The organism is Mycobacterium kyogaense (genome assembly GCF_036946525.1).
Classification (GTDB): Bacteria; Actinomycetota; Actinomycetes; order Mycobacteriales; family Mycobacteriaceae; genus Mycobacterium; species Mycobacterium kyogaense_A.
In genome coordinates, this window is sequence record NZ_JAQIIY010000004.1 from 115,344 (window position 1) to 160,746 (window position 45,403).

Below are 45,403 nucleotides of genomic sequence, written 5' to 3' on the forward strand. Positions count from 1 at the left end.
GCGCGGGCGATCGCCTCGGCCGTCTCCAACCGTTCGTCGTCGATGTCGTGCAACATCACTCGCACGGAACCGAGTTCGGGGAACGACAGGATGTCGCCGAGCAGCTCACGCGTGAACTCGACGCTGCCAGCGCCGATGATCGCGATCGTCGGTTTCACGGACGGGTGCCTTTCGTGGTGGGTTCCAGCACGGCCGCGGTCGGCTCCTCACCGCGCTTCTCGTCGGCGTAGACCATCAACGTCGATCCGACCAGCGCCAGCACGATGCCGATGGCGCCGTACGGGCTGGGCAGCGTCTGGTAGGCGATCAGCGACACCACGATGGTCAGCGCGGGCGCCAGGGCGTTGGTGGTGGGTGCGACGATCGAGGCCTTGCCGCGAGCCAGTGCCATCACCAGGAACAGCGCGCCGACGGCGTTGAGCAACTGCGTGCCGGCCGTCAACAACGGGGCTTTCCAACCGAAGTCGAGCGGCAGGCCACCCATCGAGAAGATCGCGACCGGGATCAGCGCGAGTCCGCTGATCGCCATCCAGCCGAACGTGGTGGCCTCGTTGACGCCGAGCGTCGCGGTCTTGCGCATGAAGTAGGCCTGCACGCCCCACGCCACGCAGATCACGACGGCCAGCAGCAGCCATGGTCCCGTCGACGCGTCGGAATCGCTACTGGTGATGCTGAACAGCACGATCGCCGCGAGGGCGCAGATCAACCCGACGATCGCCAGGCCGCGAATACGTTCCCGCAGCAACACCATTGCCATCAGCACGGTGATCGCCGGGGAGATCGACACGATCGGGAAGATCAGGTAGGCCGGGCCGATCGTCAACGCCTGGAACAGCAGCAGTTGGCCGCCGGCGCCGGCGAGACCGATCAGCAGTCCGTAGATCGTGGCTTCCTTGCGGGTGTCGAACCGCTGACCCTTGAGCGCGAACGCGGCGGGGATGATCATGGTCAGCGCCCAGATGCAGTAGATCATCTCGTCCGGGTAGCCGTACCAGTTCGCGGGCAACGCGGAGAACGCGCCCCATACCCCCCAGAACAGGATCAGCAGGGTGGCGTAGAAGATCCAGCTCCGGGCCGGCTTGGCGGTAGTGTCGGTCATGTTGTCACCCTCTCGGATGTGGTTGCCGTCATCGACAATTCGGCGATCGCTGCAGTGCTCAACGAGTGGCCGCTGTGTTTGGCCGCGTACAGCGCCGCACCGACCGCAGGGTCGAGCAGCGGCTGCCGCAGGTCGTAGTGCGCGGGCAGCGCGCTCAGCGCTGAGGTGAAGCCCGCAAGGAGCAGGGGGTCGGAGAACATGCCGCCGGAGTACGACACCGGGACCGTCTCGTCGTCGGTGAAACCGACCAGCGTGCGGGTGGTTTCGATCAGTGCGACGAGTTCGGCGACGGCGTCGTCGAGGATCTGCCTGGCGGCGGTGTCGCCGTCGCGCGCGGCCTGGCAGACCGTGGTCGCCAGCGCAGCGATCTGGCTACGGCTGCCCTTCCAGGTGTCGATGACCAGGCTAACGACGTCGAGGTCGCCGCCGATCTCCAAGCGCGCCGTGAGCAGATCGTAGAGCGGGCCTCGGGGCATGCGACCGTCGCTCATCCGGCTGAACGCGTTGAGGCCGCGAGTGGCCACCCAGTAAGCCGAGCCCTCGTCGCCGAAGAGCTCACCCCAGCCGCCGACGCGGTGCCCGACGCCCCGGCGCTCGCCGTAGGTCATCGATCCCGTGCCGCTGATCACGTTGATGCCGTCCTCGCCGCCGAGCGATCCGGCCCAGCCGCACACCATGTCGTTGTCGCAGCTGTAGCGGTCGTGGCCCAGGACCCCGGCGGGTACGGCGTCCAACGCCGCGATGTCGCCGCTGGCCTCGCCGTAGCCGGGCAGGCCGAAGAACGCGGCGTCGATCCCGGCGGGGTCGATGCCGGCCTGAGCACAGATGTCGGTGATGCCCTGGGAGAGAACGCGTTCGACGACGTCGAAGCCGTCGTTGAAATAGTAGGAGGTGGGTGCGGTGGCGCGGGCCAGCACGTGGCCGGCGTCGTCGATCAACGCGAACGCGGTCTTCGACCCGCCACCGTCGACTCCGAGATAGCGCGCCATCACCGGGCTCCGGCCATCGGGTAGATGGTGACACCGCGGACGACCCGGCTCACTTCCCCGGACGGGAACGGATTGTCCGGCGTCTTGCCGTAGTCCAGCGACGTGAACAGCGCGAGATACTGGCCGAACACCAGATACGGCAGCGCAACCAGCGCGTCGGGCAGCTCGTCGAGGCCGGGCAGCACCAGCGCGTCGCCGTACTCCTCGGCGATCGGGACGGCGCTGATCACGCGGACCGCATCGGCGCCGAGCTGGCCGCGTAACTCGGCGATGATGTCGAGGTCGTAGCGGCGCGTGTAGGGGTCGGTGGACACGTAGACCACGGCGAGGGTGTCCTGGTCGAGCACCGACTTCGGGCCGTGACGGAAGCCCAGGGGTGAGTCGAAGTACGTGACCACCTCACCGGCGGTCAATTCCAGGAGTTTGAGGGCTGATTCGCGTGCCAACCCCTCCAGCGGCCCGCTGCCCAGATAGACGAAGCGCTGCTTCTTGGCCCGCGCCAGCGCGCGGATGTCGTCCTGCAGGCCCGCCACGTGTTCGGCGGCACGCGACAGCGCCTCGACCTGGTTCGGCTGAGCCGGACCGAGCATCAGCAGGCAGGTGAGCAGCATCGAGGTCAGGCTCGAGGTCATCGCGAAACCGGAGTCATTGGTGCGGTCGGGCATGTAGACCACCAGCGAGTCCGGCCGGTCGGCGTGCGCGCGGCCCAGCTTGCCCTCGCGATCGCAGGTGAGCACCAGGTGCCACACCTGGTCGACCAGTTGATCGGCGAGCGCGGTGGTCGCCAGGCTCTCCGGGCTGTTGCCGCTACGGGCGAACGACACCAGCAGCGTGGGGGTTTCGGGCTCGAGGTGATCGAGCGGGCTGGCGACGATGCTGGTGGTGGCGATCGGCTCGACCCGGTGATGCAGATGGCGGCGCAGCAGCGGCGCGGCGATGTCCCCGGCGAACGCCGAACTGCCTGCGCCGGTGAGGATGATCCGCAGATCGGGGCGGGCCAGCAGGTTCCGCACGAAGGCCTCGGCGTGCTCGTCGGATCTGCCTGCCACCTCCCGCCACGCGTCGGGTTGCTGGCCGATCTCGAGAATGGTTGCGCCGCCGTCTTTCTGATCGGGCACAGACGTCTGGGTCATCGTGGGCTACCTCCGGGGTTGTCGGCGCGGCACGCGGCGGCGTAGGGCCGCAACGCGTCGCGGACGCGGTCGACCACCAGGGCCTTCGCGTCGTGGTCGAGCAGGCCGGCGCGGATGCGCTCGTATTGCAGGGGCAGGAACTGGCTGATCAGTGGGAGCGGGATACCGACGCGGTCGAGGTTGGCCAGCAGCATCCGCCGCGCGGCGTCGACCTCCTCGTCGGCCCAGTAGTAGCGCAGCCGGTCGCTGTAGCTGTAGCGCCGGGCAGTGCGCTGCGCAACGGGATCGCCCTCGTAGTAGTCCTGCCAGTACCCCGGCTCGGCGAGCATGCGCCGCTCGATCACCTCGATCAGGTTCGAACGCGACGGTCGCGGCAGCAGTTCGGTCTCGATCATCGCCAGCGCGAACAACGCCTCGCGCATCGCGAATGTCAGGCCCGGACCGACTTTCAGCACAGCCCAATGGTCTTCGACGAGTTCACGCAGCTGCGCCGGACGCTGGAAGTCGGTCGAGTGCGCTTCGAAGACGAGATGCCCCTCGTCGTCGAGCACCTTGCGGAGATCCGCGGTGGCGGCGTGCTCGTAGTCGATGACCTGGAGGTGGTCGAACTCGACGCCGGGCTGCACCACCAGCGCCATCACCCGCGGCCACACGTCGTCGTGGCCCACGGCGGCGAATGCGCGGCGATGCGCGGCCAGCGTGGCTCGCGCTGCGTCCGCGGGTGTCGGGGTGAGCCGGTCGAGCGTCTCGTGTGCACCACCCGGGACGGGCACCTCGGTACCGATCACGTACACCGGCGCGTCGAGGCCGGCGCGCCGCGCGGTGTCCTCGGCGATGGCCAGCAGCCGTGCACTGCGCTCTGCGACGATCTCGTCGGACAGCACGTCTGGGTCGTCGGCGCAGCGCATGCTGCAGTCGAGGTGAATCTTGCGGTAGCCCGCCGCAACGTACGCGGCGATCAGCGTCTCCGCGTTCTCCATCGCGACCGAGGCGTTCTCCCGCTGCCACCTGTTCGGACCGAGATGATCACCGCCGAGCACCACGCGATCGCGCGCGAATCCCTGCGCGTCGGCGATCCCGAACACCAGATCGCGAAAGTCATTGGGCCGCATGCCCGTGTATCCGCCGAATTGGTCGACCTGATTCGACGTCGCCTCGATGAGCACGAACCCGCCGTCAGCGGCGGCCTGAACGATCGCCGCCTCCAGCACGGTGGGGTGCGCCGAGCACACCGAGTACACCCCGACCGGCTCGCCGCCCTTGTGCCGCTCGACCGTGTCGGCCAGCCAATCGACCTTCAGCATCTGCGCGCCCATCAGGCCTGCACCCCCGCGACCACACGGCACAGATGCGCCACGGTCTCGGCCACGGCCTCGCGGGCCGGGACCAGATATTTGCGCGGATCCGTCAGTGCGGCATCGTCTTCCAGGACCGCACGAACCGCGCCGGTATAGGCGATGTTGAGAGCCGTGCCCACGTTGACCTTCCGGATACCGGCGGCCACCGCACCACCGAGGTTCTCGTCCGACACGCCTGACGATCCATGCAGCACAAGGGGAATCGACACCGCAGCGGCGATGTCGCGGATCAGCGCCATGTCGAGCTCGGCATCGCGCGTCGTCATCGCATGCGAGCTGCCCACCGCCACCGCCAAGGCGTCCACACCCGTCTTCGCCGCGAACTCTGCCGCCTCGCCGGGATCGGTGCGCGCGCCGGGCTCGTGGGCGCCCAGCACGCGGCCGTCCTTACCGCCCACCTGACCGAGCTCGGCCTCGACGTACAACCCCGCGTCGTGGGCGCGCTGAACGAAAGCGGCTGTCTGATCCACGTTCTCGTCGGCACCGAGATGTGCCGCATCGATCATCACCGAGGTGACACCGAGTGCGGGGCGCGGTGGCGACGGCCTCGTCGAGCAGAGCCGAATCCTGGATGTGGTCGAGATGGAGGGCCAGGGGCGCCGCCGACGCGGAGGCAATCTGCGCGCATGCCGCGGTGATCGGTGCGAGCGCCCCGCCGTGGAATCGCACGGTGTTCTCGCTGATCTGGATCAGCGCGGCGGCACCCGCCCGCTCGACGCCCAGGGCGATCCCTTCCGCATGCTCGAGGGTGATGACGTTGAAAGCCAGCACCGCGCAGCGGTTTTGGACGGCCGCGGCGACGAGATCGGAGGTGGACGCCAAACTCACGCGGTGTCCTCGTTCACCAGATGTGTGCGGTGCATCACTTGACTATGAGAAGCTCGCTCAGAACGCGCAATACCAATCGGTCAAACGATCAGGAAAACTGATCGCTCGCCCGTCGGACGCCCAGGAGTGCCGAATGTCGATCAAGCGCACCGACCGGATGCGTGAGGTGCTGTCGGTTCTGCGGGACCGCGGCGAGGTCGCGTCGACGGTGCTGTGTGCCGATCTGCGCGTCTCCCCCGCCACGCTGCGCCGTGACCTGGCCGAGCTCGAGGAGCAGGGCCTGCTGGTGCGCACGCACGGCGGCGCCCGAGCACTCGACCCCAGCGGCAGCGAGATCCCGGTTCGCCTGCGCGACCATCGCATGGTCGCGATCAAGCGCCGCATCGCCCAGCACGCCGCCGCCCTCGTCCCGCCCGGCCCGCAGGCCGTCGCCCTCACCGGCGGCGTCACCTGCGGCGAGGTGGCCCGCGCGCTGAAGGGCCGGCCGCACATCACCGTCGTCACCAACTCGCTCACCATCGCGGCCGACTGCGCCGTCGACGCACACATGAAGGTGATCGCGACCGGTGGCCTCGTGCGGGCCAACTCGCTGGAGGCGGTCGGCCCGATGTCCGAGCACGCGTTCCAGGTGATCACCGTCGGAACGGCGGTGCTGGGCGCCGACGGGATGTCCGCGGAGATCGGCGCCACCACCTACGACGAAGCCGAGGCCCGCACGGCGATCGCGATGGCGTCGAACGCCCAGCGCGTCGTCGTCGCCGTGGACGGATCGAAGATCGGCAACGTGACGCTGGCCAGGATGGTCGCGCCGGCGCAGATCCACCACCTTGTCACCGACGCCACCGCCGACCGCGAGCAACTCGACCGCATCGCCGCCGCCGGGGTGCAGGTGCACGTCGTCGACGCAGAGTGACGGCGGCGGGTTCTCGTGAACGCAGTCAAGAGCTGGTGGGCACTACCCGATCAGTACGACTGGTTGTCGGGCTATCTGCACGCTCGCCGTTTCGCCCGTCCCGTCCGCATCGGGATGGCGATGATCTCCGCCGCGGCCGTCCTGTTTCCCCTTAATGCCCTCTACGACCCGGGCCAGGTGCACGGCCGCATCTTCCTCGCCGTCAGCCTCGTCGTTGCGGCCCTGCATCTCGGCTGGCTGGTGCTGTGGCTGACGCGCTGGCCCACCCGCAACCAGTCGGTCGCCTACGGCCTGTGCTTCTCGGCCAGCGTCGCCGCGTCCACCTGGATCGCCGGCGTCCCCAGCATTGGCCTCGTCGGATGCACCGCGCTGGCACTGCCGGGCATCTACTTCGCGTTCTTCCATTCCAGCCGGCTGGTCGCCGTCAACCTGGTCATCGCGCTGGTCGTCGCGGGCATCCACTCCGCCGAATTGATCCGCGATGGGCAGGCGATCCTGGCCGCGTCGATGATCGTTCTCGTTCTGCAACTGAACGCCGTTGTTCCGCTGGTCTTCCAGATCGCCGTCCACGCACTCGGAATCGACCTCATCCAAACCGACCGCGACCCACTGACCGGCCTGTTCAACCGCCGCTCGTTCGAACGCGAAGTCGTCAGAGCCGTCCTCGACGATCCGCGCAGCGGCACCCACCTCGTCCTGGTGATGATCGACCTCGATCGCTTCAAAGCGCTCAACGACGCGAAGGGTCACAGCGCCGGTGATGACGCGCTCGTCTCGATCGGCCACGCGCTCACCGCCGAGATGCCCGTGTCGTCGGCCATCGGCCGGGTCGGTGGTGAAGAGTTCCTCGTCGCCGACATCGTCACCGCCACGCAGATCCCCGCCCTCGCCGAGCAGGCCCGCCATGCCGTCACCATGGGCAAGCACTCGCTGACGGCCAGCGTCGGTACGGCCAGCACAGACATCGCCGGCATCGACAGCACCAACATCGCCGACACCCTGCAACGGCTCACAGCGCAGGCCGACGTCGCGATGTACCAGGCAAAGCGTGCCGGCGGTAACCGCGTGCACCACCACCGCACCGACGGCCAACACGGGCGCTGAAGCACCTACTACTCGGAGGGGATCAGTAATGGCGAGCGGCAGACGCCGATGACCGCGGAGGGCCACACTGGTGAAATGTCGAGCTACGAGCCGGCACGGGGTCTCCGTCATCGCAAGAAGATCGCCACCCAGAGGGCCATCCGTCGGGCGGCGATCCACCTGTTCGAACAACGCGGCTTCGCCGACACCACCGTCGAGCAGATCGCTGCGGCGGCCGTCGTCTCCCCCCGCACTTTCTATCGCTACTTCCCCACAAAGGAAGCGGTGCTGATCTGCGACCAGGCCGAACCGGTGATCGCAATGTTCGAGCAGGCGCCCGCCGAGCTCTCCCCGGTCGCTGCGTATCGGTATGCCGCGACCGCGTACTTCGACAGCCTGAGCGACGACGAACGTCACGACACCATCGTGGCCCAGCACATGCTGTACTCCCTGCCGGAAGCGCGCGGAGTGCTCTATGCGGAGTACACGCAGCTGATCGACCTGATGACCCGCGCCCTTCGGACACGCCTGGGAGCATCCACAGACGAGGCCCACCGTCGCGTGATCGCAGGAGCGATCGTCGGGGTGTTGATGGCGGTCTCCCACGACGATCCGCTTCCAGAAGAGGCACTCGTCAAGGCGCTGGACATCCTCGAGTCCACGCTCGCCCCCTGAATTCGCTGCTGGTTACTGGCGGGTAAGGGACCGGCTCGCCGAGACTCAGATTGCGCCGCCTAAACTCCCCCGAGATACATTCTTTAAGACGCTCTTAGAAATGACATGCCATCAGGAGGCGCAGTGGCCACTCACGCCAGCTCAAAGATCTCCAAGGTGCTCGTCGCCAACCGCGGAGAGATCGCCGTCCGGGTGATCCGAGCATGCAAGGACGCCGGACTCGAGAGCGTGGCGGTGTACGCCGAGCCCGACGCCGACGCCCCGCACGTGCGGCTGGCTGACGAAGCATTCGCCCTCGGCGGGCAAACCTCCGCGGAGTCCTACCTGGTGTTCGAGAAGCTGCTCGACGCCGCCGCCAAGTCCGGCGCCAACGCCGTGCACCCCGGCTACGGCTTCCTCTCCGAGAACGCCGACTTCGCCCAGGCCGTCCTCGACGCCGGGCTGATCTGGATCGGGCCCAGCCCGCAGTCGATCCGCGACCTCGGTGACAAGGTCACCGCCCGCCACATCGCCGCCCGCGCCGACGCGCCGCTGGTGCCCGGCACCCCGGACCCGGTCAAGGACGCCGACGAGATCCTGGCCTTCGCCAACGAGCACGGCCTGCCGATCGCCATCAAGGCGGCCTTCGGTGGCGGCGGCCGCGGCATGAAGGTGGCGCGCACCCTCGAAGAGATCCCCGAGCTGTTCGACTCGGCCACCCGTGAAGCCGTCGCCGCGTTCGGTCGCGGCGAGTGCTTCGTCGAGCGCTACCTCGACAAGCCGCGCCACGTCGAGGCCCAGGTCATCGCCGACCAGCACGGCAACGTCGTCGTCGCAGGCACCCGCGACTGCTCGCTGCAGCGCCGCTTCCAGAAGCTCGTCGAGGAGGCCCCCGCGCCGTTCCTGACCGACGCGCAGCGCAAGGAGATCCACGAGTCGGCCAAGCGCATCTGCAAGGAAGCCGGCTACTACGGCGCCGGCACGGTCGAGTACCTCGTCGGCCAGGACGGCCTGATCTCCTTCCTCGAGGTCAACACCCGTCTGCAGGTGGAACACCCCGTCACCGAGGAGACCTCCGGCCTGGACCTGGTGCGTCAGCAGTTCAAGATCGCCAACGGCGAAGCTCTCGACATCACCGAGGACCCGACGCCGCGCGGCCACTCCTTCGAGTTCCGCATCAACGGCGAGGACGCCGGCCGCGGCTTCCTGCCCGCCCCCGGCCCCGTCACCCGCTACGACATCCCGACCGGACCCGGTGTGCGCCTGGATTCGGGCGTCGAGGCGGGCTCGGTCATCGGCGGCCAGTTCGACTCGATGCTGTCCAAGCTGATCGTCACCGGCGCCACCCGCGAGGAAGCGCTCGAGCGCTCCCGCCGCGCCCTGGCCGAATTCCATGTCGAAGGCCTCGCGACCGTCATCCCGTTCCACCGCGCCGTGGTCTCCGATCCGGCGTTCATCGGTGACAGCTCCAAGTTCGACGTGCACACCCGGTGGATCGAGACCGAGTGGAACAACACCGTCGAGCCCTTCACCGGTGGCGACCCGATCTCCGAAGAGGACACACTGCCCCGCCAGACCGTCGTCGTCGAGGTCGGCGGCCGTCGCCTCGAGGTGTCGCTGCCCGGCGATCTGGCGCTCGGCAACGGCGGCGGATCGCCGTCGGGTGCCATCCGCAAGAAGCCGAAGCCGCGCAAGCGTGGCGGTGGCGGCGGAGCGGCCGCGTCGGGCGACTCGGTGACCGCGCCGATGCAGGGCACCGTGGTCAAGGTCGCGGTCGAGGAAGGCCAGAGCGTGGCTGCCGGCGAGCTGATCGTCGTGCTGGAGGCCATGAAGATGGAGAACCCCGTGACCGCCCACAAGGACGGCGTGGTGACCGGCCTGTCCGTCGAGGCGGGCGCCGCCATCACCCAGGGCACCGTCCTCTGCGAGCTCAAGGGCGAGTGACGTCCCTCGGCGAGCGCGCGTGTCTGCACGCCCTCACGCGGCGCGTCGCGTGCGTGAGCGCGCGCTCGTCGCTCAGTCACTGAGCGCATGGAGCCCGTCGAGATCAACGCCGGCGCGTGGTACTTACGCGCGCTGCGAGCCGACGACCGCGTCGACGACCGGCCCGCGCTCGCCGACCTCGGTGAGCACCGGGCCGACTACGTCGAGCACGCCCTGGCCCATTGGGAGTCAGAGACGCTGTTCACCTGGGCCGTCTGCGAGCCCACGACGGGCGAGCTGCTCGCCGAAGTGACCCTCGACCCCGCTAGTCACGCCGTCGCGACCCGCGCCCGCCCCGGCCACGAGCAGGCAGCTCAGACCGGGGCTGACGCGGTGGCGCGGTTCGCCGACGCGATGCTCTAGCTGATCGGCGCAGGCCGCAGCGTGAAGCCGATGTCCTGCAGAATGCCGTACTCGATCGGGCTGATGTACCGCACATCGTGCCACCCCGGCCCGGGACTCTTGTCGTTCATCAGCTTGAAGTCGTCACCGGAGAACACGAACCGGTCCAGGTGAGACGGTGATCCCGACTTCGAGAGCGGGATCGGCTTGCCGCCGTAGGCGGCGATAGCATGCGCACCGCCGAAGTAGGCGCCGCCGTTGAGTCCGTCGAGGTAGTCCTGCGCGTCGGGTCGGAGCTTGCCGTCCGCGCCGAACAGGGAAGTCCCGTCCGCGGTGGTCAGGAAGCTGTCGTAGACGGACCAGTAGCTCAGGTCCGAACTGGCCAGCGAGTACATGCCGAACGAGTGGAGGAGCTCGTGGCGCGCGGTGTTCTGGAAGTCGTACTCGTCGTCGGCGACGACATCACCGGTCGCCCATTTCCAAGCGAAGTTCCAGTTCATGAACGCCTGGATGGCGCCGTCCTCCACGTCGACGCCGGTGAGAACCTCGTGCTGGATGGAGGTCTGCAGGAGACCGGGAGGTTCGGTGAAGGCCGCCAGAGTATCGGCGTTCACGAGGTAGTCGGGATCGTTGATGGCGGTGAGCTCGTAGGAGAGGACGATCGGCGTTCTCACGACCAAGAACCCGGCGATGTAGTCGGCTGACCGCTGGAAGGCCGCCTTGCGGTCGGGTGTCCATTCGTCACCGACCCAGGTGAAGTCATACGTGATGGCCCGGTGGTTGATCACCGATTCGGCGCGGGTGGCGCCCGGGCGGAACCAGTTGAGCAGGTTGACGTGCAGCCCGAGATCTCTGGCGGCGACGACGAAGGTGTCCACGCCGGTGAAGCCCTCGCCCGGCGTGTAGGTGTAGGAGCCGTCTTTGTCGACCGTCACCGAGCCCGTCGACGGCCCCTTGACCAGCCGGTACCGCAAGCGGTCGCCATCAGGATCCTCGGCGCCGATCGTGCCGCTGATCGGCCCGTCCATGACGCCGGTGACCTGGACAGGGTTGACGGTGGGTGCCTGGTTGAAGAACGTGCGACGGGTGGTGGCGAGCCTCTTTTCCAGCTGCTCCTTGCGCTCATCGCTGATCGGCCTGTCGTCGATGCGTTCGAGTGCTGCGGCGGTCATCTGGTTGATCGCCGCCGCGGCCCGCTCCTGCCGAGCCTTCCTGGGACTCTCGGCAGGCTCATCCGACGCGACCTCGGCATCGGTGTCGGCATCGGTGTCGGCGCGACGCTTGTCGGCGACCCGCTGCTTCCGCGCCTCGGCCTTCTCGGTTCTCTCCGCCCTCGCGGCCCGTCTCGCTTCGCGCGGCGACGACGGGCCCGCTTTCTCACCCGCCGACGCCGACACCGATGTCTCGCCGGAGTCCGCCGCTGCCGATCCGATTTCGGGGCCGAGCAACGCGAAACCCAAGAGCCCCGCACCCACCCCCGCTGACGCCAAACCCAGCCGAACACTGGCACTGACAGCACTCACCGACAAATCCCCCCTCATCCCGATGTAGGAGGAACTGTACAGCTAACTGTTAGCTCGTATACAGATTTGAAGTGAATTCGGAAGTTGTTAGCAGTCAGCACTATTGCCGGAGCATGTGTCGATCACACCTGGCATACAGCAAATAACATCAGGCAACCCGGCGATCAGCGACTGACTTGCCCGTCAATACTTACCGGAAGCGTACAGCAAATCCGTTTACCATCGACCCTTCCCCGCGAGCAGGGACGTCAGTGGCTCTGCTGGATCGACCAGCTGGGCGCGGAGTAGCTCTGCTGCGGCCAGTAGTAGTAGCCATAGCCGACTCGCGGCCAACCGACCCACGGCTGCGCGACCGTGTCCGGTGTCGCGACCATGCTGCCGTCGTCGTTGACGGTCATCGCAGCGCTGGCCGTGCCGGCCAGGCCGAGTGCGGCGGAGCCGATGATGCCGGCCGACAGCAGAGGCAGGGCGAGGGTGCGGGTGAAGCGGTTCATGGCGAGCTCCTTCATTGAGTGATGACTCAACTCTCGCCCGCCGCGAGCCCGGAGTCTGTCCGGTGATCAGGCCTTATGCCGGAGGATCGTCATGTCCCCCGATCGGTGGACATCACCGCGTGTCGACGTCGGCACCCGAACACAGATCGGCACAGTCGACCGCGACAACGTCGTCGCGGGTGCGCAGAAACGGTCCCGCGCCATCGTCTCCGGCCAGCATCTCGAGCAGCGTCGCCCAATGCCTGCGAGCGATCACCACCGGGTGCCCCGGCCTGCTCGCATAAGTAGCGCGCGCCAGCCCGGTGCCGGCTGCGGCGTCGAGCACCCGCCTGACCGCGGCGGCATTCACCTCGGGGGTGTCGACCGGCAAGAAGACCGCGCGGTCAGCCTCACCGCCCACCGCGAGCACACCCGCGCGCACCGATGCACTGAGTCCGTCGGCCCAGTTTTCTGCGACGACGGCACGCGCTGGATGAGGGATCGTCACACCGTCGACAGCGGCGCCGAGAACGACGACCACGTCATCACAACCGCCGTCGTGCAGGGCCGCTACCGCTGAAACCAACCACTGGCCGGTGTCAGCAAGCACCTTGGGCATGCCGTATCGGGTGCCGGCGCCCGCAGCCAGGACAACTCCCGTGTTCGAATACCGTTGAGCAGCAGTCACTTTCGCCGAGAACCTTCATTAGTATGGCAATTTTGACATCTACGCGGTCGGCAATTGTGACCAACAGCTGAAAGTCATTGTCCAAGATCGCCGGGTGCGCGTATGGTCTGGTCAACGGGTTGATGAACCAGCCCTATTTGAGGAAACGTCATCGTCACGCGGGTCTGCAATGCCCGCGCAGGTTTTTAGTCCAGCCCCCTTGGCGCGACCACAGAGCGAAAATCCTTTCGACTGATGGAGCCGACAGTGGCTGATTCGCCTGTCAAACCCCCGGACAGCACCGAGGACACGCACACGTGTCACTCCGCGCATTTCCAGACTCGCCGGCCGCAACCGGCCACCGCAGTCGTCTCCGCCCACGGCGAACTCGACGCGGCGAACGGCAACGCCTTCGTCAACTACGCCCTGCGGGACGCGAAGCAGACCCAATGGCTGGTGATCGACCTCAGCGGACTGAGTTTCTTCGCCACGGCCGGCTTCTCTGCGCTGCACACGCTCAACGTGCAATGCGCCGGCCAGAACATCCGATGGGCACTGATCCCAAGCCTCGCCGTCGATCGGCTGCTCAGGCTGTGCGACCCGGACTCGACGCTGCCGATCTCCGTCGACATTGCCAATGCACTGACCACAGTGCACAGCGATCCCCCGCGGTTACTGAAGCTGATCTCGCAGCCGCGTTAGCGACTTCGCCAGCAGCCGGGACACGTGCATCTGCGAGATTCCCACGCGCTCGGCGATCTGCGTCTGGGTCATCGACTCGAAAAACCGCAGCACCAGCACAGTGCGTTCCCGCTCCGGCAGGGCCTCGAGCAGCGGACGCAGTGCCTCGCGGTTCTCGATCTGGTCGAGAGTCATGTCGAAGTCACCGAGGGTGTCGGCGATCGCCGGGGCATCCTCGTTGCTGCCGCTGCCGCCACTGTCGATGGACAGTGTGTTGTACGAGCTGCCCGCGACCAGGCCCTCGATGACCTCGTCGCGATCCATCTCGAGTTCGGCGGCCAGCTCGGTCGCCGTCGGCGCGCGGCCCAGCCGCTGCGACAGATCAGCGGTGGCGGCGCCGAGGCGCAGATGCAGTTCTTTGAGCCGGCGGGGCACCTTGACCGACCAGCTGTTGTCCCGGAAATGCCGGCGAACCTCACCCATGATGGTGGGCACCGCGAAGGACACGAAGTCAGACCCGGCGTTGACGTCGAAGCGGATCACCGCGTTGACGAGACCGACCCGCGCGACCTGCACCAGATCGTCGCGGGGCTCCCCACGGCCGTCGAACCGGCGGGCGATGTGGTCGGCCAGCGGCAGGCAGCGTTCGACGATGGCGTCGCGCTGACGCTGAAACGGCGCCGAGCCCTCCTCGAGCCCTTCCAACTTCCGGAACATGGCGACCACGTCCGCATATTCAGAGCTCGATCGTGACGACGAACCCTGGGAGGACGACCGGGTCACTGCAACGAACTCGCTCGCCTTGTCGTCATCGAGATACCGAATACCTGGCCCTCCGGCGACTGACCGTCGGAGAACGTGGTCACCTCGTCGGTCAGGGAGCTCAGAACGTGCCAACTGAAACTGCCGGGAGCAAGAATGTCAGGGCTGTCGCAGGTGGTCGACGCGTGGACGACCAGCGCCTCAGGCTGCGGATCCACGATCAACAGCAGCGTGGAATCGGGCACGGCGGACCTGATCAGCCGTGTGCAGGCCTCATCGACGGCCAGCCGCAGATCGGCGACGGCGTCAAAATCGAGGTCCTCGAACGTACCGATTGCTGCGACCAGGGTGCGGAGCACGGCCAGGTTCTCCAGCGTCGCTGCGACACGCAGCTCCACGGACTGAGCGCTCTGCCGCTTCCCATTGACGTGGCTCGCGCCCTGCGCCATCTGACCTCCCGAAAACTTCCCCGAGAGACTACCCCAGGGCGCGTCGCCGCTACCCACAGGTGCTCCGGCCTGTCGCGGCGAGCGCCGAATCTGTGTCCGCGCGCCGCCGGTTGACTGTTGCTGACATGGTGCGCAACCCATACCCCAGCCCCCAAATCTGCAAACTCGAGGCCGAAAAGCCTTGCGTCAGCAGGCAATTCTGCGTAACCGCGGTGAGACCTGCGTCACCCGTTTAGCCCACGGGTCGCGGGGAAGCCCAGGCCGACCGACCACGGGTCGGAGCCGAGGTCGACAACCCAAGCCGAAAGGTGATCATGACTGACAAGAACAGCGGTCCCGCAGAGGGCATCAAAGGCGTCGTCGAGGACGTGAAGGGCAAGGCGAAGGAGACCGTCGGCACCGTCGCCGGACGTGACGACATGGTTGAAGAAGGCAAAGCGCAGCAGGACAAGGCCGAAGCGCAGCGTGAGGTCGCGGAAAAGGAAGCCGAGGCCGAGTCGGCTCGTGCCGGCGCCAAGGCCGCCGAAAAGCGCCAGGAAGCCAACCAGTAAGCAGACTCTCGACGGGCCCGACCGGTATGACCGGTCGGGCCCGTTGTCTGTTGTGTCAACGTCTGTTGCGTCAACGTCTGTTGCGTCGACGTCGATAGCCTTGCTGCTCGAGGGCAAGGCCTACACGGCCCAGAACCTCACCGAATGTGCTCTGGCGATGAAAGACCACGAAGTTCCATGTGAATTCCTTCATGTAGCGAATCTTGTGCTCGATCTCGGGGCAATAACCGGTGCCGTACGGCCACTTGGTGAAGAGGTCGTCGCCATCCATGTCGAGGACGTCGATACCGATCTTGAGATCGTCGTAGGCGAGATCGACGCCACCCCAGGCCGCCGATCCGACACGCACACCCGTTCGGGGCACCATGGGCCAGCGCTTGCGCAGAATGAGCCGCACCCGGGTCGCGTTGCGCGTCTGCGCACCGCCGTCCATCAGATCGACAGTGCCCCGCGCGAACTCCAACCGGCGCGCCCGCGGATAGCGATCTGCCAGCGCCTGCACCTCACCGATCCCGATACCCGTGGCTCGAGCCAGATCATCCAGGCATTTCACCGCCTCGACGCGCGGGTTATGGCGTGCAAGGTCGAAGGCGGTGCGTTGCGGCGTGGTGACCGGTATTCCGTCGACCGAGCAGATCTCGTCGGGTTCGATGCTCTCGTTGCGAACGATGATCCCGCGCGGCGGCCGAGGGAAGCGGCGGATCATCTCGATCGGCACGTCGTCGTCGATCCACCGGGCCCCGTGCAGCGCGGCGGCTGCGCGGCCGGCGATCACCCCCTGACCGCGAGACCAGATCGAGGCCGCGTGGATCCGGTCCAACAGCGTGGGCGCGGCATTGGCTGTCATGTAGACATCGGGAAAAAGCCTGCGGTATCGGCTCCGAAGAACACCGCGAGTCAGCACACCGGCGGAAAGTGCCTCGCTGCCGCGAAGGATGTCTGTCACGAGAGGATCGTGGCCCTGAGCACCGACACAGTCGCCCATGAGACGCAGGTCGGGAAGCACCTCTGCCCGGTGCTGTGGACGAGATTGCGTTGAGGGTCGCGCGGACGACCCTGACGGCAATCTCGGCTACAGCATCCGGCAGCGGGTCATGTCAGCGCGTCGATCAGCTCGCCGACGGTGTGCGCGGACTCCACCGGATGTCGCATCCGCCCGTCGCGGTTGACCGTGTAGCTGTTGCGGCGGCCGACCTTGGCCTTGTCGACGTATCCGTCGGCGATGAGGTCGGCCAGGATTGTCTGGACGGATCGTTCGGTGATCCCGATCAGCACGCTCAACTCGCGCGCTGTCAACGATCTCCCATGCGCGAGGCAGAGCAGCACGTGTCCGTGATTGGTCAGGAATGTCCACGTTCGCGACGTGGACGAGACTTCGGCTACCGGAGGGGCTGCCGCCGCGCGCGGTGCCACCTTGCCAGGGCTTTTGCGTGAGGCGGACATCGGCAAGAGCTTAAGTGATCCGCACAGTCCGTTTCGGCATTTATGACACGGCGAATTTTGCGAAGTGCAAAACGTGAGATCCAATACGGATGCACTCGACGCTCCTCGCCGAGGATACGAATAGCGTTCTGGTCGAGATGGTTTGACAGAGAACGTCAATCAGGGCAGGGCCGGCAGGGCGGTGATCACCGTCAGAGCGATCAGAAGCCACCCGGCGCTCTGCCACGCCCACCAGGCCGGTGTCTCGCGCTGCATCTTCGCGCCGCGCAGTAGCGACACGGCGCCGCCGACCAGCAGGATCAGCGGCGCACCGACGGCTGCTCCCGCGCGCTGAGGAACACCGCACGCCAGCCCGTCGATCGTGGACCCGGTGCAGGTGCCCATCCACAGCGACGACGTCACGAGGAACAGCAGCCCCACAGCGGCAAACCCGAGTGCCGTGCGCACGGCATCACGCACGCTGCGGTCTTCTGCCCGGTCGCCATAACCGATGCCCGACCGGCGTTCGTGGCCCGACAGGTCCGTCATGCAACCGTGACTTCCCCGTGATCTGCGCTGGTAAACGTCGGTGGCCCGCCTTGTCACCGCCCCCGCTTACGATCCGGTGGTGACGCGGACTCGGTGGCGCTTGGCGGGTGCGCTCGGCATCGCCGCCGGGGTGGGCGCGGCGCTCTGCGGTGTGGCGCCGTGGTGGTGTGTGGCAATCGCGGTGGCCACGCCGCTCGTGCCACGGTTCCTCACAGCCATCGTCGTGGGCGCCGCCACGCCAGGAGCCCGCGAGACCGATGCCCGAGACGAGATGTCAGGCACCGAGTTCGAGGACTACGTGGCTCGTATCGCGCGCTCGGCCGGTGTGCCGGTGATCATGACGCCGCTGTCGGGCGACTGGGGCGTCGACCTGATCCTCGGGCACCGGCCCGACCGGTTGGCAGTGCAGTGCAAACGGCAGTCACGCCCGGTCGGTACCAGCGCCGTGCAAGAGGTCGTGGCCGGCGCACCCATGCAGGACTGCACCCGCACCATGGTCGTCACCAACCACCAGTTCACGCCTGCGGCACGCACACTCGCCGAACGTCACGGCTGCGAGCTGGTCGGCCGCGACGAGTTGCCGCGGCTGCGCTCGACGATCCGCCGGCTCACCCGGCCGATCGAACCGACATCGACCTGAGCACCGCGCGCACCGCATCGACCGCGGCGTCGATCTCCTCGCGCGACACCGTCAGCGCGGGCCGGAACCGGACGCTGTCGGGACCGCAACCGAGCATGATCACCCCGGCGTCCCAGAGCCGTGCCACCAGCGTGTCGCGCTGCTCGGCACTCGGCAGACTGAACGCGCACATCAGACCGCGGCCGCGAACGTCGCGAACCATCGCGGGGAAAGCGGCGGCCACCTCGTCGAGGCGATCGAGCAGATAGCGGCCGTTGTCCGCGGCGCAGTCGAAGAGCCCGTCGGCCTCGATGACCTCCAGGACGCGGCGTGACCGCACCATGTCCACGAGATTGCCGCCCCAGGTCGAGTTGATCCGCGAGCTCACGGCGAACACGTTGTCGGCGACCTCGTCGACGCGGCCGCCGGCCATCACTCCGCACACCTGCGTCTTCTTGCCGAACGCCACGACATCGGGCCGCACGCCCAATTGCTGGTAAGCCCAAGCTGTTCCGGTGATCCCGCAGCCGGTCTGCACCTCGTCGAAGATCAGCAGCGCGTCGAACTCGTCGCACAGCGCACGCATCGCGGCGAAGAACTGCGGCCGGATGTGACGGTCTCCACCCTCACCCTGGATGGGCTCGGCGATGAAGCAGGCGATGTCATGCGGCGCCGCCTCGAACGCGGCACGCGCCTGCCGCAGCGACTCTGCCTCCAGTGCCTCGATGTTCGCGCCCGAACGCAGATAGGGCGCATCGAGGCGCGGCCAGTCGAACTTCGGGAAACGCGCGACCTTGTTGGGATCGGTGTTCGTCAGCGACATCGTGTAGCCGCTGCGGCCGTGGAAGGCGCCACGCAGATGCAGGACCTTGGTGCCCAACTCGGGGTCGCGACCGTGCGCCTCGTTGTGCCGACTCTTCCAGTCGAAGGCCACCTTGAGCGCGTTCTCGACGGCCAGCGCCCCACCGTCGACGAAGAACAGGTGCGGCAGCGCCGGATCGCCGAGGACACGGGCGAACGTCTCCACGAAACGTGCCATCGGCACGCTGTACACATCGGAATTGCTGGGCTTGTTCAGCGCGGCCGCGGTCAGTTCCGCGCGGAACTGCTCGTCGTCGGCCAGCGCCGGATGGTTCATGCCCAGCGCCGACGATGCGAAGAACGTGAACATGTCGAGATAGCCGCGGCCCGAGCGCGCGTCGATCAGATAGGACCCGTGCGAACGCTCGACGTCGAGCACGAGGTCCAGCCCGTCGGCGAGGATGCTGCGGGCCAACACCGGGCGCACGTCCTCGGGGGTGATGTCGGAGGTGATCCGGGATGCGACAGCAGGCGGCGCCAGAACATCGGTCATTAGGCGACTATAACGCAAAAATTCCGTTAAGAACGGTCTGAAGATATAAAGTTTCCCGTCAAGGGTATTTACACACGACTCTTTTCCGGGTCCAGCGCCTCTTCGGCGGCTCGCCGGCGTAGATCGATCGTCCCGCCGAGCTGGCGAGCCAACGCCGGATGCTGCTGCACCACGGGCGCGATGACGTGGCGGGGAATCGAGAGCACGGTCGTGTCGGCCACCGCGACCGCGCCGGTCAGGACGCGCTGACGGGTCAGCGCTGTGGCCCCGACGAAGTCGCCCGATTGCACCTGCCCGATCGGCACGCGCCCGCCGTCTCGCGCGGTCGCCGTCAGCTGCAGCTCACCGTCGAGCACGAACGCGATGGCGTCGGGAATCGACCCCGCGGCCTGCACGACCTCACCCTCGGCGTACGAGAGAAGCCGGCCCGCCTCGACGAGTGAGGCCGTGGTCTCGTCGTCCAGGCCCAGCCTCGACCCGATCCGCATCGCCTGCGCGCTCAGGTCGGGAGCCACGTCGTCCTGCGGCTCCACGCCGTCGAGGCGCACCCCGGCTCGCCGAGCTGCGTACCAAACTCGATGCAGCAGAACGTTTCTGGTCGGCGACTCATCAGCGGGGCCGATGACCGGGACGGACACCCGGTACTCCCCCGCACCGAGTGAACTCACCCGGGACGGCAGGTCCGCGATCTTCGACGGCAGCGCGTCGGCGACGGCGCGCAGCATCTCCACGACGGTGGCAGGGCGGTCGCCCGGACTGAAGGTCAGGGTCGCCGTTGCCTGGAAGGCGGCGCCGGTCACACGACTGAGGTTGGTGAAGGACCCGGTGGCCAGCGACGCGTTCGGCACGATCGTGATGCCGTTGCCGGTGTCGATGTGTACCGAACGCCAGTTCACCTCGAGGACACGGCCGCGGGCCGCCGAGGTGTCGAGCCAGTCACCGATGCGGAAAGGCTGTTCGAACAGCAGGAACAACCCGGCGATCACGGGACCCACAGCCGACTGCACGGCCAAGCCGATGACGATCGAGGTGACACCGACCGCGGCGAACAGGCCCCCGACGTCGGTGCCCCAGACCCAGGAGAACAGCAGCCCCAGACCGATCACGATCACCACGAGCCGGCCGAGGTCGATGAAGATCGTCGGCAACCGCTCACGCCAACTGCCCGGCCGCGCTTCCCCGAACAGCGCCGCGTTGGCGCCGGAGAGCGCGAACAAGATGAGGAGGAAGCCGAAGACGGTCGCGGCGATGCGCGGCCAGGTGGCCTCGACGTCGGAGTCGTTGAGCTGGTCGATGAGGACGTACAGCGCCAGCGCAGGCAAGACCGCGTTGCGGAGCAGCAGCACCGGCCGGGCGTAGCTGCTGCTGCGCCGCGACAGCCACTGGTACAGCTCGGTGAGGACCAGCAGCGCGACGGGCAGTGCCACGACGACCGACACGGTCGGCCAGAACCACGGCTGCGCGGTCACCACGTTCACGACGACCTCGCCGGGATGCGCAGCGACCAGACCGGTTCGTCCCCGTCAGGCCCGGCCACCGAGCCTTCTTCGGTGAAGGTGTACAGCGCAGTCAGATTTGCGTGCACGCGATCGCTGACGAAGATGCCCGGTCGATCGGTCGCCGCGTGTACGCGGTGCGCCAGATCGACTGCCTCGCCCCACAGGTCGTAGATCCTGGTGCGCTGCCCGATCAGACCGCTCGACACCTGCCCGCTGTCGATGCCGATGCGCAGGGCGAGCTCCGCGTCGTGCTGGTCGTTGAACACATTGACCACCTCGACGAGGTCGACGGCGAAAGCCGCTGTCCGGCTGGCGTGGTCGACGCGCGGGACGACCAGCCCGCAGGTGGCCAGGAATCCGTTGTGCAGGTTGCGCACCCGTTCGATGCCGTGACGCTCGGCCGCGGCGTCGAACGACTCGATGAGGTCGTTGAGGGTGCGGACCGAATCCTCGGCCGACAGGGCACGGGCGTAATCCTGGAAGTGCAGCAGCTCGGCGTAGACCACCGAGACGTCGCGATGGTCGCCGCCGATGGTCTGCTCACCCTGTCGAACCCGCTGGGCGACCGTTTCGGGCATCAGAGTGGCCAGCAGATCGTCGATTTCGCGCCGCTGGGCGTCGATGAGTTCCTGCTTGGTGCGCAGACTCTCCGACATGTCGTTGAATTCGGCTGCCAAATCGCCGAATTCGTCCTTGGTGGTGACCGGGACACTGACACCGACCTCGCCGCCGCGGACCCTGCGCACCGCGTCGGCGATGCGCGCGACGGGACGGGTCAGCATCCGGCTCAGCAGCAGGGCGAGAATGCAGACGACGAGGACGATCGTCGCCGTCGACAGGGCGATGTTGCGGGCGAATTTGTTGACCGGGGCCAGCGCCTCGCTCTCGTCGATCTTGGCGACCAGTACCCAGTCCAGCCCCGGGATGTCCAGCGGCATGTAGGACACCAGGGAGGGCGGACCGATGTAGTCGTTGTCGGTCACCGTGCCCGATTCGCCCTCGAGCGCCCGGTTGACCGCGACGGTGTTGACGGGCTGCAGCAGCGTGCTGCCCTGGACAGCGACCTCACGTTCGGCCACATCGGTGGGCGTGCCGTGGTCGACGACCTCGCCGACGAAGGCCTGCGGATCGGTGAGCAGGCGCCGCGACACCGACCGCATCAACCGGTCGGGCCCGGCGAGGTAGGTCTCGCCGGTGGCGCCCAGGCCGTCGGCCTCCCATTCGCGGTTGCCGGTCATCACGTTGTTGATGCCGTCGATCGACATCTGCAGCGCGAGCACGCCCTGGATGGCGCCGCCGTCGCCGATCGGAGACAGCACCCACATCGTGGGCTTGTCGTAGGCGGGCGGGTAGCGCTCGAAATCGGTGATGAACGTCTGGTCCACCGAGGTCGCCTGAAGCGCCTTGCGGTAGTTGTCGGCGAGCAGGGACGCCTTGTACGGCCCGGTGATCAGGTTCGTGCCGAGGTCGGCGCCCTTGTAGGCAGTGAAGACGACGTTGCCCGACGTGTCGATCAGCAACGAATCCTCGAACGCGAACCGTGTGGTGAGGTCGGCGAAGAAGCTCTGATAGCGATCGTTGGTCGCCGACCAGGCGGTCGGCGGACCCGCGGGCCGGATGGTCAGCGCCTTGTCGAAGTCGCCTCCGGCCGGGACGGTGTACGCGTTCTGCAGGGCCACGGCGGCGTTGCCGGTGGGTACGAACAGCGTGGGATCCGTCGGTTGTCCGGACTGTTTGGTCAGTTCCGGCGCGAACACGGTGTCGTAGTAACGACGCACGGCGTCGCGCTGCTCGGGTGGCGGAGGCGTCGCGTCGAGCTCGCGGTAGGCGGCGGCGAAATCGCGGGTGGCGTTGACCGTGGTGGCCCCGTGCGTGACGATCGACGCAGCGTCGCTGACGGTGCGGAAGTACTGAGTGATCTCGCGCGCCCGCGACTCCCGCAGCTGCGTCATGTTCGTGAACTCGGCGTTGCGCAGGGAGTCGGTGCCGGAGACGTAGCCGATGGATCCGGTGACCAACACCGACAGCACGCTGACGAGCAACAGCGCGATCAACACTTTGGATTGAACGCCGAGCGCCACTCGTCCGGTACGCCTTCTGAGCAGGCTCATCCGGTCGCCCCTCCCTCCGTCAGGTGGCTACTGTGGCACGAGGCAAACACTGCCGACCGGATCGTTACCGAACCGAGCTGGACCGGGAGGTGGCCGCGCCCGGCGACAATTCCGTCGAACTCGGTCTGCCGATCTTGAAATTTTCGTCAGATCAGATCAGAAACAGGAACTACTCCGGTACGGAGCGCCTGTCGCTGTAGAATTTATGTAGGATGATCGTGCTGCGGGTCTTGACGTCGGCCGCGGTGCGGATGCGCTGTAGCAAGCTCTCCAGCGCCCGAGCCGACTTCACGTGAACCAGCAGCACGTAGTTGTCGTCACCGGCCACCGAATAGCACGCTTCGATCTCGGAGATGTGTTCCAGTCGGGCGGGGGCGTCATCGGGTTGCGACGGGTCGAGAGGTGTGATGGCGACGAACGCCGACAACATGTTGCCGACTGCCTCGGGATTGATCCGGGCGGTGTATCCGGTGACCACACCACGTGATTCGAGCCGACGCACCCGCGACTGCACTGCCGACACCGACAGGCCCGCGGTCGCCGCCAGATGGGCCAGGGTGGCGCGGCCGTCGGCGACGAGTTCGCGGACCAGCACACGGTCGATCTCGTCGAGCGGCTGGCATTCGTCGGGCCCGGTCATGGCCGCACTGTATCGGAGGACCCGTGCCTGACGTCGAAACCTGGCAATTGCGGGCGCAATTCGCCGCAGGGCTCTCCGCCATGTACGGCGCCGAGGTGCCCGCGTATCACACCCTGGTGGAGGTCAGTTCCGAGGTGAACCGGAGCGTCGTCGCCGCCGACGACGACGCCGTGCGGCTGGGCTCCCTCGACCGCGTGACCGCCGAACGCCACGGCGCCATTCGCGTGGGCAACGCGGCCGAACTGGCACAGGTCGCCGACCTCTTCGCCGCCTTCGGCATGTTCGGAGTCGGCTACTACGACCTGCGCGAGGCCGCCTCCCCCGTGCCCGTGGTGTCGACAGCGTTTCGCCCGATCGAGCCGGATGAGCTGGACCGCAACCCTTTTCGGGTGTTCACCTCGATGCTCGCGGTCGCAGACCGGCGGTTCTTCTCCGACGACCTGGCGCACCGGGTGACCCGCTTTCTTGATACTCGGCAGCTCTTCGACCCGGCCCTGATCGCGACCGCCCGCCGCATTGCCGCGCACGGCGCATGCCCGTCCGCCGACGCACAGGACTTCGTCGCCGCGGCCGTCTCGGCCTTCGCTCTGTCGCGCGACCCGATCGACCGGGGCTGGTACGACGAACTGTCGACGGTCTCCGCGGTGGCTGCCGACATCGCCGGTGTGCGGTCCACGCACATCAACCACCTGACGCCCCGGGTGCTCGACATCGACGCGCTGCAGCAGCAGATGACCGCCCGCGGCATCACGATGATCGACCACATCCAGGGCCCGCCCCGCACCGACGGCCCGCGGGTGCTGCTGCGGCAGACGTCGTTCCGGGCTCTGGCCGAGCCGCGCCGGTTCCGTGAGCCGGACGGCACCGTCGTCGACGGCACCCTGCGGGTGCGCTTCGGCGAGGTCGAACAGCGCGGCGTGGCGCTCACCCCGCTGGGCCGCGAGCGCTACGACGCGGCCATGGCCTCCCCGGATCCCGCCGCGGAGTGGGACCAGCACTTCCCCGTCACCGACACCGACCTCGCGGCGTCCGGGCTGGCGTACTACCACGGGGGCGATCCGACCCGTCCCGTCGTCTACGAGGACTTCCTGCCCGCCTCGGCGGCCGGCATCTTCCGCTCCAACCTCGACGGCGATTCGACCGCCGCCGAGGGCGCGGACCACACCGACTACAGCCGCGACTGGATGGCCGCCACGATCGGCCATCACATCCACGACCCCTACCACCTCTACGAGAAAGTCGCCTCCTCATGACCTCCACCGTGACGTCCACGCCCCTGCCGACCTCTGATGACCTGCGTGCCCAGGTACAGGAGGCGCTAGCCGCAGTGGGCGCCCGGGTGTCCCTTGGCGCGCCGAACGCCGGCGGCATCACCGCCAGCTCTCCGGTCAACGGGGACGTGCTGTTCACCGTTGCCGAGTCGTCGGCGACCGAGGTCGACGCGGCGATCGCCGCGGCGGCCGATGCGTTCCGTACCTGGCGCACCACGCCGGCCCCGGTGCGCGGCGCGCTCGTGGCCCGGCTCGGCCAACTCCTGGTCGAGCACAAGGACGCGCTGGCCACGCTGGTGACGATCGAGGCCGGCAAGATCACCTCCGAGGCGCTGGGCGAGGTGCAGGAGATGATCGACATCTGCGAGTTCGCCGTCGGCCTCTCCCGCCAGCTCTACGGCAAGACCATCGCGTCCGAGCGGCCCGGTCACCGGCTGATGGAGACCTGGCACCCCCTCGGCGTCGTCGGCGTCATCACGGCGTTCAACTTTCCCGTCGCGGTGTGGGCATGGAATACCGCGGTGGCGCTCGTCTGCGGTGACACCGTCGTGTGGAAGCCGTCCGAGCTGACCCCGCTGACCGCGATCGCCTGCCATGCGCTGCTGGACCGCGCGTGCAGCGACGTCGGCGCGCCCGCCGGTGTCTCCCAGCTGGTGCAGGGCAGCCGCGAGGTCGGCGAGCAGCTGGTCGACGATTCGCGCGTCGCGCTGCTGTCTGCGACCGGCTCGGTGCGCATGGGCCGGGAGATCGGGCCGCGGGTGGCGCAGCGCTTCGGCAAGGTCCTGCTCGAACTGGGCGGCAACAACGCCGCCGTCGTGACCCCGTCGGCCGATCTCGACCTGGCGGTGCGCGGCATCGTGTTCTCGGCGGCCGGGACGGCGGGTCAGCGCTGCACGACGCTGCGTCGGCTGATCGTGCACTCGTCGATCGCCGACGAATTGGTGGCCCGGATCGTGGCGGCCTACGAGCAACTGCCGGTGGGCGACCCCGCCGCCGAGGGCACGCTGGTGGGCCCGCTCATCCACGAGCGGTCCTACCGCGACATGGTCGGCGCGCTGCAGCAGGCCGCCGCCGAGGGTGGCGACGTGATCGGCGGCGATCGGGTGGACGTCGGGGACGAGGGCGCGTTCTACGTGCGGCCCGCTGTGGTCCGGATGCCCGGCCAAAGCGAGGTCGTGCACCACGAGACCTTCGCGCCGATCCTGTATGTGCTGACCTACGAAACGCTCGACGAGGCTGTCGCGCTCAACAATGCTGTCCCCCAGGGTCTTTCGTCGGCAATCTTCACTCTCGACGTGCGCGAGGCGGAGCGGTTCCTGGCCGCCGACGGATCGGACTGCGGCATCGCCAACGTCAACATCGGCACCTCGGGCGCGGAGATCGGTGGCGCATTCGGCGGCGAGAAGGAGACCGGCGGCGGCCGCGAGTCCGGGTCCGATGCGTGGAAGGCGTACATGCGCCGGGCCACCAACACGGTGAACTACTCCTCAGAGCTCCCGCTCGCCCAGGGCGTCCACTTCGGCTGACCTTTCCTTTTCCCGCGAGCGTGCGGGTCTGCAGCCGACACGCCGCACCAGACCGGGAGTTCACGCACGCTCGCAGTCGAGAATCGGGGGCATGGAACTTGACGGCAAGGTCGCGATCGTCACCGGCGCGGCGTCGGGCATCGGCGCGGCGCTCGCGACCGGACTCGCCGCACGCGGCGTGCGGGTGGTCATCGGCGACCTCGACGAGGCCGGTGCGCACGCATGCGCCGAGGCGATCCGGTCGCACGGCGGGCAGGCGATCGGACTGAGAGCCGATGCCGCAGACGTGGTCGACATCGAAGGCATGATCACGCTCGCGAGCCGCGAATTCGACCCCGTCGACATCTACGTCGCGAACGCCGGCATCATCGGCAGGCCGGGTCTCGGCACTGAGGGCGACTGGGACACGATCCTCGACGTCAACCTGCGCGCCCACATCCGCGCCGCGAGACTGCTTGTGCCGCACTGGCAGTCGAGAGGCTCGGGTTATTTCGTATCGGTGGCCTCGGCGGCCGGGCTATTGACCCAACTCGGGGCGGCCGGGTACGCGGTGAGCAAGCATGCCGTCGTCGGGTTCGCCGAGTGGCTCGCGATCAGCTACGGCGACGACGGTGTCGGAGTCAGTTGCGTGTGCCCACTCGGGGTGGAAACGCCTCTGCTACAGGCAGTTCGGAGTACCGCTGATCCCGACGCGCGACTCGGCGCATCGTCGATCGAACAGTCCGCAGCGGTGCTCAGCGCCGACGACGTGGCCGAGGCGACCATCGAAGCCGTTCTCGCCGATCGCTTCCTGGTGCTCCCGCATGCCGAACTGCTGGAGATGTACCGGCACAAGGGCGGTGACTACGACCGATGGATCTCGGGCATGCGGCGCTACCAGCGCGCACTGCGCGCACAGAGCCAGACGTAAGAATCCCGTCATCACCGACCGGTACTGCCGGTAGCGCCCGCCGCTTCGATCCCGGTCACCTGCTCGGATGTCCACCCGCGAGCCGCCCACAGCAAATCCCCGGACAGCTGTCAGTGGAGCTAGAGCCCCCCGCTTTCCGTATCCGCTAACCGGTCGCCGGGGCGTGCTTTCCGGCAGGTGATGGTCGGTCATTCCGCGCTCGATACAGCGGCGGCACTGCCCGCACCGCAGCCTCCCGACGCCGCTCCCCTGGGTCGTTTCATCGCCCCCGATGGCGCCTCCGCCGCGTGTAATCTCCGAACTCTGGACACCCGTTTGGGCTCCGCGAGGAAAGGACGAGTGTGGACGTTCGAGCGCAATTGTCACAACTCGACGACACAGCGCGAGACGCCCTCGCGCGTCGCATCAAGACCCGACTCGCGGCCCGCGACGAGGACACCAGCGACCATCACGTCGCGATCGTCGGCGGAGGTGTCGCAGCCCTCACCCTCGCTCTCGAACTGCGGTCCGCGCGCCCCGGGACCCGTATCCTCGTCGTCGAACCCATCCCGCATCCCGTCGCCGAAATCACCCACACCGTGGGCGAGTCGACCGTCGAGATCTCCGCGCACTACCTACGCGACCGGCTCGGCCTGGCCGACCATCTGCAGAACCACCAGATCCGCAAGATGGGTCTGCGGATGTTCTTCACCCAGGACGGCAACACCGACATCAGCCGCCGCGTCGAGGTCGGCAGCAGCGCGTTCGTCCCGCAGACCACCTACCAGATCGACCGCGGCAGGTTGGAGAACGAACTGCACCGGCGGTGCGTCGCCGCGGGCATCGAATTCGCCACCGGGCGGGTGCGTGCAGTGGCACTCGGGAGCGGGACGGCAGCGCACCGAGTCACCATCCAGCACGACGACGACGTCACCGAGACGACGGCCCGGTGGGTCGTCGACGCGTCAGGACGCAACCGACTGCTACCGCGCGAACTGGACCTCAAACGCGCCAACGGCCACCACTGCAACGCCGCCTGGCTGCGGATCGCCACCGAGATCGACGTCGGACAGTGGAGCGACGACCCCACCTGGCACGCCCGCCTGTCCGAAGGGCGGCGCGAGTACTCGACGAATCATCTGATGGGCGAAGGTTATTGGGTGTGGCTGATCCGGCTGGCCTCAGGCGCGACCAGCGTCGGCATCGTGGCCGACCCAGCCTTCCACCCGTTCGACGGGTTCAACACCCTCGACAAAGCCCTGGCGTGGCTGCGTGAGCACGAACCGCAGTGCGCCGCAGTTCTCGACGAAAACGCCGGACTGATCAAGGACTTCCGGGTGATGAAGCAGTACAGCCACACCGTCGAGCGGGTCTACGACGGGCAGTCGCGCTGGTGCCTCACCGGTGACGCCGGCGTCTTCCTCGACCCGCTCTACTCCTCCGGGCTGGACCTCGTCGCCATCGGCAACGGCCTGGTCACCGACATGATCACCCGGGAACTCGACGGATCCGACGTCGTCGCCCGCGCCGCGATCGGCGACTCGATGTTCCGGTCCCTCACCGACATGTGGTGCAACATCTACCGCGATCAGTACATCCTGATGGGATCGCCGACGGTGATGTCGGTGAAGGTCATCTGGGACATCGCGTTCTACTGGGGCTTCATCGGATTCCTCTACAGCAACGACCGTTTCACCCAGGTCGCCGACGACCCCGAACTCGTGCCCTATCTGCAGGGTCTCATCGACCTGAGCAACCGGATGCAACTGTTCTTCCGCGAATGGGCCGCCGTCGAACACGATCCCTCCCCCGCCCGCTTCGTCGACCTGTACGTGCCGCTGAACTTCATGGCCACACTGCACCATTCGATGATGGGAACATCGGACGCGGTCCGCGAACAGTTCGACGCCAACGCGCTGCTGCTCCGTCAGATCGCGGGCCAGGTGATCGACACCGTCATGACCGACAAGGCATCTCGGTTCTCCGATGACGATGTCATGTCCCAGGCCCAGGCGTGGCAGCGCGACGGGTTGCTGCGTGAACTGCGCACCGTCTTCCGCGAGCAGCAGGAGATCGATCCCATCTCCACGGGTTGGGTGCTGTGCACCGCGGCAGCTCGATGACCCCAGCCGCCCACGACGACCGCGAAGCACTGGCGATCGTCGGCATCGGCTGCCGACTGCCCGGCGGCGTCGACTCCCCCGACGACTTCTGGCGACTGCTGCTCGACGAGACCGACGCCACTCGCGAGGTGCCCGAATCTCGATGGCATGCACCGCGATTCCATGATTCTGCACCGGGCAAGGCCGGCAAGATGGTGACCCGCCGCGGTGGTTATCTCGACGAGATCGACCAGTTCGACGCGGCGTTCTTCGGCATCTCCCCCCGCGAGGCCAATCTGCTCGATCCCCAGCAACGACTGCTGCTGCACGCCACGTGGGAAGCGTTGGAGGACGGCGGCATTCCCGCCGACGCATTGGCCGGCACCGACGTCGGGGTGTTCATCGGCGGCTTCACACTGGACTACCAGCTGCTGCAGAACCAGGGCCGCACCAGCCGATTCCGATTCAAGCCGCATTCGGCGACCGGGATGATGATGACGATGCTCGCCAATCGCATCTCCTACGCGTTCGACTTCCGCGGCCCGAGCATGGCCGTCGACACCGCGTGCTCGAGCTCACTGGTCGCGGTTCACCTTGCAGCCCAGAGCATCTGGAATGGTGACTGCCAGCTGGCACTCGCCGGCGGGGTGAACATCATCGTGGGTCCCAACACCGCGATCGCCGAATCCAAGAGCGGCTTCCTCTCAGGCGACGGCCGCTGCAAGGCATTCGACGCATCGGCCGACGGGTACGCCCGCGGCGAAGGCGGCGCCGTCGTCGTCCTCAAACCGCTGCAGCAGGCGGTGCGCGACGGCGACCGGGTCTACGCGCAGATTCTCGGCACCGCCGTCACCCAGGACGGTCACACCGACGGCATCACGGTTCCCAGCGAAGACGCCCAACGTGCCGCGATCACCACGGCACTCGAGCGCGCCGGCGTCGCACCCACCGACATCGGCTACGTGGAAGCCCACGGCACCGGAACCCCGGTCGGCGATCCGGTCGAAACCCGGGCTCTGGCAGGCGCGCTCGCCGCCGACCGGACACCCGAGAATCCGCTGCTCATCGGATCGGTCAAGACGAACATCGGCCACCTCGAAGCCGGCGCCGGCGTCGCGGGACTGATCAAGGCCGCGATGACCGTGCAGCACGGGAGGATTCCCGCCAGCCTGCACCTGCGCACCCCGAGCAGCCCGCTCGCGGACCTGAACCTCGACATCCCTCGCACCGCCACGGACTTCCCTGCCGGGCAGCGGCGCATCGCCGGTGTCAACTCGTTCGGATTCGGCGGCACCAACGCCCACGTCGTCATCGCCGAACCCCCCGCCCCCACAGCGCAGTCCGACACATCTGCGGCGGACACGCAGCTCACGCTGCTCCCGCTGTCGGCGCGCTCCCCGGAAGCGCTCGCCGCGGCCGCCTGCCAGCTGGCCGACCATCTGCGGGATCATCCCGAGATCAGCCTGCCCGACCTCGGCTACACCCTGAGTCGACGCCGCAGCCATCTCAGCCATCGCCGCGCGTTGACCGTCGCCGACACCATCGAAGCTCGCGCGCAGCTGCTCGAACTCGCTGACACCGCAGGCGAATCGATGCTCGGCCGCACCGGCGCCGAGGCGCCACGGCTGGCCTTCGTCTGCACCGGGATGGGCCCACAGTGGTGGAAGATGTGCCGCGGCCTGCTTGACACCCATCCGGTGTTCGCCGCCAGCATCGAGCGCACCGATCGCGAACTCGCCCGCTACACCGACTGGTCACTCCTCGAGGAATTGCGCCGCGACGAGGCCGAGTCACGGATGGGCGACACCGAGGTCGCGCAGCCGGCCAACTTCGCCGTCCAGATCGCCCTGGCCGAGCAGCTCGCCCACTACGGCGTCGTGCCCGATGCGGTGATCGGACACAGTGCCGGCGAAGTGGCGGCGCATCACCTCGCCGGCCTGCTCACCTTCGAACAGGCCGTCCGGGTGATCCATCACCGCAGCCGCCTTCAGCAGCGCACCACCGGCATGGGACGCATGCTCGCGGTGGGCCTGAGCGCCGACACGCTCATGACGACGCTCGATGCCGATGCGGCAGCCGAATTCGGTCGCCGGGTGTCGATCGCCGCGATCAACAGCCCGTTCGCCGTGACCATTGCCGGCGACGAGGACGTGCTCGCCGACATCGTGCGCCAACTCGACGAGGCGGAGGTCTTCAACCGCTACCTCGCCGTCAAGGTTCCGTACCACACGCACTACATGGATCTCGTGCGCGACGACATGTTCACCGCGTTCGAGGGATTGTCGTCGGCGCCGGGCCGCATCCCGCTGTACTCGACCGTCACCGGTGAACGGCTGACCGAGTACGCGGCGGGTGCCGCCTACTGGTGGCAGAACACCCGCGCGACTGTGCTTTTCGAAGCCGCTGCCCGGCGGATGCTCGACGACGGATACACCCACTTCGTCGAACTCGGGCCGCATCCCGTGCTGGCGTCGTCGATCCTCGAGATCGCCGGATCGCAGAGCGTCGCGGTGGTCGCGACCCAGCGCCGCGGCGAGGACGACGCTCGCACGCTGTTGGGCGGTGTGGCGGCGCTGTACAGCCACGGTCACGACATCGACTGGCAGGCATTCCATCCCGGCGGCCGCCTGGTGGGCCTGCCGACCTACCCGTGGCAGTCCAAGCGGTTCTGGCACGAAACGCAGGAGGCAGCCGAAGACCTGCACTACACCCCGGTACACCCCCTGCTCGGTCAACCGGTGACCGGCGCACACCCCACGTGGGAGGTCGAGCTCAGCGTCGTCTCGCTGCCGTTCCTGGCCGACCATCAGGTCCAGGGTGCCGCCGTGGTGCCTGGCGCCGTCTACCTCGAGATGGCACTGGCAGCAGCCACCGAGACCTACGGGACTGCCTGCAGCGTCGACGATCTGGTGCTGCACCGCGCGCTTCTGCTCGACGACAGCTGCGACCCGCTGGTACGCACCACGTTGAACGAGGAGAACGGCAAGATCGAGTTCACCGCGTTCACCGGGATCGGGGACGGCGACTTCGGCTGGATCGTCACGGCGACCGCCGAACTGAACACCCTTCCCCCCGTCCCCGCCCATGACCACGGAGCCGAAGACCTCTCCGTCGCAGCACTCGATTCCGACGAGTTCTACGCCCGCACCACCGCACTCGGCTTCGCCTACGGCGACGCATTCCGCCCGGTACGCGACGTCACCGGCGGTGACGGCTGGGCGCGGGTGCGGTTGCGCATCCCCGCCGCCGTCGCCGACGACATCGACGCGTTCTCGTTCCACCCTGCACTGCTCGACGGTGCGCTGCAGAGCCTGTTCGGTACCTCGACGGTCGCCGACAACGCCACGCAGGCAACATATCTGCCCACACGCATCCGACATTGCGCCGTCTACGGGCGTCCGGAACCCGATATGACGGTGCACGTGCGGGTGGTCGCCGCCACACGCGAGGAGATCGAGAGCGACCTCACAGTCGTCGATCGCCTCGGGCAGATCTTGGCGGTTCTGCAGGGATTCACGGTGCAGTCGTTGAGCGCGTCATCGGCGATGTCGACCGAACGGATCGACCGGGGCCTCTACAGCGTCCAGTGGGCTGACCACGAACCGGCGCGCGAGACCGTCGTCGCGCATTCCGGAACATGGGTGATCCTCTGCGACACCGTCGGGTTCGGATCCGCACTGGCCCGCCAGCTGTCCGAACACGGACACCGTGTCGTCGAAGTGGCCCACCAGTCGGTCGCCGCGATCACCGAGACAGGTACCGGGTACGCCGTCGATCCGCAACGCGGAGAACAGCTTCGGGAGCTGATCGGACGGATTCACCAGACCGAGGGCGGGGTGGGCGCGCTCGTCGATTTCTGGCCGATCGACATCTACAGCGGATCAGATCACCGACTCGGTGTGCACGCGCTCCTGCATGCGATCAACGCTCTCGCCGGATGCGACGGCGAAGCACCCCGGGTGCACATCGTCACCGCGAATGCGCAGCCGGCGTTGGGTATCGAAGACCTGGCCGTCGACCAGGCGACCGTGTGGGGGCTGGGCCGGGTGGTCGGGCACCAGGAATTCCCCGAGATGTGGGGCGGCCTCGTCGACATCGACGACGCCGACGATCCCGACCTGGTCGGCGCCCGCCTCTACGCACATCTGCTCGACGCGGACGCCGAGGACCAGATCGCGCTGCGTGGTGAGCGCACTCTCGCACCGCGCCTGCTTCCGTGCCGGGAGCTGACCAGACCCTTCCCCACGAAGCTCAATCGCGCCGCGACCTATGTGGTCACCGGCGGCACCGGCGCACTCGGTCGCAGCGTCGCTCTCTACCTCGCCGAGCGGGGGGCGCGACACATCACGTTGATCAGCCGCCGCGAACTCCCGCCGCGCGCCACCTGGCCCCATCTCGACCCGCAGGACGCACAGCACGCGACCGTGGAGGCGATCCGGCGGATCGAACGGCTCGGCGCGCAGGTGCGCTCCGTCGCCGTCGACATCACCGACGCCGAGAGCGTGGAACGGTGGCGCGACGAGCACGAGGATTCCGGCGGCCCACCGATCCGCGGCATCGTGCACGCCGCCGGATCGGTCGACGACCGCCTCCTGGTCAGCATGACCGAGGAGGACTTCGCCACCGTCATGGCACCCAAGGTCGTCGGAACCCGGTTGCTGCACAACGCCTTCGAGAAGGAGAACCTCGACTTCTTCGTGATGTTCGGCTCGGCAGGCTCGGTGATCGCCTCCCCTGGGCAGGCGAACTACGCGGCCGCGAACGCCTTCCTGGACGCCTTCGCCCACTATCGACGGGCCCGGGGATTGCCCGCCCTGACCATCGGCTGGGGGCCGTGGTCGGTTGGGATGGTCGAGGAGCTCAAGCTCGAGAAGATCTACGCCAACAGGGGTATCGAGCTGATCACCCCGCGCGCGGGAGTTCGGATCCTCGACCGGCTCGTGTCACAGAAGGTGTCCCACGTCGTCGCGATCACCGCAGACTGGAACCGCGCCCGCCAGGGATTCGGCGCCCACCTGCCCGCCATCTACCGTGACCTGGAGTCCGGTCTCGAAGGCCCCGGCGACGCGGGGGCGGCGTCGCTGATCGACACGCTCTCCGCACTGCCCGACGCCGACCGGCTTCCCGTCGTCACCGAGCACGTGCGCAGCATCGTCGCCGCGGTGTTCGACTGCGCGGCAGACGATGTCGAGGCCGACGCCATGCTCGACGATCTGGGACTGGACTCGATGATGGCGATGGAGTTCCGGGTGCGCATCAACACGATGTTCTCGATCGACCTGCCGGTCCTGGAGATCCTGCGTGGAGTATCGGTGAACTCGCTCGCCGCGCGAATCCTCGCCGAACTCCGTCAGATCCATGCCGACAGCGTCGATGCCAGCGTCGAGGCCGAACCGGCCGCCGACGATCTCGACCACCTCATCGCCACCCTGTCCGACGACGAGCTTCGCGCACTGCTGGCCGACCTCCACGACGGCGTCGAGGGAAGTGCGGACACGCAATGACCGCAGCGGAAGTCGCGCCGGCCGTGCACATCCGAGGACTGCGAAAGTCCTACGGTCGATTGCAGGCCGTCCTCGACCTCGACCTCGACGTCGCCTACGGCGAGGTGGTTGCGATTCTCGGACCCAACGGTGCGGGCAAGTCGACGACCATCGAGATCCTCGAAGGCCACCGCCGACGGGACGCCGGCGAGGTTCGGGTACTGGGCGAGGACCCCGGGACCGCCGATCGGGACTGGCGCTCGCGCATCGGCATCGTTCTGCAGGACGCCAGCGACTTCGGGACCCTGACCGTAGCGGAAACCCTGCGGATGTTCGGGCAGTGTTACGGCAGTGCCCGCTCCCCCGGGGACGTGCTGGAGCTGGTCGGCCTGTCCGGTAAGCAGGACGCGCGCGTGCGGACACTGTCGGGCGGTCAGCGGCGCCGGCTCGACGTGGCGCTCGGCATCATCGCGAGCCCGGAGTTGCTGTTCATGGACGAACCGACCACCGGCTTCGACCCGGAGGCGCGACGTCAGTTCTGGGATCTGATCAGACTTCTCGCCGCCGACGGCACCACGATCGTGCTCACCACGCACTACCTCGAGGAGGCCGCCGCGCTCGCCGACCGGGTAGCCGTCATCGCCGCCGGACGCCTGGTGGCGGTCGACACCCCACATCGGCTGACCGCCGCGGCGCATGCGACGGCGACGGTGCGGTGGATCGACCGCGGTGAGGAACGCATCGTGCGCACCGACCGGCCCACCGAATTCATCCGGCAGCAGGCCGCCGCCGGCGGCGAACTCACCGCGCTGACCGTCACGCGGCCCGGCCTGGAAGACGCCTACCTGCAGCTGATCGAGTCGACGTGATGACGGCATCGTCGCAGTCCTCGAGAGCACGGCACAGCTCGCGGTCCACCGCCGCACTGCCCTCGCCGCTGCGCATCGGGCTCTCTCGAGTGATCCCGGAATTGAAGATGTTCTATCGGCGCCCCGAACAGCTGGTGCTGACCTTCTCGATGCCCGCGATCATCTGTCTGCTGCTCGGCTCGATCTTCTCCGGAAATGTCGTGGGTACCGGCACATCGACGAGCGCCGTGATCGCCGCCAGCATGCTGGCCTACGGGATCCTGTCCACCTCGTTCATCAACCTCGGCATCAGCGTGGCCGCCGACCGGGAAACCGGGGCGCTGCGCCGCCTGCGCGGCACCCCGGCGACCGCGACGTCCTACTTCGTCGGCAAGATCGCGCTCGTCGCGATCGCCAGCATCGCCGAGGCCGTCCTCCTGCTGATGGTCGGGCTGTTCGCGTTCGGGTTGCGTCTGCCCTCGGGGATCGGCGAATGGTTCACTCTCGCTTGGGTGTTCGCGCTGGGGATCACCAGCTGCTCGCTGCTGGGCATCCTGATCAGCAATCTCGCCAACAATGCCGTCTCCGCTGCTGTGCTGACCAACGGCCCCGCCGTGAGTCTGCAATTCATCTCGGGCACCTACGTGCCAGTGATGGTGCTGCCCGTGTGGATGCTCACGATCGGCTCACTGTTCCCGGTCAAATGGATGGCGCAAGGTTTCCGCTCTGTGCTGCTGCCACCCGAGATGGAGGCATTCGAACCGGCCGGCAGTTGGGAGCACGAGCGCATCTTCTTGGTGCTGGCGGCGTGGTCCGTCATCGGACTCCTAGCCTGCCTCAAGGTGTTCCGCTGGACGGAGAAGCGCTGACATGCCGCCGCTGCTGACCATCACCTATCAGTTCTTCCTGCAGATCGTGGTGATCCTGGCGACCTACCGGCTGCTGTGGCCGCTGTTCCGCCGCCTGGGCCAGGTGCAAGTGGTCGCGATCATGGTCGCCGGGTTCGTGCTCGGCCCGTCGGTCCTGGGTGCCATCTGGCCGCAGGCCCAGCACTGGCTGTTCCCGACCAAACTGACCATCGGAACCGAAACCATCACGCACCCCAACCTGATCGCCATCTACGTCGTCGGCCAGCTCGGCCTCGTGCTGTACATGTTCCTGGTCGGGTCGTCGTTCAACCTCGGCATCCTCGGCACCCACAGCCGGCAGGCGGGAGCCACGTCGGCTGCGGGTATCGGTGTCCCCCTTGTCCTCGGCGGCCTCGTCGGGTGGTGGATGGTCGATTCCGGCGGCTACTTCACCGACAAGGTCGAACACTGGCAGGGCGGGCTGTTCGTCGCCGCGGCGGTGGCCATCACCGCGTTCCCGATGCTGGCGTGGATCGTCTACGACTCCGGGCTGCTCAACACCCGGCTGGGCACCATGTCGCTGTCCTGCGCCGCGGTCGACGACGCCTGCTCGTGGGTGCTGCTGGCGACAGTGGTGGCTACCGCGAAAGGCAGCGTGCTCGGTGCTGTCATCGCGGTAGGCGGCGGTCTGTTCTACCTGCTGTTCATGATCTACCTCGGGCGACCACTGCTGGCGCGCCTCGAGACGTGGACGCCCCGCCGCGATTCCGAGCGCACCGGCGGCCTGCCGATCGCGAAGCTCTCCATCGTTCTGCTGGTCCTGCTGACGGCCAGCTGGTTCACCGATCTGGTCGGAATCTATTCGGTGTTCGGTGCTTTCGTCGCCGGGCTGATGATGCCCCGCGGTGAACTGCTCGACACGATCCGGGAGCGCTTCGAACCGCTCACCGCCTACCTGCTGCTGCCCGCGTTCTTCATCTACTCGGGTCTGAACACCCAGCTGAGTCTCATCCTGGACGGCTCCACGCTGCTGATGGCAGGCGTCGTGCTGGTCGTCTCGTTCGCGGCGAAGTTCGGCGCCATCGGGTTGGCCGCGCGCTGGCAGGGCATGAGCTGGTACGAGGCCGGCTCGATGGGGGCACTGGCCAATGCCCGCGGACTGATGGAGCTCATCCTGCTCAACATCGGCTTGGAAGCCGGGCTCATCTCGAACAAGCTCTACACGATCCTGGCCGTGATGACGATCATCACGACGTTCGTCGCGACGCCCCTGCAACGGCTGTTCGCGCGGCGACTGGAACGCACCGGGGCCAGGTTCGGCCCCAGCGGAGTGCAACCTCTCGACGAGGTGTCACGGGCCTGAACGGCTCTCAGCCGCAGCGATTTCGGAAGTCGACGGCAGGTTGCCGGATCCCCTGCAGTTCTGCCTGCACCTGTGGATTGGCCGCTGCGTAATCGGCCAGTGCCCCCTGCCGCTGCTCCTTGGGTACGTCCTTGAGCGAGGTGAAGAAGTCGTTGACCTGAGGGTGGGTGAACAGATAGGCCGACGTCGCGGCGGTGACACCCGACATGATGCCTGCGAGATCGGCTGCGGTGCAATTGGGTTGCGCTTGCACCGGCGTTGCCGAGCACACCAGAGCGGCGCCGGCACCGAGCGCCCCCGCGAACATCCGCCGCGCGATGCTGAGTGAATTGGCCACTGTCTTCTCCTCCATTACTCGGGTTCCGTCATCGTCGTCCGCCGCGCCCACCGCCAGGCCGCCCGCCGCCGCCTCCCGGGCGATTTCCCGGCCGTCCCGGAGCTCCGATGCCGACACCGTGGTCCCAGTCCATGTTGATGTCCCACGTGACACCGTCGTTGCAGTACCAGTCGTAGTCGCAGGGATACGGGACGTAGGGACCTCCGCCCGTTCCGGGGCCGGCACCGTTGTCAGCGCCACGAACATCGCCCTGCGAACAGATGGTGGTTCCGCCGGAACTGACACAATCAGCCGCTGCGTGCGGTGCCGCTTCCATCAGTGCGATGACGAAAACGCCTGCGGCGAACGCACCTGCTGACCGCTTCACCGTCGGCCACCGCCACCGCCACCGCCACCGGGCCTGTTCCCCGGCGTGCCCGGCCGGCCGCGATCGGGACGTGGCAGATCGTTGTCGGGCCTGGGCGGCGGCGGTACGGAAACGTCCAGGCCGAGATCCCACTCGGACCCGTCATAGCAATACCAGTCGAGCTCGCAGGGATACGGCACCACAGGACCGGTCTTACCGTCGCCGTTCTGATCGCAGACGGTTATTCCACTGCTCTTCACACACCCGGCGGCAGCCACCGGCGAGGCGACCATCGGGATCGTTGCCAACGCGGTTGTCCAGATAGCTGACATGGCAATCACTTTGACGATTCTCATCGCTGCCCTACTTTCTCGGCGAGCGCATGGCCACGTGCGACAACGTAATGGTGCTATCACGTTAGGAGCGACCGTCACGCCGGAGCATCCCCCACAATGGGTGAAATCGACGGATGTGTCCTCATCCTGCTCAGCTCATACTCCGATCGGAGCTACGCTGCGAATCGCCCGAGGTCAGCGTCCACCGGCAACCCTTGCGCCGGAACGGCGTTGACCCCGGGCCTTCATGCCCCGAGTCCCCCAGGAGGGCCGCTCATGAGTTCCGGTGACGAGGTCTGGCTGCAGCCGGCGGCCATCGCGATTCCACCGGAGGGTTACTTCGAGTTGCAGCGGGGGCGTTACGGCCCCACCTACCCCCGGACACCGGCATGTTATGGATTCTCGATCATCGCGAAGGTCAAGGAGGGCCGGGAGGAGGTGGTGCGCGCCTACGGCAAGCAGATCGAAGAAGCGGTCAAGGACAGTCCGGACGTGCTGGCTCCATTGAAGCTGCACTACCTTCGGTGGGTCCTGTTCGACGTCGGCTCCGGGTTGCATTTCCAGTACCAGGGCATCTTCGACACCGACTTCGACAAGTACACCGAAGACGCCGTCCGATTGTTCAGCGAAACGGGCATCACCACTGTATTCACCAATCTCGAAGGCTTCCCCGAGGATTGGAAGACCAACCCACAGGCGTTCATCGAGTTCGTGCGCGCCCACCAATGCCCCAGCTTCCTCGAATACGGCGAGTACCCCTACGCGACCGCCGACGAGATCAAGAAGGCGCTGCGCCTCAAGGCGGCATTCTCCGACATGCTCGATCAGATGCAGTGACACTCGAACTCGAAGACATCCAGCACATCCTGTTGACTCGCACGCCCGCGATGACAGGGCGATACGAGTTCCTGACGTTCGACACCGCCCACGGCGGCCGGACCTGGGTCGCGGAGATGGCGCAGCGTACACAGTCTGCAGCCGAGGTCACCGAGACGATGGACCGCTCCCGCCGCTGGATCACGCTGGCGTTCACCTGGAACGGGTTGCGCGCATTGGGTGTTCCGCCAGAGGCATTGGGAACCTTCCCCGACGAATTCCGGGAAGGAATGGCTGCCCGGGCCGACATCCTCGGCGACACGGGCGCGAACGCTCCCGAGCACTGGATCGGCGGGTTGGCCGGTGAGGACCTGCACGCGATCGCGATCCTGTTCGCCCGCGACGACGACGAGCACAGACGCTGCGTCGGTGAGCACGACGCGTTCCTCGCACGATGCCCCGGAGTCCGAAGCCTGTCCCATCTCGACCTCAACGCGCACCCTCCCTTCAACTACGCACACGATCATTTCGGTTTCCGCGACCGGCTTTCGCAACCCGCCATCAAAGGGTCCGGTGAACAACCCACACCTGGGTCGGGAGCCGCACTCCAAGCCGGCGAGTTCATCCTGGGTTATCCGGACGAGCACGGCCCGGCAGTGAACCTGCCGGCACCGGAGATCCTCTCGCGTAACGGCAGTTTCATGGCCTACCGCCGACTTCAGGAGCACGTCGGGGCGTTTCGCGCTTTTCTCGCCGGCAAAACCGCCACACCTGACGAGCAAGAGCTGTTGGCGGCGAAACTGATGGGCCGCTGGCGCAGTGGTGCGCCGCTGGTCCTCGCGCCGACCGCCGATGATCCCGAGCTGGGAGCCGACCCGATGCGCAACAACGATTTCACCTACGGGGACATGGACCCGTTCGGGTACGCATGCCCGTTGGGTTCGCACGCGCGACGTCTCAATCCGCGCGACACAGCGCCGAACATGAACCGCAGGAGAATGATTCGTCGCGGAGCTACCTACGGTCCGGCGCTGCCCGACGGCGCCCCGGAGGACGGCGCGGACCGCGGAATCGCCGCCTTCATCATCTGCGCCAGCCTTGTCCGGCAGTTCGAGTTCGCCCAGAACGTATGGATCAACGACAAGACGTTCCACGAGCTCGGCAACGAACACGACCCGATCTGCGGCAGCCAAGACGGGACGCTCGACTTCACCGTGCCGAAACGCCCGATCCGGACTGTGCACAGAGGACTACCGGCCTTCACGACCCTGCGCGGCGGCGCGTACTTCTTCCTGCCCGGGTTGGGCGCCCTGAACTACCTCGCCGGCCTCGACAGGGTCGCATAGATCATGACCGTACGACCCGCGCGCACCTACAATCAGACCCACATGCGCAGAGCGCACGACGGTCGTCGGCGCGTCAGCATCTACTGGACGTGGAGTTATCCCTGGGAAGCTCAGCGTGATCCGGCGGCGATGTCGAACCGCTTCTCGACCATGACCGAGGTCCGCAACGTCGTCTACCCCGCCTACGAGACCCCGGAGTTCGAGTCAGCGAACTTCCTCCAGGGCATCGCGGGCACACTGGAGCTCTTCCACCGCTCGACACTGTCCTTCCAAGATCTCGCCGCAGAGATCACCGGGCACCCGGTGGCGGTGTACCAGCGCGTCGACCAGGCGGGGTACGCGCAGCCGATCGACGAACGCATCCTCGCCGATGCCGACACGCTGATGGTCTTCGGTCTCGACCATCTGACCTCGGGGCTCGAGGCCGCCGACGCCGAGGTGCAATGCCTTCAGACGTGGCTGCGCCGCGAAGGGACCTGCCTGCTGCTCGCACCCCACCACGACGTCGGGTTCACCGACGACCTGACCCAGCGCCAGATGGAGTTCGAGCACCACGGTGACCGGCTCGTCCCGCGGCAGCAGCGATTCAGTCACTACACGCGATCGTTGATGCGGGCACTCGACGTGCCGGTGCACAACACCTGGGGATTACGGCCCGCGGTCATCGACGGAACGTCAGATATCGCCCCGTTGACCACATTTCGCGATCTGGATGAACGCGGTCTTCTGAACGGGGTGCCGACGCTGAGTTTTCACCAACATCTGCCGCATTACGCGCTGACCGCACCTGAGAGCCCAGCCATACGGGTGCTCGCTCGCCAACGTGTCGATCCCCACCGACCGCACCCGTTCACCGCGGCAGGCAACACCGAGTTCAACTGCGCCCTGTGGATGCCGCCGGCGAGGGGGCGTGCGGGCGACATCGTGTTGATCGACTCCACACACTTCACGACCCTCTTCGGTGGTACCGAGAGTTTGCGCGCGCTGTGGCGGAACCTGGTGACGATGTCATGAAGGACGCCACGCAGAACGGCTCCGACCCGATGGCGACCGTGCACCGCTACATCGACGCAGTTAACCGCGCCGATCCTGCGGGCATGACAGCGGAGTGCACCGAGACGATGCAGATCCTCGACGGCATGGCCCCCCACGTCTGGCAGGGCACCGGGGCCAGCGAAAGCTGGTGGTGCGCTGTGCTGCACGAGGCCGAGCATCTCGGCACGGGCAGCTACGTGATCACGTTGGGCGAGCCGCGTCACGTCGACGTCAATGGACTCGACGCCTATGTGGTGGCTCCGGCCACGATGGCGTTCATTCACGGGGGCCGGCGGCACGTTCAGGAAGGAGCGACGTTCGTCACCGCACTGCATGCCCTCGACGGCGTCTGGCGCATGACGGCGTGGAGCTGGGCCAAAGGCGGCTAATCGGCAAGCAGACCAAGGCTTCTGGCGGTGTCGACCGCTTCGCCGCGGGATGACACACCCAGTTTGCGGTAGATGGACGTCGCTTGCGACTTGGCCGTCTCCCGCCCTATCACCAGCACGTCCGCGATCTGTTGCAGCGTGAGATGGGTGGACAGGTGGGGCAACAGCCGCAGTTCTGCGGCGGTCAGCGGACGATGCCCACCAGCCGCCATCGCACGCACCCTCGCGATCCTCTGCAGAAGTGCCGTGGCTTCGGGTTCATGGTGTGCAGCGTGGTCGGCAGCGCTCAAGTGTCTGCTGAGCATGGTCGGGTCCTGCAGTACCGCCGCCGTCCATGCGAGCAGCCCGTGGCCGAGCAGGGCTGTGCGGGCTGCCAGTCCGCCGAGACGGTCGAGCAGCTTCTCGGTCAGCGCCACCGCGATCCGTGCCGCCGCCTCGTTCCCGACACGCGCCGACATCACCGCACTGGTGGCATAGACGACCACCATCGGCACCACGTCGCAGAGGTCGTACTTGTCGGCCAGCATCCGCGCGGCTTCGCTGCGTTCGATGGCGGTGTCGTCGTCGCCCTCGGCCAGATGCAGCAGCGCCAGGTGGGCCAGCGCAGCGGCCTGGAAGCCAGGCAGACTCTCCGACGCGGGCAGGGCCGCCTCCAGGAGAAACCGGGCGTGCGTCGCGTTCCCGAGCATGGCTTCGGCCGCCCCCATCATGATCGTCGCCGCGCCCCACCACGGGTTCGACAGCTGATCACCCGCCCGGCGCACCACCTCGGCATGCCGAATCACGTCGCGGACGCCACCGGCGCCGACCATCGAGCCGACAAGCGCCACAGCGACTTTCACCGATGGGGTGCCGTCCGACAGCGGCATACCCCGATCCGCCGCCTGTGCGCGATACAGAGACCGCTGGATCAGAGGCGCGTCCGCAGTGGTCACCCCCAGCCACGCCTGCGCCAGGGCCGCGTCGGGAAATTCGGTGAACGCGGCGTCGTCCAGCAGGGTCAGCCGACGGGCGAGGACGCCGGCCCGTCCGTCGAAACCCAGTCGGACGGCTTCGCAACCCACCAATGCTGCTGCCCGCGATCGGTTCTCGGCGATGAGCGCGTGCAGCAGCGCACCGTCGATGTCACCGTCATGCGCCAGCAGGTCGGAGGCCCGGTTGGCCAGTGCGCGCAGGCGACGCGGGTTCTGCGATCGGAGGCGGTCACGAAGAACGTCGGCGAACAACCGGTGATAGCGATACCACGTCCGTCGGTGGTCGAGGGGAATCAGGAATCCGTTGGCCAGCGTGGTCAATTCGTCGAGCAGGAGGGCGGAATCGGCCCGCTCGAGAACGTCGTCGAGCTGGGCAGCGCTGAAGCGGTCCAACACCGACGATTCCACGACGAAGGTCTGCAGTGCCGAGTCGAGACGATCGAGTACCTCCTCGACCAGGTACTGACCGACAGGGCCCGACCTGTCGGCGATCGAGTCCATCGAGGCACCGTCTCGAAAAGCCATGCTGGTCAGCACTATTCCCGCCGGCCAGCCCTCGCAGAGGCGCGTGATACTGCTACTCGTCGCGTCATGGCGCACCCCGCTGACCGACTCGATCACCGTCGCCGCTTCCTGGTCGGACATCCGCAAGGTACCTACGTCGAGCTCCACCAGGTCGCCGCTGAGACGCCTGCGCGCCAGCTCGAGCGGCACGGGGCGGCGAGACGCGGCGACGACCACGGTCGAGGGAGGGGCCGCATCGACGAGCACGCGCAGCACCGTCGCAGCTTCAGCGTCGCCGAGATGATGCGCGTCGTCGAGCACGACGACGAGCGGGCCCGCGTCTTCCAACGCTGCGACGAGAGCGGGTAACAGCTGCGCGAGAGATTCGCGGCCCGGCCCACGCAGATAGTCGAGCACCGCGTCCCGGAGCGGCGAGACCGCGGCGACCGCGGTTGCGATGTGCAGCAGCAGGTGAGCCGGATCGGTGTCGAGGTGGTCGAGCCGAACCCAGGCGAACGGCCGCGGATCGGCCTCGTCCCACAGCACCACAGCTGTCGTCTTGCCGTAACCGGCCGGAGCCGTCAGGGTCACCACACCGGATGCGCCGGTGAGTGCCCTCAGGACGGCGGCGCGAGGCACCGCGGTCGCGGCGATCCGCGGCCGGCCGATCGTGGCCACCGGCACAAAAGCCCGCCAGGCCCCTGCACCCACCCCCGCATCGTAAGCTTCCCACCTGCGCCGATGGGCGTTTTTGGCGTCAATCTCCGGAGGTTGTCGGTGGTCATTGGCACCATGGACTCATGCCGGCTATCCGCGATCCGCTCGCGCGCTTCAGCGCGCTGACACGCGAGTGGTTCGCCGGCACCTTCGTCGAACCCACACCGGCGCAGGCGCAGGCCTGGAACGCGATCGCCGACGGGGACAACACCCTGGTCATCGCCCCGACGGGTTCCGGTAAGACGCTGGCGGCGTTCCTGTGGGCCATCGACGGTCTGGCCCGGTCACCGGCGAGTGAGCCCACCACCCGGGTGCTGTACGTATCGCCGCTGAAAGCGCTGGCCGTCGACGTCGAGCGCAACCTGCGCACCCCACTGACAGGGATCTCGCGGATCGCCGAGCGTGGCGGTCAGCAGCCGCCGAAGATCAGTGTCGGGGTCCGCTCCGGTGACACCACACCGGCGAAGCGTCGCGAGCTCATCACCAAGCCGCCCGACATCCTGATCACCACGCCGGAGTCCCTGTTCCTGATGCTGACCTCCGCGGCGCGGGAGACGCTCGCCGGGGTGCAGACGGTGATCGTCGACGAGGT

The 45,403-nt window shown here is 67.4% G+C and carries 44 protein-coding genes (1 of these 44 running past the window's edge); 21 read left to right on the forward strand and 23 right to left on the reverse strand.

Features of this window, described 5'->3' with window-relative positions; genetic code table 11:
• The 7 genes in view from PGN37_RS01800 to PGN37_RS01830 are tightly spaced (each overlapping or abutting the next) and all read right to left on the reverse strand, a layout consistent with a single transcriptional unit that may run on beyond the window.
• Positions 1 to 158, reverse strand: the beginning of a protein-coding gene (locus PGN37_RS01800) for an alpha-glucosidase/alpha-galactosidase (protein ID WP_335329305.1). 1,147 nt of this gene lie to the left of the window's left edge; only the first 158 of its 1,305 coding nucleotides appear in the window; it begins with the start codon at positions 156 to 158; its stop codon lies off the left edge, out of view.
• Positions 155 to 1,099, reverse strand: coding sequence for a DMT family transporter (locus PGN37_RS01805; RefSeq protein WP_335329306.1), 945 nt, complete (start codon positions 1,097 to 1,099; stop codon positions 155 to 157). The genes PGN37_RS01800 and PGN37_RS01805 overlap by 4 nt, the downstream gene beginning before the upstream one ends.
• Positions 1,096 to 2,088 (reverse strand): N-acetylglucosamine kinase, encoded by a 993-nt coding sequence (locus PGN37_RS01810; protein ID WP_335329307.1) that lies wholly within the window; start codon positions 2,086 to 2,088, stop codon positions 1,096 to 1,098. The genes PGN37_RS01805 and PGN37_RS01810 overlap by 4 nt, the downstream gene beginning before the upstream one ends.
• Positions 2,088 to 3,221 (reverse strand): SIS domain-containing protein, encoded by a 1,134-nt coding sequence (locus tag PGN37_RS01815; protein ID WP_335329308.1) that lies wholly within the window; start codon positions 3,219 to 3,221, stop codon positions 2,088 to 2,090. The genes PGN37_RS01810 and PGN37_RS01815 overlap by 1 nt, the downstream gene beginning before the upstream one ends.
• Positions 3,218 to 4,537 carry a D-tagatose-bisphosphate aldolase, class II, non-catalytic subunit gene (locus PGN37_RS01820; protein ID WP_335329309.1) on the reverse strand — a complete coding sequence of 440 codons (1,320 nt, stop codon included), beginning with the start codon at positions 4,535 to 4,537 and terminating at the stop codon, positions 3,218 to 3,220. The genes PGN37_RS01815 and PGN37_RS01820 overlap by 4 nt, the downstream gene beginning before the upstream one ends.
• Positions 4,537 to 5,085, reverse strand: coding sequence for a class II fructose-bisphosphate aldolase (locus tag PGN37_RS01825; protein WP_335329310.1), 549 nt, complete (start codon positions 5,083 to 5,085; stop codon positions 4,537 to 4,539). The genes PGN37_RS01820 and PGN37_RS01825 overlap by 1 nt, the downstream gene beginning before the upstream one ends.
• Positions 4,967 to 5,407, reverse strand: coding sequence for a class II fructose-bisphosphate aldolase (locus PGN37_RS01830; protein WP_335329311.1), 441 nt, complete (start codon positions 5,405 to 5,407; stop codon positions 4,967 to 4,969). The genes PGN37_RS01825 and PGN37_RS01830 overlap by 119 nt, the downstream gene beginning before the upstream one ends.
• 133 nt (positions 5,408 to 5,540) lie before the next feature.
• On the opposite strand from PGN37_RS01830, the gene PGN37_RS01835 reads away from it, so the two are divergent.
• The 5 genes from PGN37_RS01835 (at position 5,541) to PGN37_RS01855 (ending at position 10,403) form a co-directional block, all read left to right on the forward strand.
• On the forward strand, positions 5,541 to 6,320 hold the full coding sequence (locus PGN37_RS01835; RefSeq protein WP_335329312.1) for a DeoR/GlpR family DNA-binding transcription regulator: 780 nt from the start codon (positions 5,541 to 5,543) through the stop codon (positions 6,318 to 6,320).
• Between the two features lie 15 nt (positions 6,321 to 6,335).
• Positions 6,336 to 7,424, forward strand: coding sequence for a GGDEF domain-containing protein (locus PGN37_RS01840; protein ID WP_335329313.1), 1,089 nt, complete (start codon positions 6,336 to 6,338; stop codon positions 7,422 to 7,424).
• A gap of 75 nt (positions 7,425 to 7,499) precedes the next feature.
• Positions 7,500 to 8,078 (forward strand): TetR/AcrR family transcriptional regulator, encoded by a 579-nt coding sequence (locus tag PGN37_RS01845; RefSeq protein WP_335329314.1) that lies wholly within the window; start codon positions 7,500 to 7,502, stop codon positions 8,076 to 8,078.
• 123 nt (positions 8,079 to 8,201) lie between these two features.
• On the forward strand, positions 8,202 to 10,001 hold the full coding sequence (locus tag PGN37_RS01850; RefSeq protein WP_335329315.1) for an acetyl/propionyl/methylcrotonyl-CoA carboxylase subunit alpha: 1,800 nt from the start codon (positions 8,202 to 8,204) through the stop codon (positions 9,999 to 10,001).
• An 87-nt stretch (positions 10,002 to 10,088) separates the two neighbouring features.
• The gene (locus PGN37_RS01855) at positions 10,089 to 10,403 is read left to right on the forward strand and encodes a hypothetical protein (protein ID WP_335329316.1); all 315 of its coding nucleotides are present in this window, start codon (positions 10,089 to 10,091) and stop codon (positions 10,401 to 10,403) included.
• On the opposite strand, the gene PGN37_RS01860 is transcribed toward PGN37_RS01855, so the two are convergent.
• The 3 genes from PGN37_RS01860 to PGN37_RS01870 all read right to left on the reverse strand — a co-directional run bounded on the left by PGN37_RS01860 (position 10,400) and on the right by PGN37_RS01870 (position 13,066).
• Positions 10,400 to 11,905 carry an Ig-like domain-containing protein gene (locus PGN37_RS01860; protein WP_335329317.1) on the reverse strand — a complete coding sequence of 502 codons (1,506 nt, stop codon included), beginning with the start codon at positions 11,903 to 11,905 and terminating at the stop codon, positions 10,400 to 10,402. The genes PGN37_RS01855 and PGN37_RS01860 overlap by 4 nt on opposite strands.
• A 248-nt stretch (positions 11,906 to 12,153) precedes the next feature.
• The gene (locus PGN37_RS01865; RefSeq protein WP_335329318.1) at positions 12,154 to 12,399 is read right to left on the reverse strand and encodes a hypothetical protein; all 246 of its coding nucleotides are present in this window, start codon (positions 12,397 to 12,399) and stop codon (positions 12,154 to 12,156) included.
• Between the two features lie 112 nt (positions 12,400 to 12,511).
• Positions 12,512 to 13,066, reverse strand: a complete 555-nt coding sequence (locus tag PGN37_RS01870) for a nucleotidyltransferase family protein (RefSeq protein WP_335329319.1) — start codon at positions 13,064 to 13,066, stop codon at positions 12,512 to 12,514.
• 246 nt (positions 13,067 to 13,312) lie between these two features.
• Here PGN37_RS01870 and PGN37_RS01875 point away from each other — a divergent pair, with 246 nt between their 5' ends.
• Positions 13,313 to 13,747, forward strand: a complete 435-nt coding sequence (locus PGN37_RS01875) for an STAS domain-containing protein (RefSeq protein WP_335329320.1) — start codon at positions 13,313 to 13,315, stop codon at positions 13,745 to 13,747.
• Here the strand turns inward: PGN37_RS01875 and PGN37_RS01880 are convergent.
• Complete coding sequence (locus tag PGN37_RS01880; protein WP_442932818.1) at positions 13,718 to 14,443, reverse strand: RNA polymerase sigma factor SigF; 726 nt, start codon at positions 14,441 to 14,443, stop codon at positions 13,718 to 13,720. The two genes, PGN37_RS01875 and PGN37_RS01880, sit on opposite strands and share 30 nt — an antisense overlap.
• Positions 14,444 to 14,505: 62 nt before the next feature.
• On the reverse strand, positions 14,506 to 14,937 hold the full coding sequence (locus PGN37_RS01885; protein WP_335329322.1) for an ATP-binding protein: 432 nt from the start codon (positions 14,935 to 14,937) through the stop codon (positions 14,506 to 14,508).
• A 314-nt stretch (positions 14,938 to 15,251) separates the two neighbouring features.
• Between PGN37_RS01885 and mbp1 the strand changes: the two genes are divergently transcribed.
• Positions 15,252 to 15,488 carry a microaggregate-binding protein 1 gene (gene mbp1, locus PGN37_RS01890; protein WP_335329323.1) on the forward strand — a complete coding sequence of 79 codons (237 nt, stop codon included), beginning with the start codon at positions 15,252 to 15,254 and terminating at the stop codon, positions 15,486 to 15,488.
• A gap of 70 nt (positions 15,489 to 15,558) precedes the next feature.
• Here mbp1 and PGN37_RS01895 read toward each other — a convergent pair whose 3' ends face one another.
• The 3 genes from PGN37_RS01895 to PGN37_RS01905 all read right to left on the reverse strand — a co-directional run bounded on the left by PGN37_RS01895 (position 15,559) and on the right by PGN37_RS01905 (position 17,459).
• Positions 15,559 to 16,434 (reverse strand): hypothetical protein, encoded by an 876-nt coding sequence (locus PGN37_RS01895; protein ID WP_335329324.1) that lies wholly within the window; start codon positions 16,432 to 16,434, stop codon positions 15,559 to 15,561.
• Between the two features lie 146 nt (positions 16,435 to 16,580).
• Positions 16,581 to 16,931 carry a helix-turn-helix transcriptional regulator gene (locus tag PGN37_RS01900; protein WP_335329325.1) on the reverse strand — a complete coding sequence of 117 codons (351 nt, stop codon included), beginning with the start codon at positions 16,929 to 16,931 and terminating at the stop codon, positions 16,581 to 16,583.
• A gap of 159 nt (positions 16,932 to 17,090) precedes the next feature.
• Positions 17,091 to 17,459, reverse strand: a complete 369-nt coding sequence (locus tag PGN37_RS01905; protein ID WP_335329326.1) for a hypothetical protein — start codon at positions 17,457 to 17,459, stop codon at positions 17,091 to 17,093.
• Between the two features lie 79 nt (positions 17,460 to 17,538).
• Here PGN37_RS01905 and PGN37_RS01910 point away from each other — a divergent pair, with 79 nt between their 5' ends.
• Positions 17,539 to 18,099, forward strand: coding sequence for a restriction endonuclease (locus PGN37_RS01910; RefSeq protein WP_335329327.1), 561 nt, complete (start codon positions 17,539 to 17,541; stop codon positions 18,097 to 18,099).
• On the opposite strand, the gene lat is transcribed toward PGN37_RS01910, so the two are convergent.
• From lat to PGN37_RS01930, 4 genes are all read right to left on the reverse strand, one after another.
• On the reverse strand, positions 18,068 to 19,432 hold the full coding sequence (gene lat, locus PGN37_RS01915; RefSeq protein WP_335329328.1) for an L-lysine 6-transaminase: 1,365 nt from the start codon (positions 19,430 to 19,432) through the stop codon (positions 18,068 to 18,070). The two genes, PGN37_RS01910 and lat, sit on opposite strands and share 32 nt — an antisense overlap.
• Before the next feature lie 68 nt (positions 19,433 to 19,500).
• The gene (locus PGN37_RS01920) at positions 19,501 to 20,910 is read right to left on the reverse strand and encodes a mechanosensitive ion channel family protein (protein WP_335329329.1); all 1,410 of its coding nucleotides are present in this window, start codon (positions 20,908 to 20,910) and stop codon (positions 19,501 to 19,503) included.
• Positions 20,907 to 23,042 (reverse strand): adenylate/guanylate cyclase domain-containing protein, encoded by a 2,136-nt coding sequence (locus PGN37_RS01925; RefSeq protein ID WP_335329330.1) that lies wholly within the window; start codon positions 23,040 to 23,042, stop codon positions 20,907 to 20,909. Before PGN37_RS01925 ends, PGN37_RS01920 begins: the two co-directional genes overlap by 4 nt.
• 169 nt (positions 23,043 to 23,211) lie before the next feature.
• Complete coding sequence (locus PGN37_RS01930) at positions 23,212 to 23,682, reverse strand: Lrp/AsnC family transcriptional regulator (RefSeq protein WP_335329331.1); 471 nt, start codon at positions 23,680 to 23,682, stop codon at positions 23,212 to 23,214.
• 23 nt (positions 23,683 to 23,705) lie between these two features.
• On the opposite strand from PGN37_RS01930, the gene hglS reads away from it, so the two are divergent.
• The 8 genes from hglS to PGN37_RS01970 all read left to right on the forward strand — a co-directional run bounded on the left by hglS (position 23,706) and on the right by PGN37_RS01970 (position 38,012).
• Complete coding sequence (gene hglS, locus PGN37_RS01935) at positions 23,706 to 24,935, forward strand: 2-oxoadipate dioxygenase/decarboxylase (RefSeq protein ID WP_335329332.1); 1,230 nt, start codon at positions 23,706 to 23,708, stop codon at positions 24,933 to 24,935.
• Positions 24,932 to 26,479, forward strand: a complete 1,548-nt coding sequence (amaB, locus tag PGN37_RS01940; protein ID WP_335329333.1) for an L-piperidine-6-carboxylate dehydrogenase — start codon at positions 24,932 to 24,934, stop codon at positions 26,477 to 26,479. Before hglS ends, amaB begins: the two co-directional genes overlap by 4 nt.
• Positions 26,480 to 26,570: 91 nt before the next feature.
• The gene (locus PGN37_RS01945) at positions 26,571 to 27,389 is read left to right on the forward strand and encodes an SDR family NAD(P)-dependent oxidoreductase (RefSeq protein WP_335329334.1); all 819 of its coding nucleotides are present in this window, start codon (positions 26,571 to 26,573) and stop codon (positions 27,387 to 27,389) included.
• A 341-nt stretch (positions 27,390 to 27,730) separates the two neighbouring features.
• A complete protein-coding gene (locus tag PGN37_RS01950) occupies positions 27,731 to 29,491 on the forward strand; it encodes an NAD(P)/FAD-dependent oxidoreductase (RefSeq protein WP_335329335.1) in 1,761 nt (586 codons plus the stop codon).
• On the forward strand, positions 29,488 to 34,974 hold the full coding sequence (locus tag PGN37_RS01955) for a type I polyketide synthase (RefSeq protein WP_335329336.1): 5,487 nt from the start codon (positions 29,488 to 29,490) through the stop codon (positions 34,972 to 34,974). The genes PGN37_RS01950 and PGN37_RS01955 overlap by 4 nt, the downstream gene beginning before the upstream one ends.
• The gene (locus PGN37_RS01960; RefSeq protein ID WP_335329337.1) at positions 34,971 to 35,822 is read left to right on the forward strand and encodes an ABC transporter ATP-binding protein; all 852 of its coding nucleotides are present in this window, start codon (positions 34,971 to 34,973) and stop codon (positions 35,820 to 35,822) included. The genes PGN37_RS01955 and PGN37_RS01960 overlap by 4 nt, the downstream gene beginning before the upstream one ends.
• Positions 35,822 to 36,670 (forward strand): ABC transporter permease, encoded by an 849-nt coding sequence (locus tag PGN37_RS01965; RefSeq protein ID WP_335329338.1) that lies wholly within the window; start codon positions 35,822 to 35,824, stop codon positions 36,668 to 36,670. Before PGN37_RS01960 ends, PGN37_RS01965 begins: the two co-directional genes overlap by 1 nt.
• Before the next feature lies 1 nt (position 36,671).
• A complete protein-coding gene (locus tag PGN37_RS01970; protein WP_335329339.1) occupies positions 36,672 to 38,012 on the forward strand; it encodes a cation:proton antiporter in 1,341 nt (446 codons plus the stop codon).
• Positions 38,013 to 38,019: 7 nt separating this feature from the next.
• On the opposite strand, the gene PGN37_RS01975 is transcribed toward PGN37_RS01970, so the two are convergent.
• From PGN37_RS01975 to PGN37_RS01985, 3 genes are read right to left on the reverse strand one after another with little or no spacing between them, the layout of a single operon-like run.
• A complete protein-coding gene (locus PGN37_RS01975) occupies positions 38,020 to 38,319 on the reverse strand; it encodes a heme-binding protein (RefSeq protein ID WP_335329360.1) in 300 nt (99 codons plus the stop codon).
• A gap of 58 nt (positions 38,320 to 38,377) precedes the next feature.
• Positions 38,378 to 38,716 carry a hypothetical protein gene (locus PGN37_RS01980; RefSeq protein ID WP_442932819.1) on the reverse strand — a complete coding sequence of 113 codons (339 nt, stop codon included), beginning with the start codon at positions 38,714 to 38,716 and terminating at the stop codon, positions 38,378 to 38,380.
• Positions 38,713 to 39,027 carry a hypothetical protein gene (locus PGN37_RS01985; RefSeq protein WP_442932820.1) on the reverse strand — a complete coding sequence of 105 codons (315 nt, stop codon included), beginning with the start codon at positions 39,025 to 39,027 and terminating at the stop codon, positions 38,713 to 38,715. Before PGN37_RS01985 ends, PGN37_RS01980 begins: the two co-directional genes overlap by 4 nt.
• A 279-nt stretch (positions 39,028 to 39,306) precedes the next feature.
• On the opposite strand from PGN37_RS01985, the gene PGN37_RS01990 reads away from it, so the two are divergent.
• Genes PGN37_RS01990 through PGN37_RS02005 form a run of 4 tightly spaced genes read left to right on the forward strand, consistent with a single transcriptional unit; the run spans position 39,307 to position 42,616 of the window.
• The gene (locus tag PGN37_RS01990; RefSeq protein WP_335329341.1) at positions 39,307 to 39,867 is read left to right on the forward strand and encodes a hypothetical protein; all 561 of its coding nucleotides are present in this window, start codon (positions 39,307 to 39,309) and stop codon (positions 39,865 to 39,867) included.
• Positions 39,864 to 41,192 carry a Dyp-type peroxidase gene (locus PGN37_RS01995; RefSeq protein WP_335329342.1) on the forward strand — a complete coding sequence of 443 codons (1,329 nt, stop codon included), beginning with the start codon at positions 39,864 to 39,866 and terminating at the stop codon, positions 41,190 to 41,192. Before PGN37_RS01990 ends, PGN37_RS01995 begins: the two co-directional genes overlap by 4 nt.
• A gap of 3 nt (positions 41,193 to 41,195) precedes the next feature.
• A complete protein-coding gene (locus PGN37_RS02000) occupies positions 41,196 to 42,206 on the forward strand; it encodes a hypothetical protein (RefSeq protein ID WP_335329343.1) in 1,011 nt (336 codons plus the stop codon).
• Entirely contained in the window at positions 42,203 to 42,616 is a 414-nt protein-coding gene (locus tag PGN37_RS02005; RefSeq protein ID WP_335329344.1) for a hypothetical protein, read from the forward strand. The genes PGN37_RS02000 and PGN37_RS02005 overlap by 4 nt, the downstream gene beginning before the upstream one ends.
• On the opposite strand, the gene PGN37_RS02010 is transcribed toward PGN37_RS02005, so the two are convergent.
• Complete coding sequence (locus PGN37_RS02010; RefSeq protein WP_335329345.1) at positions 42,613 to 44,805, reverse strand: AAA family ATPase; 2,193 nt, start codon at positions 44,803 to 44,805, stop codon at positions 42,613 to 42,615. The genes PGN37_RS02005 and PGN37_RS02010 overlap by 4 nt on opposite strands.
• Positions 44,806 to 44,894: 89 nt before the next feature.
• Between PGN37_RS02010 and PGN37_RS02015 the strand changes: the two genes are divergently transcribed.
• A partial coding sequence (locus PGN37_RS02015) for a DEAD/DEAH box helicase (RefSeq protein WP_335329346.1) occupies positions 44,895 to 45,403 on the forward strand: 509 nt, incomplete at its 3' end.

What these genes read in the sequence shown, in the direction of transcription:
- PGN37_RS01955 (WP_335329336.1), top strand. Translation starts at nt 29,488, where the DNA reads ATGACCCCAGCCGCCCACGACGACCGCGAAGCACTGGCGATCGTCGGC.
- PGN37_RS01905 (WP_335329326.1), bottom strand. Translation starts at nt 17,459, where the DNA reads ATGACGGACCTGTCGGGCCACGAACGCCGGTCGGGCATCGGTTATGGC.
- PGN37_RS01985 (WP_442932820.1), bottom strand. Translation starts at nt 39,027, where the DNA reads ATGTCAGCTATCTGGACAACCGCGTTGGCAACGATCCCGATGGTCGCC.
- PGN37_RS01970 (WP_335329339.1), top strand. Translation starts at nt 36,672, where the DNA reads ATGCCGCCGCTGCTGACCATCACCTATCAGTTCTTCCTGCAGATCGTG.
- PGN37_RS01845 (WP_335329314.1), top strand. Translation starts at nt 7,500, where the DNA reads ATGTCGAGCTACGAGCCGGCACGGGGTCTCCGTCATCGCAAGAAGATC.
- lat (WP_335329328.1), bottom strand. Translation starts at nt 19,432, where the DNA reads ATGACCGATGTTCTGGCGCCGCCTGCTGTCGCATCCCGGATCACCTCC.
- PGN37_RS01930 (WP_335329331.1), bottom strand. Translation starts at nt 23,682, where the DNA reads ATGACCGGGCCCGACGAATGCCAGCCGCTCGACGAGATCGACCGTGTG.
- PGN37_RS01805 (WP_335329306.1), bottom strand. Translation starts at nt 1,099, where the DNA reads ATGACCGACACTACCGCCAAGCCGGCCCGGAGCTGGATCTTCTACGCC.
- PGN37_RS02005 (WP_335329344.1), top strand. Translation starts at nt 42,203, where the DNA reads ATGAAGGACGCCACGCAGAACGGCTCCGACCCGATGGCGACCGTGCAC.
- PGN37_RS01965 (WP_335329338.1), top strand. Translation starts at nt 35,822, where the DNA reads ATGACGGCATCGTCGCAGTCCTCGAGAGCACGGCACAGCTCGCGGTCC.
- PGN37_RS01820 (WP_335329309.1), bottom strand. Translation starts at nt 4,537, where the DNA reads ATGGGCGCGCAGATGCTGAAGGTCGATTGGCTGGCCGACACGGTCGAG.
- PGN37_RS01855 (WP_335329316.1), top strand. Translation starts at nt 10,089, where the DNA reads ATGGAGCCCGTCGAGATCAACGCCGGCGCGTGGTACTTACGCGCGCTG.
- PGN37_RS02000 (WP_335329343.1), top strand. Translation starts at nt 41,196, where the DNA reads ATGACCGTACGACCCGCGCGCACCTACAATCAGACCCACATGCGCAGA.
- PGN37_RS01960 (WP_335329337.1), top strand. Translation starts at nt 34,971, where the DNA reads ATGACCGCAGCGGAAGTCGCGCCGGCCGTGCACATCCGAGGACTGCGA.
- PGN37_RS01900 (WP_335329325.1), bottom strand. Translation starts at nt 16,931, where the DNA reads ATGTCCGCCTCACGCAAAAGCCCTGGCAAGGTGGCACCGCGCGCGGCG.
- PGN37_RS01925 (WP_335329330.1), bottom strand. Translation starts at nt 23,042, where the DNA reads ATGAGCCTGCTCAGAAGGCGTACCGGACGAGTGGCGCTCGGCGTTCAA.
- PGN37_RS01880 (WP_442932818.1), bottom strand. Translation starts at nt 14,443, where the DNA reads ATGTTCCGGAAGTTGGAAGGGCTCGAGGAGGGCTCGGCGCCGTTTCAG.
- amaB (WP_335329333.1), top strand. Translation starts at nt 24,932, where the DNA reads ATGACCTCCACCGTGACGTCCACGCCCCTGCCGACCTCTGATGACCTG.
- PGN37_RS01835 (WP_335329312.1), top strand. Translation starts at nt 5,541, where the DNA reads ATGTCGATCAAGCGCACCGACCGGATGCGTGAGGTGCTGTCGGTTCTG.
- PGN37_RS01825 (WP_335329310.1), bottom strand. Translation starts at nt 5,085, where the DNA reads ATGATCGATGCGGCACATCTCGGTGCCGACGAGAACGTGGATCAGACA.
- PGN37_RS01810 (WP_335329307.1), bottom strand. Translation starts at nt 2,088, where the DNA reads ATGGCGCGCTATCTCGGAGTCGACGGTGGCGGGTCGAAGACCGCGTTC.
- mbp1 (WP_335329323.1), top strand. Translation starts at nt 15,252, where the DNA reads ATGACTGACAAGAACAGCGGTCCCGCAGAGGGCATCAAAGGCGTCGTC.
- PGN37_RS01815 (WP_335329308.1), bottom strand. Translation starts at nt 3,221, where the DNA reads ATGACCCAGACGTCTGTGCCCGATCAGAAAGACGGCGGCGCAACCATT.
- PGN37_RS01975 (WP_335329360.1), bottom strand. Translation starts at nt 38,319, where the DNA reads ATGTTCGCGGGGGCGCTCGGTGCCGGCGCCGCTCTGGTGTGCTCGGCA.
- PGN37_RS01990 (WP_335329341.1), top strand. Translation starts at nt 39,307, where the DNA reads ATGAGTTCCGGTGACGAGGTCTGGCTGCAGCCGGCGGCCATCGCGATT.
- PGN37_RS01865 (WP_335329318.1), bottom strand. Translation starts at nt 12,399, where the DNA reads ATGAACCGCTTCACCCGCACCCTCGCCCTGCCTCTGCTGTCGGCCGGC.
- PGN37_RS01945 (WP_335329334.1), top strand. Translation starts at nt 26,571, where the DNA reads ATGGAACTTGACGGCAAGGTCGCGATCGTCACCGGCGCGGCGTCGGGC.
- PGN37_RS01885 (WP_335329322.1), bottom strand. Translation starts at nt 14,937, where the DNA reads ATGGCGCAGGGCGCGAGCCACGTCAATGGGAAGCGGCAGAGCGCTCAG.